The sequence below is a fragment of the Flavobacterium succinicans LMG 10402 genome, assembly GCF_000611675.1.
In the GTDB taxonomy this organism is placed as follows: Bacteria; Bacteroidota; Bacteroidia; order Flavobacteriales; family Flavobacteriaceae; genus Flavobacterium; species Flavobacterium succinicans.
The window spans coordinates 57,672-115,342 of sequence record NZ_JATV01000009.1 but is presented as its reverse complement, the minus strand read 5'-3'; the positions used below and the strand labels follow the sequence as shown (position 1 = coordinate 115,342).

43 protein-coding genes (2 of these 43 cut by a window edge) are annotated in these 57,671 nt (G+C 35.0%); 17 read left to right on the top strand and 26 right to left on the bottom strand.

Features of this window, described 5'->3' with window-relative positions:
* The 9 genes from AO58_RS0110620 to AO58_RS0110580 form a co-directional block, all read right to left on the bottom strand.
* Positions 1 to 5,047 carry the 5' portion of a helicase-like domain-containing protein gene (locus AO58_RS0110620; RefSeq protein ID WP_024981685.1) on the bottom strand. 329 nt of this gene lie to the left of the window's left edge, so only the first 5,047 of its 5,376 coding nucleotides appear in the window; its start codon is at positions 5,045 to 5,047; its stop codon lies beyond the left edge, outside the window.
* The gene (locus AO58_RS0110615; RefSeq protein WP_024981684.1) at positions 5,034 to 5,471 is read right to left on the bottom strand and encodes a DUF1896 domain-containing protein; all 438 of its coding nucleotides are present in this window, start codon (positions 5,469 to 5,471) and stop codon (positions 5,034 to 5,036) included. The genes AO58_RS0110620 and AO58_RS0110615 overlap by 14 nt, the downstream gene beginning before the upstream one ends.
* Before the next feature lie 24 nt (positions 5,472 to 5,495).
* On the bottom strand, positions 5,496 to 6,377 hold the full coding sequence (locus AO58_RS17205; protein WP_035717664.1) for an ORF6N domain-containing protein: 882 nt from the start codon (positions 6,375 to 6,377) through the stop codon (positions 5,496 to 5,498).
* The gene (locus AO58_RS0110605; protein WP_024981683.1) at positions 6,377 to 8,464 is read right to left on the bottom strand and encodes a type IA DNA topoisomerase; all 2,088 of its coding nucleotides are present in this window, start codon (positions 8,462 to 8,464) and stop codon (positions 6,377 to 6,379) included. The genes AO58_RS17205 and AO58_RS0110605 overlap by 1 nt, the downstream gene beginning before the upstream one ends.
* 61 nt (positions 8,465 to 8,525) lie before the next feature.
* Positions 8,526 to 8,969, bottom strand: coding sequence for a hypothetical protein (locus AO58_RS0110600; RefSeq protein ID WP_024981682.1), 444 nt, complete (start codon positions 8,967 to 8,969; stop codon positions 8,526 to 8,528).
* A 68-nt stretch (positions 8,970 to 9,037) separates the two neighbouring features.
* The gene (locus AO58_RS0110595) at positions 9,038 to 10,489 is read right to left on the bottom strand and encodes a DUF3945 domain-containing protein (RefSeq protein WP_024981681.1); all 1,452 of its coding nucleotides are present in this window, start codon (positions 10,487 to 10,489) and stop codon (positions 9,038 to 9,040) included.
* An 83-nt stretch (positions 10,490 to 10,572) separates the two neighbouring features.
* Complete coding sequence (locus AO58_RS0110590; protein WP_024981680.1) at positions 10,573 to 10,881, bottom strand: helix-turn-helix domain-containing protein; 309 nt, start codon at positions 10,879 to 10,881, stop codon at positions 10,573 to 10,575.
* Between the two features lie 490 nt (positions 10,882 to 11,371).
* Entirely contained in the window at positions 11,372 to 12,262 is an 891-nt protein-coding gene (locus AO58_RS0110585; protein ID WP_232735267.1) for an RteC domain-containing protein, read from the bottom strand.
* Positions 12,237 to 14,666: an aminotransferase class I/II-fold pyridoxal phosphate-dependent enzyme gene (locus tag AO58_RS0110580; protein ID WP_024981678.1), complete on the bottom strand. Its 2,430-nt coding sequence runs from the start codon at positions 14,664 to 14,666 to the stop codon at positions 12,237 to 12,239. The genes AO58_RS0110585 and AO58_RS0110580 overlap by 26 nt, the downstream gene beginning before the upstream one ends.
* 221 nt (positions 14,667 to 14,887) lie before the next feature.
* Between AO58_RS0110580 and AO58_RS0110575 the strand changes: the two genes are divergently transcribed.
* The 4 genes from AO58_RS0110575 to AO58_RS0110560 all read left to right on the top strand — a co-directional run bounded on the left by AO58_RS0110575 (position 14,888) and on the right by AO58_RS0110560 (position 18,195).
* Positions 14,888 to 15,271: a DUF7793 family protein gene (locus tag AO58_RS0110575; RefSeq protein WP_024981677.1), complete on the top strand. Its 384-nt coding sequence runs from the start codon at positions 14,888 to 14,890 to the stop codon at positions 15,269 to 15,271.
* 39 nt (positions 15,272 to 15,310) lie between these two features.
* The gene (locus AO58_RS0110570; protein ID WP_024981676.1) at positions 15,311 to 16,231 is read left to right on the top strand and encodes a helix-turn-helix transcriptional regulator; all 921 of its coding nucleotides are present in this window, start codon (positions 15,311 to 15,313) and stop codon (positions 16,229 to 16,231) included.
* 112 nt (positions 16,232 to 16,343) lie between these two features.
* Positions 16,344 to 17,822, top strand: coding sequence for a MauE/DoxX family redox-associated membrane protein (locus tag AO58_RS0110565; RefSeq protein WP_024981675.1), 1,479 nt, complete (start codon positions 16,344 to 16,346; stop codon positions 17,820 to 17,822).
* A 106-nt stretch (positions 17,823 to 17,928) separates the two neighbouring features.
* Positions 17,929 to 18,195, top strand: a complete 267-nt coding sequence (locus AO58_RS0110560; protein WP_024981674.1) for a hypothetical protein — start codon at positions 17,929 to 17,931, stop codon at positions 18,193 to 18,195.
* Positions 18,196 to 18,265: 70 nt separating this feature from the next.
* On the opposite strand, the gene AO58_RS0110555 is transcribed toward AO58_RS0110560, so the two are convergent.
* Genes AO58_RS0110555 through AO58_RS0110545 form a run of 3 tightly spaced genes read right to left on the bottom strand, consistent with a single transcriptional unit; the run spans position 18,266 to position 25,387 of the window.
* The gene (locus tag AO58_RS0110555) at positions 18,266 to 20,917 is read right to left on the bottom strand and encodes an alpha/beta hydrolase family protein (protein WP_081764664.1); all 2,652 of its coding nucleotides are present in this window, start codon (positions 20,915 to 20,917) and stop codon (positions 18,266 to 18,268) included.
* 7 nt (positions 20,918 to 20,924) lie between these two features.
* On the bottom strand, positions 20,925 to 22,343 hold the full coding sequence (locus AO58_RS0110550; protein ID WP_024981672.1) for a RagB/SusD family nutrient uptake outer membrane protein: 1,419 nt from the start codon (positions 22,341 to 22,343) through the stop codon (positions 20,925 to 20,927).
* A 17-nt stretch (positions 22,344 to 22,360) separates the two neighbouring features.
* A complete protein-coding gene (locus AO58_RS0110545) occupies positions 22,361 to 25,387 on the bottom strand; it encodes a SusC/RagA family TonB-linked outer membrane protein (RefSeq protein ID WP_024981671.1) in 3,027 nt (1,008 codons plus the stop codon).
* Positions 25,388 to 25,987: 600 nt separating this feature from the next.
* On the opposite strand from AO58_RS0110545, the gene AO58_RS0110540 reads away from it, so the two are divergent.
* Positions 25,988 to 26,395, top strand: coding sequence for a helix-turn-helix domain-containing protein (locus tag AO58_RS0110540; protein WP_024981670.1), 408 nt, complete (start codon positions 25,988 to 25,990; stop codon positions 26,393 to 26,395).
* A 502-nt stretch (positions 26,396 to 26,897) separates the two neighbouring features.
* Here the strand turns inward: AO58_RS0110540 and AO58_RS18450 are convergent.
* From AO58_RS18450 to AO58_RS18385, 12 genes are all read right to left on the bottom strand, one after another.
* A complete protein-coding gene (locus tag AO58_RS18450; RefSeq protein ID WP_503089845.1) occupies positions 26,898 to 27,158 on the bottom strand; it encodes a DUF3943 domain-containing protein in 261 nt (86 codons plus the stop codon).
* On the bottom strand, positions 27,158 to 27,766 hold the full coding sequence (locus AO58_RS17200) for a DUF3943 domain-containing protein (RefSeq protein WP_051536683.1): 609 nt from the start codon (positions 27,764 to 27,766) through the stop codon (positions 27,158 to 27,160). The genes AO58_RS18450 and AO58_RS17200 overlap by 1 nt, the downstream gene beginning before the upstream one ends.
* A gap of 292 nt (positions 27,767 to 28,058) precedes the next feature.
* Positions 28,059 to 30,155 (bottom strand): heavy metal translocating P-type ATPase, encoded by a 2,097-nt coding sequence (locus AO58_RS0110530; RefSeq protein ID WP_024981669.1) that lies wholly within the window; start codon positions 30,153 to 30,155, stop codon positions 28,059 to 28,061.
* A gap of 36 nt (positions 30,156 to 30,191) precedes the next feature.
* On the bottom strand, positions 30,192 to 30,659 hold the full coding sequence (locus AO58_RS0110525; RefSeq protein ID WP_024981668.1) for an MgtC/SapB family protein: 468 nt from the start codon (positions 30,657 to 30,659) through the stop codon (positions 30,192 to 30,194).
* Between the two features lie 10 nt (positions 30,660 to 30,669).
* Positions 30,670 to 31,539, bottom strand: coding sequence for a bestrophin family protein (locus tag AO58_RS0110520; protein WP_024981667.1), 870 nt, complete (start codon positions 31,537 to 31,539; stop codon positions 30,670 to 30,672).
* A 61-nt stretch (positions 31,540 to 31,600) separates the two neighbouring features.
* The gene (locus tag AO58_RS0110515) at positions 31,601 to 33,562 is read right to left on the bottom strand and encodes an LTA synthase family protein (RefSeq protein WP_024981666.1); all 1,962 of its coding nucleotides are present in this window, start codon (positions 33,560 to 33,562) and stop codon (positions 31,601 to 31,603) included.
* A gap of 279 nt (positions 33,563 to 33,841) precedes the next feature.
* Complete coding sequence (locus AO58_RS0110510; RefSeq protein ID WP_051536680.1) at positions 33,842 to 34,474, bottom strand: phosphatase PAP2 family protein; 633 nt, start codon at positions 34,472 to 34,474, stop codon at positions 33,842 to 33,844.
* Between the two features lie 290 nt (positions 34,475 to 34,764).
* On the bottom strand, positions 34,765 to 35,022 hold the full coding sequence (locus AO58_RS0110505) for a heavy metal-binding domain-containing protein (RefSeq protein WP_024981664.1): 258 nt from the start codon (positions 35,020 to 35,022) through the stop codon (positions 34,765 to 34,767).
* 194 nt (positions 35,023 to 35,216) lie between these two features.
* Complete coding sequence (locus AO58_RS0110500; protein WP_024981663.1) at positions 35,217 to 35,891, bottom strand: DUF1345 domain-containing protein; 675 nt, start codon at positions 35,889 to 35,891, stop codon at positions 35,217 to 35,219.
* A 139-nt stretch (positions 35,892 to 36,030) separates the two neighbouring features.
* Positions 36,031 to 37,281 carry an efflux RND transporter periplasmic adaptor subunit gene (locus AO58_RS0110495; protein ID WP_024981662.1) on the bottom strand — a complete coding sequence of 417 codons (1,251 nt, stop codon included), beginning with the start codon at positions 37,279 to 37,281 and terminating at the stop codon, positions 36,031 to 36,033.
* 11 nt (positions 37,282 to 37,292) lie between these two features.
* The gene (locus tag AO58_RS0110490; RefSeq protein WP_024981661.1) at positions 37,293 to 41,612 is read right to left on the bottom strand and encodes a CusA/CzcA family heavy metal efflux RND transporter; all 4,320 of its coding nucleotides are present in this window, start codon (positions 41,610 to 41,612) and stop codon (positions 37,293 to 37,295) included.
* 96 nt (positions 41,613 to 41,708) lie between these two features.
* Positions 41,709 to 42,035, bottom strand: coding sequence for a DUF6660 family protein (locus AO58_RS18385; RefSeq protein ID WP_035717660.1), 327 nt, complete (start codon positions 42,033 to 42,035; stop codon positions 41,709 to 41,711).
* Positions 42,036 to 43,254: 1,219 nt separating this feature from the next.
* Here AO58_RS18385 and AO58_RS0110470 point away from each other — a divergent pair.
* A complete protein-coding gene (locus AO58_RS0110470; RefSeq protein WP_024981657.1) occupies positions 43,255 to 43,527 on the top strand; it encodes a hypothetical protein in 273 nt (90 codons plus the stop codon).
* Between the two features lie 889 nt (positions 43,528 to 44,416).
* Here the strand turns inward: AO58_RS0110470 and AO58_RS18000 are convergent.
* Positions 44,417 to 44,587: a hypothetical protein gene (locus tag AO58_RS18000; protein WP_155959416.1), complete on the bottom strand. Its 171-nt coding sequence runs from the start codon at positions 44,585 to 44,587 to the stop codon at positions 44,417 to 44,419.
* Between the two features lie 379 nt (positions 44,588 to 44,966).
* On the opposite strand from AO58_RS18000, the gene AO58_RS0110450 reads away from it, so the two are divergent.
* The 3 genes from AO58_RS0110450 (at position 44,967) to AO58_RS0110440 (ending at position 49,753) form a co-directional block, all read left to right on the top strand.
* Entirely contained in the window at positions 44,967 to 45,752 is a 786-nt protein-coding gene (locus AO58_RS0110450) for a type IV toxin-antitoxin system AbiEi family antitoxin (RefSeq protein ID WP_024981656.1), read from the top strand.
* The gene (locus AO58_RS0110445; protein WP_078211914.1) at positions 45,743 to 46,681 is read left to right on the top strand and encodes a nucleotidyl transferase AbiEii/AbiGii toxin family protein; all 939 of its coding nucleotides are present in this window, start codon (positions 45,743 to 45,745) and stop codon (positions 46,679 to 46,681) included. The genes AO58_RS0110450 and AO58_RS0110445 overlap by 10 nt, the downstream gene beginning before the upstream one ends.
* A 69-nt stretch (positions 46,682 to 46,750) precedes the next feature.
* A complete protein-coding gene (locus AO58_RS0110440) occupies positions 46,751 to 49,753 on the top strand; it encodes a DEAD/DEAH box helicase (protein ID WP_244530705.1) in 3,003 nt (1,000 codons plus the stop codon).
* A gap of 599 nt (positions 49,754 to 50,352) precedes the next feature.
* On the opposite strand, the gene AO58_RS0110430 is transcribed toward AO58_RS0110440, so the two are convergent.
* The gene (locus AO58_RS0110430; RefSeq protein WP_024981653.1) at positions 50,353 to 51,213 is read right to left on the bottom strand and encodes a hypothetical protein; all 861 of its coding nucleotides are present in this window, start codon (positions 51,211 to 51,213) and stop codon (positions 50,353 to 50,355) included.
* Between the two features lie 347 nt (positions 51,214 to 51,560).
* Here AO58_RS0110430 and AO58_RS17995 point away from each other — a divergent pair, with 347 nt between their 5' ends.
* The 8 genes from AO58_RS17995 to AO58_RS0110385 form a co-directional block, all read left to right on the top strand.
* Positions 51,561 to 51,734, top strand: a complete 174-nt coding sequence (locus tag AO58_RS17995) for a hypothetical protein (RefSeq protein ID WP_155959415.1) — start codon at positions 51,561 to 51,563, stop codon at positions 51,732 to 51,734.
* 45 nt (positions 51,735 to 51,779) lie between these two features.
* Entirely contained in the window at positions 51,780 to 53,501 is a 1,722-nt protein-coding gene (locus AO58_RS0110420) for a tetratricopeptide repeat-containing sensor histidine kinase (protein WP_024981652.1), read from the top strand.
* A 7-nt stretch (positions 53,502 to 53,508) separates the two neighbouring features.
* Positions 53,509 to 54,177, top strand: coding sequence for a response regulator (locus AO58_RS0110415; RefSeq protein ID WP_024981651.1), 669 nt, complete (start codon positions 53,509 to 53,511; stop codon positions 54,175 to 54,177).
* A 134-nt stretch (positions 54,178 to 54,311) separates the two neighbouring features.
* Positions 54,312 to 54,581 (top strand): hypothetical protein, encoded by a 270-nt coding sequence (locus AO58_RS0110410; RefSeq protein WP_024981650.1) that lies wholly within the window; start codon positions 54,312 to 54,314, stop codon positions 54,579 to 54,581.
* Positions 54,582 to 54,850: 269 nt separating this feature from the next.
* A complete protein-coding gene (locus AO58_RS18285; protein ID WP_139225572.1) occupies positions 54,851 to 55,576 on the top strand; it encodes a PH domain-containing protein in 726 nt (241 codons plus the stop codon).
* A 229-nt stretch (positions 55,577 to 55,805) separates the two neighbouring features.
* Positions 55,806 to 56,168, top strand: coding sequence for a BRCT domain-containing protein (locus AO58_RS0110395; RefSeq protein ID WP_024981648.1), 363 nt, complete (start codon positions 55,806 to 55,808; stop codon positions 56,166 to 56,168).
* A gap of 167 nt (positions 56,169 to 56,335) precedes the next feature.
* Positions 56,336 to 57,562 (top strand): SMP-30/gluconolactonase/LRE family protein, encoded by a 1,227-nt coding sequence (locus AO58_RS17190; protein ID WP_024981647.1) that lies wholly within the window; start codon positions 56,336 to 56,338, stop codon positions 57,560 to 57,562.
* Between the two features lie 31 nt (positions 57,563 to 57,593).
* Positions 57,594 to 57,671, top strand: partial view of a hypothetical protein gene (locus AO58_RS0110385; protein ID WP_024981646.1) — the beginning only. It continues 891 nt past the right edge of the window; only the first 78 of its 969 coding nucleotides appear in the window; its start codon is at positions 57,594 to 57,596; its stop codon lies beyond the right edge, outside the window.

Below are 57,671 nucleotides of genomic sequence, written 5' to 3'. Positions count from 1 at the left end.
TGCCTTCACCCTGCACCAAAAAACGATTGACTTTAATATCAGCACCTTCTTTTTCGGATATTTCGGTTTTAACCAACAATGCAAACCCATATAGACTGCCTATTTCTTCATATTGACCACCAGTACGGGCTTTATCCGCAATCTGGTTAAGTTTGGTCCCAATCTGTTTCACATCGGCATTAGGTGACAATCCGTCTAGCTGTACAAGGTTCAGTATCGTTCCATCCTGCCCTTTTTGTAAGCGTTGCTGCAGATTTTCCCAATCGAGGGTCATTCGTTCCAATCGTGACTTGGCAGACTCTAGTGTCGCAGAAATATCTTCCAGCTTGTATTTGGAGCTGAACTTGGAACGATTGAATGCCTGCTTCTCACTTTCCAATCCAGCAACCTGTTTTTCCAGCTTTGCTTTTTCCAAAAGGTCGGTATTGCCCGAAAGGATAGCTACGTATTCAGAGAAATTCATTCCCGATTTTTCATCCATACTACCCTCATCAATGGTTCGCTTTCCGAGATTGTTGGTTTTGAGCTGGTCAATAAAAAGCTGTTTATTGTACAGCAGGTTGAACTTATAACTGTCTAGTGATTTTTCGACTGCATAGATAATTACATCCACCTTGTTATCGGCGAAAAATTTGGCAATTTCATTGCCTTTTCGGACAGCCCTTCCGTCACGTTGAGCAAGATCGCTTGGTCTCCACGGGGTATCCAAATGATGAACGGCAACAGCTCTTTTCTGTGCATTTACACCAGTTCCCAACATGCCGGTAGAACCAAACAACACACGGATTTTCCCCTCATTCATACCGCCTATAAGCTCCTTGCGTTGCTTATCATTTTTAGCTTCCTGTATAAAACGGACTTCATGTGCCGGTATACCGTAATCATCTACAAGTTTGCGCTTGATTTCCCCATAGACGTTCCATTCTCCAGACTTGTAAGTACCTAAATCAGAAAAGATAAACTGCGTTCCCTTCTGTGCATGGAATTTTTGGTAATACTTTGCAATATTGGTTGCACAATGAGAAGCTTTGTTATCGGGGTGGTCATTATATTTACTGCTTACCATCCGCATATCGAGTGACATCTTACGAGCATAATCTGTAGCAATCAACATTTTTGCTTTTTCTTCCCGATCTGTTAGCGGAGGTCTTCCCAATAAGGTAGCATTCCCTGATTTGGCAAATTCCATCAATTTTTGAATGAATACTTCCTGATCGGGCGTAGGCGGTATATTATAAAGTACCTCGTTCTTTTCCGGACGATCTATACCAATATCCTTAGCGGTTCTGTAATCCGTGATTTCCGAATAGAACTGTGCCAGTTCGGGCACTTTGATAAAGTAGCGGAAGCGTTCTTTTGACACGATATTATTCGCTACCGAAAACTCATAATCAGTCGTTTTCCTTGCATAGATAGCCGCCCAGGCATCAAAACAGTTAATACCTTGTTTTTCCAATGCTCTTGGACGGAGATATTTAAACAAGAGATATAACTCGGTTAAGGAATTGCTGATAGTTGTACCTGAAAGAAAGGTAGCACCCATATCGCCTTGTATGCGATCCTGAATGGTGCGGATGGCAAAAAGCAGGTTCATGGCCTTTTGGCTTCCCATCATATTGCCCAAACCTGCAACCCGGTCATGACGCGTATTGAACATCAGGTTTTTGAAATGGTGGCTTTCATCAACAAATAAGTGGTCGATGCCCATCATCTTAAAATCAACTACATCATCTTTTCGGTTTTCGATGTCATGTTCCAAAGTTTTCAGCCTAACTTCAAGGTTCTGTTTCCTGATGATTACACCTTTGAGCATACCCCTTGAAATCTCTTTGCCCTGTGCTTCCAAAGCGGCAAGATTATCTTCCACGCTGTTCAGTTCGACTTGTAGGATTTCCTTTTGCATTTCTGGCGACTGGGGTATCATGCCAAACTGGTCATGGGTCAATATCACGCAGTCCCAATCGTTGTTTTTAATATCTCCGAAAATCCGTTGCCTTTTCTGTGGCGTAAAATCTTCTTTGCCCGGATACATAATTTTAGCGTGTGGGTAGGCTTTACGGTACGTTTCTGCAATCTCATGAACATTGGCTTTCAATCCTATTATCATAGGTTTGTGTACCATTCCCAAACGTTTCATCTCCTGTGCTGCGGTACACATCACCAATGTCTTGCCGGCTCCTACTTCGTGATCGCAAATCGCACCGTTGTTCAGCTTGATCATCCATACTGTATCCTTTTGGCTCGAATACAAATCGTTAATGCCTAAGCCTTTTCTGTCCAGTCCTGGAAATTCCTGATGGCTTCCGTCGTACTGCGGACGCACAAAACAGTTAAAGGTATCGTTATACTGGTCGGTCATCCTTTTTTTAAACTCATCGTTTTGAGTGTGAAGCCATTCGGTAAAGGCGGTACGTATTTCATCAATCTTGGTATTCGCCATCTGTATGGCTTCCATATCCCGTACCTTTACTTCCTTATCATCAATCATTACTTTTTTGGTAATATCAGGAGTAGTATTGACTAATGCGTTTTTCAGCAGAGCAATCCCGTCAAATGTTCGGCTATCAGACTTGACGGCATATTTATCCCATATATGTACATTTTTCTGATCGCATTTTATAGAAAAGTCATCGGAAGTTTCAGAATACTGGATACGCACCTCCGTATCAAAAAGATGAGAAGCAAAACGGGCATAGATCCCTGTCGGTATCCAGCGTTCACCAAGATTGAAATCTAACTCTTCAAATTCGATACGTCTTGGTCGGGCTTCTTCTAAAGACGTAAGGCTTTCTTTGGCCTGCCTATCATGGGGATTGCTTTCAAGATAGCTTTTTAAGGCTGTGGCTTTCTCCACCACATTGCCAGCTACCCATCTTTCAGTTATTTCATATTCCTTTTCCAAAGGATTATAAAAGATGCGTCCGTGTAATACCGCTTTCAAATCGTCGGATGATATACCGCTGATTTTGGACATAAAGTCTAGATCAACATTCCCGTATTTGTTCAATGATGCGGCTAAAGCCTCATCGGGATTATCGGTAGCCAATGTGGTAATGGAGAAGCTTACTGGACGGTGAAAGATATCCGCCTTATGTACCACACCGCCCACAACACGTTCCAAATAAGGCATTTCCTTACCAGAACTGTCTATTTTTATGAGCTTGATATTATCGGCACTGTTCAGGTTGCCGTACCTTTTTACGAAGGCATCGTAAACCTTATTAAATGTTTCTCTCTCTTCTTTATGTTCGGTTTGCAGTTTGGCTTCCTTCTGATATAAATCGAGGTAGTTATCTCGTACAGAAATATAGGCTTCAGCTCTTCCTTTCTGTAAGGACGATAATTGCAAAGGATGAAACATTGCCTGTTTCCTATCGCTATCAAAATCTTTAAGATAGCCGACCCAGCCGTTATCCACTGCAAGGCTATCGTTACGATGAAAAGACTGTATTTCTTTGCTATAAATTGCTGGTTCGGAAATGGTGTTGCCTGCGGTAATCTTTTCGGAGAGATTATTTCCTTTCAGTCCTGAAAACAAATCGCCGATAACTTCCTGTGTATTTCTCTCATTTGGTATATTGCTATTTACTGGAGAAGTAGAAATGGGAGGTTGCTGCATCAAACCGCTGAACAGGTTTCCCTGATATCCGTTCACAGTTCTTTTTCTTTTGGCTGGTTGTTTTGCTATTCTGATTAATTTAACAGGAGCAGCCAACAGTTCATCTAAATTTTCAAAGAGATCAAAAATGCTTAGCTGCCTTTCTTCTTTTACAATGTCCTTATTTGTTATTGGAGCACTTAATGTCTGTCTTTTCTGTGAAATGGTTGCAGATCTGGCAACAGGAGTTGCAACCGTTGGTGTTATAGGAATTTGTTTGATTGGCGCATCGTTTCGTTCACCTTTATATAAGCCAATATCCAGATTTTTTCCAAAATCTTCCGATAGCATTTGCTTTAGGTCCTTGGCAATTCCTTCCACACCATCCCTGTGCGTATAGACAAATGCAGGTTGTCCGTAAGGATCGGTAGCCAACATCTGTGTAGTATGTATAATCCTTCCGTTGTCTTGAAACAAGGCGTTGCTTGGCGTATTGTATTCCGTTATTTGACTCTGACAAAACAGTTCTTCCGCTTCGGTCAAACTTTGCTTTGCAGTATTCTTTTGCAGAATTATTAGATCACTTCCTACCTCTGTACCAGCATAGTCTGTAAATAAATTATTCGGCAACCGAACGACTGAAACTAGGTTGTTGTCCTGCATCAATGCCCTGCGTATGGGTTCATTCTTCTGGCTGTTCATAACACCTTGTGAAGTGATAAATGCCAGCACCCCACCTTCACGGAGCATGTCGGTTCCCTTCATAAAGAAGTAATTGTGTATGCTTCGGACAGCCTGTGCTTTTGCAGAGTCCCTGCTTCTGGAATAGGAAAGGTCAAAAACGGACGTATCACCGAAAGGGATATTGCTAGCTACCACATCATAGCTGTTTTTTTCCTTTTCGGGTATTTCTTCAAAGCTACTAATGCGGATCGTATTATCGGGATAGAGCTGTTTTAAAATTTTTCCCGTGAGCAGATCTTTTTCATAAGCGGTGACCTGTGATACAGCTTTATCCGCAAAGGATTGTATGAAAGAACCGGTACCGGCAGATGGTTCTAAAAGTTTTTGAATGCTTACACCATTTTCTTTTAATGTGGTGGAAATAGCATCAATAACCAAAGGTGGTGTGTAAAATGCAGTCAGTACAGAACTCCGCATACTGTCCACATATCTACGGTATTGTTTTTCATCAGTTGCATTTTCTTTTAGAAGCTGATGGAGTTCCTGTGTAACTGGAAAAAGTTCATGTTCGGTCTTTCTCCAATGGTTAATATCTATCGGATTTTGGGCAGGATTCAACACAAATTTAAGACCACCAAATCCGCTGTATTGCATCATTAGCAGTCTTTCGCCTGCGGAGGCTTTTCTGTTCTCCTTTTCCAGTTTAAAAGCAATTCGCAGGGAATCAATATTCGATTGGAGATGTTGACGTTTACTGAAGCCCATGTTCCTCTATCCATATTGCTATGGTTCCTGTCAGTTCCGTATAGAGCAAATCAAACTCCGTTGTATAGGCGAAGTCATCCGTTAATTTGTAGTTTGTAAAAACAGGGTAGCAAATAGGCAACATCTTTAAGGCAAACGGTCGTAATTCTTCATCTGCCATTCTCGCATCAAACTCATTGCAGACTACTTGAAAAAGGGTATCAAATTTTGAAAAGTGCAATCCTTCAAATAAGACATAATCGGCAATATGATCACATTGGTTTATTGGGTTTCCTGCTCGAAAAGCATCTTCATAAGCATTGGAAGCCCAACTTGAACGCTGGTCAATAAATTTAACATCATACGCTTTTTCGGGAAAGCTTATAGTTAATAATTCTTGTAGTCGTAACCTGAAATATGACAGGTCTTTTTGCTGTGTATTCATACTATATTTTTATTTAGAATTTTGCTAAATGGCTAAAATTTGGAGCATCCTGCCAACCTCAATATCCATTCTCGAAAATGCAAACCATTTTTTACCCAGATCTTTTAATGATGCTCCGATGTGGTAGAGTTCAGTATTATCAATTATGAGAAAACGGTCATGCGCATTAGAAAAAATTTCAACTTCAACCGGGGGATATTGACTGTTGTATCGTTGCACATCCAGCCGTAACTGATTACTTATGCTTTTGGTATAGATTGTTGCGGTAACATTAATATTTCTCTTACCCAACAAGGTTAGCACCGTATCGTCCACATAATTATCAATAAGGATAATGGAACTTTGGGCACTACGAATAATATCAGAGACAAAAGCATAGGCATCAAAAATTTGCCCATCATAGAAAACACCCTTTTCGCTATGCAGTTTTCCACTTTCCAAAGCCTTAAAGATTTCTTCAAATTTCTGGTCTGCATCTATCTGTTTCAGTTCTATCTTATCCAGTCGATGAAACAAGGCTGCGTTATTAACAAGTATCTTGCGCATTTCCACAAAAGCATTCATTATCTCGATACTAACTTTTACTGCAATATCACTACGGAGTACAGCTGAAAGCATCGCAATCCCTTGTTCGCAAAAAACATAAGGCAGATAACGTCTTCCCCCGTAATTCAAACTTGAGGTCACAAATTGTGACCTCAAGTTAATTGCATCAAATTCATCCTGTGTCAATTGAAAACAAAAGGATTCAGGAAAGCGGTCTATATTACGCTTTACCGCCTGATTGAAGACTTTGGTTTCTACCTGATAAATCATTGCGAGATCGTTGTCGAGCATAACCTGTTGCCCTCTTATAGTATAAATTCGATTCTCAATTTCCTGACGGGTAATGATAGAATCACTCATTATTTCTTCGGAAGTTTAGATTTTTCAAATTCAAAAGAGCTTTCGGCTTTCTCATTTAATACGATATAGGCATCGAATTTCTTTCCGGATTTGCTTTTCATCCCTTTGATGAGAGTAGTTTTTCTTTTGATTACAAGGTTTTCTATATCGGCTATACTGATTTGCACACCACACACATTTCGAAATTGTACCCAATTACAGTTCTCATCAGGACATTTGACAATTTTATCCCTTATAATCAGTTGCCTATTTTTGCATTTGGGACAGTCAAGCATAGCCCGATTTTCTTGTGCAATGGCAGTTTGCAATAATTCATTGGTAATTAATGCTGCATAGTTTTCCATTTCTTTTTGGAAAGCATATGCATTACTTTCGTTGTTTTCAATTTTCTGCAAAGTCAACTCCCATTCTGCAGTCATCGCTACGTCCGCAATCTTTTTATCTTTTATAAGTTCATAGACCTGTAATCCTTTACCGGTAGGTATCAGGGATTTATTTTCCCTTTGAATATAGTTACGGCTAAACAGGGTTTCAATAATGGTGGCTCTTGTGGCTGGTGTACCAATACCTATGTTTTGCATTGCTTTTCGTTCCTCTTCATTTTCAATCTCCTTTCCAGCAGTTTCCATAGCCGATAAAAGTCCGGCCTCAGTATAAAGCACAGGTGGTCTGGTTTTCTTTTCCAGAACCGAAGCATCTTTGATTTTGAGTTCATCACCTTTTTTCAGTTCGGGTAGTTCCTGCAGAGGTTCGGCATCATTATCAGAGAAACTGCCTTTGATGAAATGCCAGCCTGGCTCCAATATCTTGCAACCTTTCAGACCAAAATCATAATGCAAAACCTGTAAAGTAATATCGGTAATCTCTTTTGTACAGGCTTGTGAAATTGCTTCCAGTAGTCGAAAGGCAATCATATTGTAAACTGCATTTTCCCTTGCCGATAAAGCCGAAGGGATTTTGTCCGTAATCAGCAGACCATGATGATCTGTAACACGAAGATCATTCACTATACGTTTATTGAAATGCCCCCATTTCACTTTGGTTACTGCTTGCTTGAAGACTCCCATATCTTGCAAAGCCCTGATAAGATTAGGGATTTCTGCCCACATATCTTCCGGAATGTATTTACTTCCGGTACGCGGGTAAGTAATAAATTTCTTTTCATACAGGCTTTGGGCTATATTCAAAGTTTCTTCAGCAGACAGGTTCAATTTTTTATTAGCTTCCTTTTGCAAACCCGTCAGGTCAAACAGCAAAGGTGGTTGCTCCGTTACAGTTTTGATTTCTACTGACGTAACAGTAGCAATATTGCTGTTTCTTTGGATGGACTTCAACGTATCTTCTGCCAGTTTTTTGTCTTCCCATTTGGTTTTGGAAAGGCTTTTAAAATCTATGAACTCTTTTGTATGGGACAACTGTATCTGCCAGTATTGTTGCACCGAAAAATTTCTGTTTTCCTGATAACGCCTACATATTAAAGCAAGTGTAGGTGTCTGCACTCTTCCGAGCGAATAAATGCCGTTGCCTGCGGCAATTGACAGTGCCTGCGAAGAATTGATGCCCACCAGCCAATCAGCACGGCTCCTGCCTTGCGCTGCTTGAAATAATCCATCAAAATCGTTACCGGGTTTCAGGTTGTCAAAACCCTGCTTGATTGCCTTTTCGGTTAGCGAACTAATCCAAAGGCGTTCAAACGGTTTGTTGCATTTCAGATATTCATAGATGTAACGGAATATTAATTCACCCTCACGTCCGGCATCGGTTGCTACGATAATCTTTTCACTAAGGCCAATGAGCTGTTCTATTACTTTCAGTTGCTTTAATGCACCTATATCTGTCGTATAGCCTTTATCTTTTTTTATTTTACGTATTGTCAATAAAAAAGGATTGGGCAGTATCGGCAGGCATGATTTCTGAAATCCAGAAATGCCGTAATCTTCCGGCATACCCAATCCTACTAAATGTCCAAAAGCCCAGGTAACATAATAGCCGTTGCCTGTCAGGTAGCCATCCTTCTTTTCAGATGCTCCCAACAGGCCTGCTATTTCCTTGGCTACACTTGGTTTTTCTGCAATTACTATTTTCATATGTATCTTTTTATTCTATTTGTCACATAAAATACCTTTGCCATTTTTAAATTTCAAGTGACTATATTTTTCTTCCACTTGATTTCATTGGTGTCTGTAGCTTTTCCTGTTCAGACAGCAATTGCTTTTGTAATTGTTCTGACTGTAACTCATATTTCTTCAACAATAATCCACCTTCCTTGTAAGGATTATTGATAATAATTTGAATTTCCTTTGCTAATTCAACTGCTTTTGATTCTGGCACAATGAAAAGTTTATAACGTGTTGGATTATGCATATTTGCAAAAAAATCCATAAGAAAGTAGAGAAGAAAATTATCATTCTTATCAAACCTTTTAAACTCTCTATGATTTTCCATTTTTACTTCTGCCGTTTCATATTCATCATATTTTCCAACTCCCTTCATTCCGAGTACTATCTTATCTACTTTATCCATATCTACTAATAATAGTAGCTTAGAGTTTTTTTCCACAGATTGTTGTCCATCTATCATTAGTTTATTCATAATCAATGCTTTTTAAGTTTATTAAGTAACATAGTCCAGAGTTTTTCGCAACGAATGTATTTAGGTAATTACATTTTACGCCCTTTGGATTTAGCAGGTGCTTGAGCTGCTTCTTGTTGTTCCTGCTGTTCCTTACTGTCGGGATTTTTTTGGCCTGATTTCAAAGGCTCTTTGATATTCTTGGTTGCTTCATTGGTTTTACCTTCTGAATTAACAGCTGTTTGTGTTTTGTATGCTTCTGAGGGTTTCGTCTGTTCTTTAACCTTATTCGGATTTTGAAAAGAGAAATCTGTTTTATTGGTTTCCTTGTTAAAGGTGATGTAACCATTATATTCCTTACCTTTCTTATCTACCAATCCGCTGACATAAACAGTTTGTCCGTCTTTGAATTTCTGATATTGCTCCTTATCCAGCTCTTTGTCCCTAAAGGTTTTCGGAACTTCCTGCGATTGGGCTTGCTGATTACCTTGCATCTGCTTATTGGAGTTACCCCTGTCAAACAGGAACTCTACAAAACGTTTATCGGCATTGAATTGTACGGTTGCATCAAACGCAGTTCCTTTTTTGGAAGTCATTCCTTCTAAATAAAGTGGTTTGCCTTCCATTAGGATTTGCTTTTGTACATCATCTAGTTTCACGCCTTTGATCTCATCAGGGATTTTGATTTTGTCTGTTCGCAGTGCAACAAGCTCATTGGTAAGCCTGTCCACGCTGACAATGGATGGAATGCTCTCATTCGTTTTTGGATTGGTCAGATTGACTACACGACCCATATTGCCTGCCTGAAGCAGGTTGTCTTTATCTTCCTTAGTGAACTCGTGACCGAAAAAAGGAAAATTCAGGTTAGGTTCTTTGCGGATACCATGAATGGCAACCACAACCGCCCCTTCATCATTTTGTTGCAGAGAGAGCCGTGCATCCATACGGGTAACGGCTGTGCCGAGATTAAGGCTTACAGGCACAAGCTCATTGGTTTTAAAACCTTTCAGTAAAGGATCAAGGAGGTTCATCTTTTCAAGTTTTTCTTTGTTCAGTCCGAGATTGTTCATAGTTTCCCAATCAATCTGTTCCGGTTTATAGCGGTACTCGCTAGTTTCCGATGTTGTCTGTTTTGTTTCCATACTATTTTTATTTTCTTGTTTATTATTTTTATCTAGTTCCGATTTTACTTCGTATTGCTTCATTAGTTGTTCTCCTTCAGAAGTTGGGTGCTCTATCTGTTTTTGCATTTCTTTTGCCATATTAATAACCAATGGTTCAGGAACTTTGAAAAATGAAAAATTGGTAGGGTTCTTCAACTGACTGAAGAAATTAGAGAAGAAGTTGGAAAAGAAATCACCCTGCTTATCAACCCGCATAAACTGGTTCTGGTTCTTCTTTGTAGGGTCAACGGTTTCCAGCTTGCCATTTTCATCGATTCCCTTTACAGCCTGAATTTTCTTTTTCTCTTTATCCAGCACCAATAATATGTCCGATAGTTGTTCGGGAGATTGCGGTTTATCTAAAGTTTGTTCGCTCATAATTTGAAATATTTAAGTTCGATATCGAAAGTAAAAGAAGCTTCCACTGTTTTGTACCAATTGTCATTTATTGGCACTATTTGTCACCCGTTGACTTTTACTTTAGGCATGGAAGTGGTAAAACTTTCTCTGATGAATTGGTGCACATCTGACAGTTTGTAATAAATTTTTCCGCTGATTGTATAATAGGGAAGCTTGCCGGAGGAACGATAGCGCTGTAGGGATCGTGTACTTATCTTCAACATTTGCAAAATATCCTGATTGTCCAGTAGCTCTTCTCCATCAATAATAGTACTTTGATTTTTAGCCCCGCTTACCAATTCCATAAGGATGTCGAACCTCTCCATTATTCGTTCCATCCAAGCCATAAATTCCATTCTGTCAATATTCATAATCAAAAATTTAGGTTCAATACGCAGTATGTAGCAATTCTTCCAGATACGAGGTACTGTTTAATATGCTTTTACAAAATTCAGTAGCTTTTGTTGGATTTTATCCCAATGGCTTTCGTAGTACGGAAAAAATTTAACATTTAAAATTCTTAAAGCCTTGGTTTTATTGGAAAATAATTCTCTAAAAAATGATGATTTCTTATTCGATTTAAAATATTCTCTTTTTAGGCCTCAATTATTTGAGTGATTCTGTCATAAAAGATGAATACAGTGATGATTTCTGTTTTAGATCGATATTGATTAGTCTATTTAGTGGCATTTATTGGATTTTATCCCAATGGCTTTCGTAGTACGAAAAAAATTAACATTTAAAATTCGTAAAAACCTTAATTTTTACTAGGAATTATTCTTTGATTAGTTCTAGCATAAAAAAAGCAGTATATCCTTTTAAATATGGATTTACTGCTTGTGTGCTTTCGTAGTTACGACTTTACTCTTGGTCTTCTCTCGACATTTTTTGCTGTAAGTTTAACGTTAATTCTTCTAGAAATTTTGTCTTACTGCTTTTACGGGCTTTGATTTCGGTATAGGTTTTATAGATGTTATCTAGTTTGATGTTGAAAAAATCTTCAAAGGATGCTGTTATACTATTAATATCTGCAGCACCATGATTGATTGTCCCATTAGAAAACAATGCATAAATCAATTCTGTTAAAGCTGTTTTTGGCCCTGTCCATACCAATACTTTGTGTTTTTTTTCTTCAAATATTTCGGAATCATCGACTTTTAGTCTTTTTAGTGCTTGCCGGATGTAGTGAATGAATCGGTACATTGCCTTTACTTTTGCCCAAAGCATGTCTTGTGATGTTGAAAATTCGGGAAACTGGTAGTAATCTGTCATGGGGGTAAAAGGAAAATTATCCCGATGGTTTCTGGTAAAGAATTGATGGTCTAGGTAACAGTATCCTTGTTCCATATAATGCACAAAATCGGCATTTCTGTAAAAAAACTTATTGATTTTTCGCAGTTCTTTTTGGAGGAATTGGACCTTATAAGTGTTGCCCGCCTTAGGCATTCTTAATTCACAGGAGCGTACTTCGGTGAAATAAATCAATAAACTCATAGGAACGGGTTTGATGTTTTTGAAAAAATCAATCTCCTCTGGAACAGTGTTGAAGTCATTTTTATCGACTATCTCTTTTAAGTTCGTTAATGTTTTATTACACAATACAATTCCATTGCAAGCCTTATTTTGCATTGTTTCGTTTGCCTCTAAAATTTCATTACAGACAGTATTAAATGATTCAATTGCTTTTTCAAACATCTTTTTAATATTAGTTGTCAATATGCCTTCGTCATTTTGCAATTGATTTGTAATCATTTTGCAAAGTATTCATAACTTCCATCGCGTAATTGTCTCTTGCCTGAACATAGGCTACTTTTGGAATTATTTGGGCTCCTAATTTTCTTTTTTCAAAGGAAGCTGATACTCCAAAATCTATTTTTTGAAACTGCAGTTCATTAGCTCTTTTTATGGTTTGAAATAACAGTTGCCTGTAGAGTTGGTATTCTTTAGCCCATTTATAGTCCATCCCTATTAATTCCGGGACATAGGTGTGATTATTATTTTTGTAGCAAAACATAACTCCTACAAATGGATTTTCTGTTTCTGTTTTCAATGCTAATAATATGAACTCCCAGTTTTGACTTTCATTCATGTTTTCGAAAACTTCTTGAGAATATTTAAATGTATTGATAGCGTAATTATTGTCTTTTACATTGTGGTATAGTTGGTATGCTCTTTCTATTTCTGATTTGCTCAATTTATCTTTTATTGTAACATCATAGTACTTTTCATAAGGTTCTATCTCTTTACTAAAATGTTTACGGGAACGCGGAGATAATGTTTCTGTAAACTCTTCGTAGTTATGCCAAACATGGTTTTGAACTACACAAGATTCAGGCATGTCTATTTTAAAATATCCTTGATCTACAATTGTTTTGTTGAAGCAATTGTCTTTTTCGAAATCTCTTAAAACTAACATATCTGCGTTTAAAGCATTGTACTTTTCTTCTAATTTATCCAAAAGAAGTTTCAACGCCTTTTCTGCCAAAGGGTGTTCTTGATTGATAAAACAGTGTTTTCCCTCAGTAAATAGAGTCCCCATATTCAATACTCTTGAAGTGAGGTATAAGGGATTGGTTTTTCTAATTTCTTCCAAATGGATGGAGACAGATTCAGTTGCCAACATATCGTCTTTCCAAAGGGCATAAGTAAAAAAGGTCATAAGTATTGTATCACCTTTATTATCTTTAATAGTGTAATAATAAAAATCCCATTGGTTTGTCGGGTCTGGATGCTGGCTGAATGTATTCTCTAAATAAACCAGTCCTTCCCAATCGAAAATATTATATTTTCCCATGTATTGATTCCATTCTGATTTTTCGATATCCTGAATCGTGTTTTTTTCTTCAATAAAAAGCTCCTGCTCTTTTGATTCCGAAATCTTTTCAGTTTTTCTACTGTCTATTCCAAAAGCCTGTCTGATTTTGTTTTCACTATTATTTGTTTCTTCCAACGCTTTAGGAAAATGATATTCCAACGCTTCGGCCAAGGCAGTAATGTCCTGTTGCTTATTGTGACTGGATAGCGTAATTCTAATTCCGGTATTCTTGATCGGTACAGCAGGATAAATCCCCAAGTTTAGAAAAAAACCTTCCTTGAATAAACGTTTCGAAAAGTTGTAAGCCGTTGCGGGCGTACCCATTCCTAAAAAGAAAACTGGCGAATCATTTTTTGAAATTATTGGAAGGTTTCCTAATGACAACAATTGATTGAAGTGGGCAATTTTATCCGCCAAATCTTTTTGTTTCAATTGTATTTCAGGAGATAAATGGATGTCTGCAGAGGCAATTGCTGCTGCAACAGACGCTGGTTCTAACTGAGCGGAAAAAGTTAAGGGTCCTCCAAAATTTTTGATTTTGTCTCTTAATTTTTGATTCTTGCAAAATAATGTTGCCCCACTGGCTCCAAAGGTTTTACTTAATGTACTCACTACAATGCAATTTTCAGGTAGTTCTTTGATCGCGTCAAAAACAAAACCAGTTCCATTTTTGCCTTTCCAACTCATTCCATGGACATCATCAAAATAAAGGTTTAGCTGTGCATACTTTTGGGTTAACGCCAATAATTCAGGTATGGGTGCATAATCCCCAAACATGGAATATACCCCATCAGCCATGTACCAGATTTTGTTGCACTTGGTACTTAGTTGTTTTATTTTATCTTCCAACATATCCAAATTGCTGTGTCTGATCATTTCTACCGGAATTCCTCGCAGTTTTAAAAGTTGACAAGCATTTTGCACACTCCAGTGGACCTGGTGATCTATTATTACTGCATCCTCATCTCTAATGAGCGTTGGGATAATAGCTAAATGCCCCAATGTACTGTTCTTGGTTATAATAGGTGGTATACCATACATTTGTTCGATTTTACTTTCCAATTCACTATATAATGGATGTGAAATATATGATTTTGAAAGGGGGAATTGCGTACCATAATTACGTATGGATTGAATAGCAGCTTCCTTAAGTCTGTCGTCCTGTTCGAGTCCCAGATAACCAGTTGTTCCGAAATGAAACATTTCTTTTCCTTTAATTTGGATTGTCCTGCCTGTTAATACCTTGTCTTCTGCATATAAGTGCAGTATGCCTTCTTTCTTTGCTTCCGAAAAAACTTCATCCACAGTATCGATAAAGTTATTGTGTCTAATTTTTGCCATTGGTTACTTCTTTTTTGGTGTTATTTTAAAATAGAGTTATAAATTTCATAAAAAAAATGAAAGTTATTTCAACTACTTCTTCAATACTCCCAAATTGACAAGTCAAATTCCCGAATTAACAACAAACACTATAAAATACAACAAATAATCCTAAATTGACAACCATATTATTATTAAATGTTTATATTTTTGTTAAATTATAACTTTAAAATTCATAAAACATGATTGCAGCCCATGATTTTTATGAGAATGACTATGCCCGATTTTGGATTGCCGATGGCATTCTCTTCTTTGAATATAAACCCAATACGATTATTGATCTTAAGGTAGCTCAATGTGTCGTAACTGATAGAATTCATTTTCAAAATGAAAGGTCTTATCCTATTCTGTGTGATATTCGAGGTATCGTTGCCACTGAGAAATCTGGAAGAGATCATTTGGCACAATCGGGCTCTATATTGACACAAGCAGTAGCTCTTATTGTACATGAAAAAGTTTCCTTAATTATTAGCACTTTTTATGTAGAGATTAGTAAGCCTTCTGTACCTACGCAAATTTTCACTAAAGAAGATGACGCTTTGGTTTATCTAAAAGGTTTTGTTTAGCATTTAGTCTATAAAAGGAAGAATTAAGAATTGAATCTTATGAAAAAAGCATACAATGAAGAGCGTATTGTTACAATTCATCAAATGCTATTTGAGATGGCACGTGGCAATTTTAGCAGTAGCATTCCCTTAAGCTCCAATGAGGACGAATTGGAAACGCTAGTTGTTTTAATTAATATGGTAGCAGAAGAAATGAAAGAGTCGATTTTTAATGTCGGCTATGTTAATGCCCATAGAAAACTTCAATTTATAGCTCAAAGTACACTTGTTTTGGATACCTCTTTTTCTATCAAAAGCTTTACTCCTGAAATTGCTTATTTTTTAGGTTATTCGGAATCTGAATTGATAGACCTGCCTTTGGCGGGCATTATTACTACAGCTTCTTTGCAACAACTTCATGATGTACTCGATGCAAATGTTTCATCGCCCACAACTATTGCTTTAGATTTTACACCTAATGAACATTTGCCTGTTTCTGTTTCCTGTACTATTGGAAGGTTAGTTATTAGTTCTGAAATTATATTAAATTTTGTTACTCCTGCCCGCAAAGATTCTTATCGTCCTTTGATGAACGAAAATGAAAACGAGAAATATTTTAAAACTCGAAAAGCTGATGCACTATTGATTCAGAAACTTTATGACTATATATTGGCACACCTTGAAGAACCGCTTCCATCGCTAAAAGTGCTTTCATCTGAATTTGGTACTAATGAACATAAATTAAAAGATGGCTTTCGTCATTTTTTTAAGACCAGTATTTACCAATTTTATAATGATGAGCGTTTGAAAAGAGCTTATTTTATGATTGAACACACTACGATACCTTTGAAAAATATATCGGTGATGAATGGCTTTAACGATTATCCTAATTTTTCAAAATCCTTTAAAAAACGATTTGGTTTTTCTCCATATGAAATAAAGCGAAATGAAACTGGTTTTACTTCATTATCGGAAGATTAAATTTTAGTTTTTCAAACTTTATCCGTTTTGGCCAAGTTTTGCTCCCAATAAGACAAGTGTTTTGGCTTTTGAATTCAGAATTTTGCTTTGTAGAACTAAAATCTATGAAGCTATGAGATTCAATATCAAAATACAGAACTTGTTTTTAGAGTTTACTTGTTTGCTCTATATTATACTTTTTGTCTATGCAGCAGTCAGTAAACTATTGGATTTTGAAAACTTTCAGGCTCAGTTGGGACAGTCTCCCCTTTTAAGTCCCTTTGCAGATTTTGTGTCTATTACAGTAATTGTTCTGGAACTGATTATTGCAGTTCTACTGAGTGTCCCTAGATTTAGATATTTTGCTTTATGTGCAGCAGTTGCCTTGATGAGTATGTTTACTGCTTATATAGTTATCATACTGTACTTCAGTTATTTTATTCCCTGTTCATGCGGTGGTATTTTGGAAAAGTTAGGATGGAAAGAACATCTTATTTTTAATCTGGCATTCCTGTTTTTGGCAATATTCGCCATTTTATTGCTATCCATAAATAACCGCATTCTGATTCGACTATTCTTATTAGTTTTAGGAAGTGTTATGGTCATTACAGGATTATTTCTTTTCTCGGAAGACATCATGCAAAAGGAAAACCCTTTTATTAGACGCTTTCCACAGGCTACGGCTGCCAAAGTAGGTAGCATTGATTTAAGAAATACATCTTATTATGTTGCTGGTACTAATAAAAATAAAATTTATTTAGCCAATCGTTTGGCTCCGCTTCAAATTCTTGAAATTGATTCCAATCTAAAAAGCAAAAAGAAATACACCATCCAATTGGACCGTGAGAATTTTAATTTTAAGGCAGTCGAGATTCGGATTAACGCTCCATATTTCTATGTAATTGATGGGACGGTTCCTGTCATTTACAGAGGTTTGATTTCCCACTGGAAAGCCAAAGTAATGATGGAAAAACAATTCTATTTTTCAGATATAGTCTTTATCAATGATAAGCAACTGGCTTTTAGAACCCAAAAACCTCCGACAGGAGAAAATATTCTGGGGATTGCCAACAACTATGAGAATCCAAAAATCAAATACAATCCACAGGTGTTGCAAAAACAGATGGAAGGAATTTTTGACACCGATGGTACACTACAATATAGCGCCACATTGCATAAACTGATTTACACTTACTACTATCGCAACCAATATATTATTACAAAGGAAAACCTAACCGTTGAGCATCGCGCCAATACCATTGACACTACTACTAAAGCAAAATTAGAAGTGGTAAAAATAAAACAATCCGGGGACATAAAATTGGCAGCACCACCGTATATGGTTAATCGTCACACAACAGTACAGGGTAACTTACTTTTCGTTAATTCCCTGTTACGAGGCAAATATGAAGAGATTGATGTGTGGAAGTATGCTTCTGTAGTTGACGTTTATGATTTGTCAAAACAGACTTATCTTTTGAGTTTTTACGTGTATGATGAAGAAGCGGGGCGAATGAAAAACTTTTTCGCTGGCGATTCAGCGATGTATATCCTTTCGGGACATTATATGCTCAAATACGGATACGGGAAAAGAATCCAATCCAAAATTTAGTACAGTATATAAATATAATTGAAAGATACCGGCCGGTAGCAGGAGTAACGATCGAAAACCTGTAGAAAAGAGTAGATCAAATTCTATTAATTTAAATTTAAATATTATGAAAACAACCATTTTAAGAGCGTTTGTACTGCCTATAGCAGCATTTGCTCTGGCTAGTGCCGGTGCAGTAAGTACTAACACTTCAGAAGTAAGTAAAGCCGATGTATTGATTCCGGCTTTTATTCACAATCCATCAGTGAACGACTGTCAGGAAGTTCCTGATGTTAACTGTGCTCCAGGTAATGGCCCTGCCTGTCTCAGCGGTGGTAATATCGCCTATGGTGGCAGTAAAACTTCTTGTAACCAACAATTGCACCGCAATTAGTAAAATCATTTTTCAATGAAGATAATGCAGTTTTTTTTGAAAAACTGCATTATTTTTTTATGTTTATTCCCTATTCCGTTTCTTTTGATACTGTTTTAAATTCAGCTTCCCCTTTCATCCAATAATCAAACCATTCCATCATTCGCTGACTGAGATTCTTCTGGTTTTCTGGATTCTCTAGTGAATGGTCTTCGTCAGGATAAACGAGCATCTGGGTTGAAACTCCCAATTTTCGAAGCGCTAGATAAAAGGCAATGCTTTGATTCCACGGAATAATCCTGTCATTTTTACCTGCCCATAGCAACAGCGGGGTTTTTACGTTTTCGGCGTGCATAATGGGTGAGTTGCTGACATATGCTTCCTTATCTTCATACAGCGATTTTCCAATGCGGAACTGCTGATTTTCAAATCGCCACATATCAGACTGAAAATAACCATTCCTGCTGATATTAAAGTAATAAGAAATGATGTCGCTCACTCCGGCTCCGGAAACGGCGGCTTTAAAAATATTGGTCTGCGATATGATGAAATTGGTTTCATAACCCCCGAAAGAATGCCCGAACAAACCTATCTTATCTTTATCCACCAATCCTTTGCCTGTAACCGCATTGACTCCGGCTGTTACACAATCAACGGTCGAACTTCCAGGATTACCCATCTGGTAGATGATATCGGGCATCAGCACAAAATAACCATTGAGCGTATAATTGGTTACATTAAAACCCTCCCGATTCGAGAAGCTGGGATTGACATACTGATGAAGTTCATCAGACATTACATCATAGATATGGACTACCATTGGATATTTTTTTGTTGGGTCATAATTGGCAGGATAGAACAGCGCCGCTTTTAGTTTTTGACCTTTACTATTGTAGTAATACAGTAATTCAGATTTTCCAAAAGAATACTCTTTTTGCTGTTTGTTGGACTGAAATAAAATTTTGGAAGCGGTCTGGTTTTTCCGTCTGAATTCCAATCGCGGTGATTGATTAAAAGTTTGAGTCTGGAAGAGATAAGCACTGTTTTTGCTCTTGCGGATTTCATCGATTTTACTGGCTTCATATACTATGGGTTGTTCTTTCGATTTATCATTGTAAATAAAATATCCCGTTGACCAGTTTTCTCTATTGGTGGCTTCGAGCAGCAGGTCTTTGGATAGATCAAAAATGGTGGGTTTCCTTCCATCATAGTTACTCTGTGATCGCCAGTCATATTCAATGGGAGTTATCCTGTAAACTAGGTTTTTCTCGTATCCTCTGGTTAATCGCTTGCAAGAAGAACCATCGATAGCCACTAGCCAGATATCATTGGCATCATACAATAAAACATTCTTTCCATCATTGGTCCAGCCCAGATTGCCATAGGCTCCAAATTGGTGGGGAGCATCTGCAGTATTATAGTTATCCCAGTGAGTGGTAACTTTTTGGGTCAGATTGGTATGTTTTTTTGCCAGAGGATCATAAACCCACCAATTGTTTTCCCGGTAATATAGTATTTTGTTGCTGAAGGGATCAAATCCCATCTGGTTGGGGTCAACGGATTGCTTTTTCAGTATCAGCTCCTTGGAACCATCCTTTAGATTGGTTAAATAAAAATCCGCTTCTTCATAATATTTCGATTGCAGGCCATAGGAAAACTTATTGTATAAAACAGCATACTGCTGTTGTCCGCTCAGCATGATTGACGGTAGCTCGTCATCGCTGATCTGTAAACATAAACCCGTTTCAGGATACCAGAGAGCTACTTTGGGAATATCGCCCTCAGTCTGCTGCCGTTGTCTGTCTGCATAAAGCCATTTGTCGTTGCCGTGCCAAATTTCAGGCACATCCGGCTTTTCTAAATTAGGATCCTTCTTTTTGGCTAACATAAAAAATACTTTTTTTCCATCGTCGGAAATGGCATATGTGGTCCTTTTAAAAACTTCCATATTCTTTGAATCCGCTTTAGAGGCATAATCCAGTGAGAAGAGCTTTTTATCAGCAATTCTATAATAATTCACGGTAACTTCCTTAGTAGCTGAATCTGTCTCCCGTAAAAAAGCCACCGATTTAGAGTCCTTAGCCCACATCAAGTTAAAAAAGTGACTGCCGTTTGCTTTTGAAATAGCAGTATGTGAATAGCGAGCAAAATGAATAATCCCTAGCTCGCTATAATCCTTTTGACTCGAAGTATACATAATTGCATCCTTATCTGCATTTAACGCATATTCAGAGATACCTTCGATACTGTCAATTACCTTCCCGTTAGAGTTGCGTATCTGCATCAGGCATCTTTCACCGTATCCTTTATTCAGGGTGATTATATATTGGCCATCCTTTGCCAGCTCATACCGCTTAACATTATCATAAACCGCAATTTTGCCTGTGGGCAGCTCCATTACTTTTAGTTTTGAATCGGGAGCTAGAAAAGCAAAGAGTTGTTCCCCTCCAAAACGACCGTCATTTCCTTTTGGGAAAACATAGCTTTTATTTTTAGCGATGTTCTGCACAAATAAAGTATCACTGTGGTTTTCGTAACGCATCGCATAACTTGCCCATTTCCCTTGGTCAGAAATGGCTTTTACTTCTAGTGTTCCCCATCTCTGGTAATCGTTCTCGGTTAATGCCTTCTTTTGTTGTACCTGCCCCATACAGGGACAGGACAGTAACAAAAGAAGTGTAGCCAATACTAAACTCAAAATTTCGAAGTCAATTTTTTTTCTTATTATTAGTATTGCTTTCATAATGATTTTAATATCCCGGGTTTTGTGGATTAAGATTTGGATTGGAATTCAATTCAAGAGCAGGTAATGGCCACAAACTATCAGTAGTATTCCATCCCGGTTTGGATACAGATAGTATTTCGTCCAGTTTTCCAGTTCGTTTTAAATCAAAAAAACGTTGCCCAAATTCAGTAAACAATTCAAAACGCCTCTGATTAAGAATATCGGTTTTAATATCCTCGGCTGTCACAGCATTTGTAGGGTTAAGTCCTGCCGTTGTTCTAATCCGATTTAGATCCTCCTTCGCCCCAATCAGATCGTCCTGATAAACTCTCGCCTCGGCTCGAATCAAATATAGTTCCGCTAAACGAAACACTATGGAATATTCCACTGAACTCGGGGTCGTCGATTGTTGTTTATATTTAGAGGCATGGTACCACGTGGAGACTCCATCAGTTACTTCGGTTGTCCAATGCGTTTTTCTCTGATCACCCTGCTCAAAAGCATTTACAAACTCCGGTTTAAGTCCCACGACCGGTGGTGGACCAGAAGTAAAAATGTACAGACTACCCTCTGCAGTATTACTGTCGGATGTGTTAGGCATAAATTGCCAGATTGTAGTGCGGCTTTCTTTTAGAAAGATTTTATCCAAATCCGTTTCCCAGCTATAGAGTGGATTATTAATCACAGAAGAGGCGGCATTGGATGCTTCAGGATACATTCCCATATACAAATAGACCCTTGCCAAAAGTGCTTTAGCAGTACTTCGGTTGGGAAGAATGCGCTCAGGCGAAACATAATCCTCTGATAGTAATTCAACAGCTTTGTTCAGGTCCATCAGAATTAGGCTGTAGATTTTATCGGCTGGCATTCTGGACACTTTGCTGTTCAGCAGATAATCCGTTGTGGTGATATAAGGAATATCGCCATAGAGATTTAACAGATAAAAATGAAGCAATGCCCTCACAAAGATAGCTTCCCCTTGCAACTGTTTTTTATTGGCTTCGGCAATGGATATGGAATTATCCAATCCTTCAAGAACTGCATTGGCGCTATAAATCTGGCTGTAACTCTTGTTCCAGATATCGTTTACACCTAGTTCACCAGGAAATAGCGAATTGGTATAAAAATTGCTTACGTCATATGCGTAGTAGTAGTCAAATTCATCGGCGTAGAGGCCAAGATTACAGGAAACACCATTTGAATTTCCATTTAACAAGCCGCCATCTCTCATTTTGGCATACAAACCCGCCATTGCGGCATTAGCAGTTCCTGCATCTTCGAACACGGTTTTGGCTGTCAGTTGTGAAGCAGGAAGATCCACTTCCACAAAGCTGTCGCAGCCAGCTAGTGTTAGACATACCGCTATAAGGAAACAACTATTAGCAGTCAATTCTTTAGCACTTTTATGAAGTAGCTTTTTAAAAATAATAAGTATATATATCATGGCTGTATGTATTAAGGTTAAAAAGTAAGCTGTACACCAGCCGTGATTATTCTTAACGGAGGCAGGTAGGCAGTATATTTAAATTCGGGATCACCGCCTTTGTATGGGGTAAATGTTAACACATTCTGTCCCAGCAGTGAGATTTTGCAGTGCACCCCTTTGATGGCCTGTTGTGGCAAGTCATAACTTAGTGCAACATTTTTTAATCGAATAAAAGAGGCATCTACAATGGAGGCATTACTGTCCAGATAATTATAATAGGCATTTACGGCATCCCCATTTTCACCTGATGTATTCATTTGAAAGGGAACTTGATCGCCTGCATGTTGCCATGCATTGGTCATATCCGAATGCTGATTAAAGAAACTTCCTCCAGGAACGCTGGGACTGTAGTCATAATTTTTCTGTTTTACAAATTGAAAAAGAAAATCCAATTGCCAATTTCCATATTGAAACTGGTTTTCTAAACCTCCGAAATATTTTGGAGTGAGATCCTCAATATTTTTTTTGTCTTCCAAAGAAGTAATCATTCCATCTTTATTGATATCTTCCACTTCATAGAGTCCGGTTTGCGGATTGACCCCATTTAACTGATATGTCTTTACAATGCTTGTAGATTCTCCGATAACATAGCGATTAGAATAAGTAGATCCTTCGAGTCCCGGAAAAGAAAGCAGTTTGTTGTGGGAAGCCGAGATATTAAAGTTAGTTGTCCATTTAAAATTGCTACTTTCAAAATTTAAGGTTCGCAGTGTAAATTCCAGACCCATATTTTGGACGGTCGCGTTTAAATTGGCATTAATAGAGCTGAATCCAGTGGTGCCAGGCAAAGGAATTCCCACCAGCTGATTGGACGATCGATTTCGATACCAAGCCAGCGTAAAGAATATGCGATCACTTAGAAGCCCCATTTCCAATGCAGCTTCCAATTTTTTATTGATTTCCCAACTAAAATCCGGATTGTAGAGTCGTGTAGGATCCAAACCGATGGCACCATTATAGTTTAGACCAGAGGATGTATAAGTATCCAAATACTGATAATCCCCTATTTGATCACTGCCTGAACTGCCATAACTCGCTCTAAGCTTTCCAAAACTAAAAACGGTGTTTTCCTTGAGGAAATTTTCCTTCGAGAACAGCCATGCGGCTCCCACAGCTCCAAAAGCGGCAAACTGCTTACCTGGACCAAATCGGCTGGAGCCGTCCCTTCTTCCTGTTATATTCACAATGTATTTTTGATCCCAATTGTAATTGAGCCGCCCAAAAAAGGCTTGGTATTTATACAGCGTTTCATCGCTTACATAAATGGATTTTTGCGTGGCAGAAGCTATATCTGTAATCTGGCTGTTGCTGGCAAAACCATATCCGAACTGGTACAGCCTTGAAGAAGTTTGTTGCTGCGCGGTACCCCCCACCAGTATGTCAATTTTACTGATTCCAAAATCATGGTTCCAGCGAAGCTGTGGTTCCACAATCCATGATTTTCTTTGAGTATTGTTGGAAAACATCGATGAGCGGTTACTTCCCAATCCATAGGCAGGATCATACATCGTCGAAGGCAATAGTCGCTGTTCTGCATTCTTTAAATCCGTTAAGCCTAAGTTAGCCTTGAGTTCCCAACTGGGGGATATTTGATAGCTAAGTACGGTATTGGCAATAAGATCATTTGTTTTTGCAGTGGTGATGGCGCGAAGTGCTGCCAATGGATTTCTAAAGGTACTGTTTTCAAAATTCAGGTTACCGTCGGCATCATATAAAGCGGGGGCATTTGGAGCCAGATTTCGTGCAGTGCGGCTAATATCGGTTTCAGGCTGTAGATTGTCTTGGGCGGTATAGCCTGTTGAAAAAGTGAGTTTAAACTTTTTATCTTCACTCCTATGGTTCATGCTAAAATGAACAGCCGCTTTATCGTACTCAAAATCTCCCGGGAGTACCGTTGTTTCAGTGTGATAGGTACCACTCAACAGGTATTGAGTTAAATCGGAACCACCCGATACGGATGCCTGCATATTGGTGATTACCGCAGTACCGCCCAAAAGTTCCTTCTGCCAATCGGTATTGCGGTTTTGATCCCAGGTTCCATTAATGTCATATGCCCAATCAGGATATGTAGTAACACCATCATTGGCAAAACCCTGTCTTCTCATTTCCAGATACTGCTGGGTATTCATCAGGTCTATCATTTTGGTAACTTTTCCAATTCCTGAGGAGGCAGAAACTGTTACATTAGTTTTCCCTGCCTTGCCTTTTTTGGTAGTAATCAGTACCACGCCATTGGCACCGCGTGAACCGTAGATAGCCGTTGCATCGGCATCTTTTAGAACTTCTATGCTCTCAATATCGTTGGGATTAATACTGTTTAACGGACTGGTGGGTGTAGGTATTCCACTAGTAGTATTGCTGTATCCGATTACTTCCGACGAATACGGCACGCCATCAATAATATACAGTGGTTCATTGCCTTCTTCACGAAGACTGTTGAGTCCTCGTATCTTTATTTGAAACCCACTTCCGGGCGTTCCCGTATCTTGTGTGATATCGACTCCAGCCATACGCCCTTGCATCGTGGCCAATACATTGGTAACGGGCTGTTTCTCGATATCTTTTGCGGTAATTTTAGAAATGCTCCCAGTGCGTTCGCTGTTCTTTACCGAATAATATCCCGCATTAATCTTCACCTCCTGAAGTTTGGTCGTGTTTTCCTGTAAGCTGATGTTGATTGTGGTTCGCCCTTGCACGGAAACCTGTTGTGTTCGGTATCCGATATACGAAAAAACTAAAATGTCTTGTGGTGAGGCAGAAAGGGTATAATGACCATTATAATCTGTTACGGTGGCATTTGGTTTTCCTTTTATAGAAATGCTTACGCCTGCTAAGGGATTGTTACCATCAGTGACAGTTCCTTGAATGTGAAACTGTTGGGTAATTTCTAGATTACGCCGTTCTGAATTGTTGGCTTGTATAGGGGAAAAAGACAAGATGACACCCATTAAAAACAGGAAACAAAAAGTCTTTCCACCCCTGTAAAATGAAAAATTATTCATAATATTGGATTGGTTAAGTGAAACGTTAGTTAATTTAGCTACGGTCCTCTATTCAACCGCCAAGAAGAGTTAGAGGGCCATTTTTTTGTTGTACCGCAATGGCACAAAGTTTTTTTTGTGTTTTTTAATTCATTGGCAATTTTTTAAAGGTTTTTTAAACAGGAAAGCCAACTGCCGTTGCCTGTTGCAGCCAGACGGTGGCAGTGTCTTTCCCAACTAATTCATTAATTAATGGTATTACGAAACTTAAAAAATGAAGCAGTGCTAAGAATTAAAGTTGAGTTTTACCTAAAAAATATAGGCATAAAAAATGGCATGGAACTCAACTTAAACGCTTTCAAGGTACTGGTATACCCTCCACACGAATAAGTGAGCCCACGCCATAGGACGTGAGCATCTTACTTATCATCTCGTGTGTATAAAATTACCAGTTTTTGAAAACGAGATTCAAAGCGAATGCTTCAATATTGTATTTGAAGAATCGCAAAATTACTATTCATAATAGTATTACAAAACAAATATATCGAATTTATTTCACATATCTATATGTATGTGTGAAATATTTTTTTAATCCTTTATTTTCTAAATCAAATTAAGCAGATGATTATAGAAATAATTATATCAGAATTAGATTTTTATTTAATTGAACGAGTTAGAGAATTAAGATTAAAATCTAACTTATCACAAGTGATGTTAGCACATAAACTAGGAGTATCAGAAGGGTATATTGGAAATATTGAAAATCCAAAGCAGACCGCAAAATACAATATTAGAATGCTATCGCGAATAGCAATAGCCTTAGAACTAGACTCTTATCTAGATTTATCTCCTAAAAAACCTTTTTCCAATGATTTGGTTAAAATAAAAATTAATTTATTTGATAAAGGAGAAGTAAAAAAAGACTTACATCAACAGGGTGAGAAAATTGAAAGATTTAAAGAAATATCTATTACACCTCTCTCTGAACAGGAGATACTGGAATATGATAAAAGTAGAGTTAAAAAATAGATTATGAAATGGTATGAAATAATCATATTAATAATAGTAATCCCAATAGGTATATATATTGTAAGTAAGGTTTATAAGTTTAGGAAAAGTTTTAGCATATGGATTAATAAAATAAAGTGAGTTTGTTTTAAAACATTATGTTCTGAACTTATTAGAAATTTTATTTTATTTACTATAGTAGAGTCTGTTCTACTATGTGAATATTATAAAATAACTATTTCAATTTTTTTTTTAAAGGGTTGAAGAAGTTAACAAAAAATTAAAGATAAATGACAAAAAATAGAATTTGATCTTAATTAAATACCACTACTAAAAAGATGCTATAAAAGCATCTTTTTATTTTATAACGAATACTTGTCAAATCGGGAGTATTCGAATTTAGGATACAACATTACGGGAATCACCATTTTATCTTTAAAAGATGGAGTGATATGTAATAATAGAGTTTGTTGAGTTGTGGTTTGTTGGGCTTTACTTGAGAGGAAAGCTTGTTTCAAAAGAATTAAAAGCTAGCTGAAAAGCTAAGTCCTAAAGTAGCACTTTTGGTATATGGATTGAACCCCACTGGAGCCACATTAAGTTGTGTTTTTACCTTTTGTTTGTAACCGAAACTATCCATAATAGTATTAAGTGGATCCATCAATAACAAGGAGGTTTTACCCAGAAATTTTGAATTTAATACTTTGGAATCATTTTTAAGAATACTTTTCTTGGCATAAAAAAAGCCTTCTCCCACTACGGAACCTAAGACAGGTGTGACAATTAAATCTTGTACTGAGGGAATCTCTGCAAAGGCTTCAACCCCATATTCCCAGAAAAAAAAGTTGACATTATAGCGGAATACGCAAAGGATTCTAAGATAGTAAAACCATTACTTCTAGCCGTCATATAATATACACCTCCAAAGTACGGGTGCATTACATAATTTAAAAAGAAATTATCTTCGTCTATAACGGGGCCTGCTTTCACATTCTCTTTCCATTTGGCTGTTATTCCGTTTTTTTTCATTTCTTCCTTATCCCATTTTGTGAAGCTTTCAGGAAGAGACCATAAAATACCATAAGCGACAATAGTTGTACCAAAAACAATAGCAGTATTGTATCCTAATTTTCTATAGTCTTTTGTTGTTGGTGGATATACGAGGGAATCATTAATTTGAAAAGAAGAGTCTAATTGAAATGAATCCTCTTTTTCAAAAGTATAACTTTTAGTTTTGTCATTTTCTAATTTATCGATATTGGAATTAAAAACTAGTAGAGAGTTGTCAAATGAGAATTGGTTGGTGTCAGTATTGCTGATTTGTTGGGCAAATGTTGCAACTCCTATCAATGTAAAAAGTAAGCTGTAAATATTATTCTTTGTTTGAATCATGGGTAATGTAAAAAAATATTTTATTTAATATTGTTATCAGATATATATCTCAGAATTTACGTTCTTTCAGATAGCATAAAAAATAATTTCCTGCTTAAATAGAATTATTTAAGCAGAAAAAAATATTCATATGAATGCTATGTTGACCAACTCAATTAATAAGTTTTGGAACCGTTATACTTCTGATTTCATTTAATTATAGTTAGAATCTCTCTTGTTCTTTGATTCAATTTGCTCCTTCTTGAAATATTGAATACTTTTCGTTGAAAAGAGCATTATTTGAATCGGTTTTTTAAAACTTCATTCTCTGTATTCTGACTGCGTTTAAAATAGCAAGCAACGCTACACCCACATCTGCAAAAACGGCTTCCCACATTGTTGCTAGACCACCAGCCCCAAGAACAAGAACAATTGCTTTTACTGCAAATGCCAGCCCAATGTTTTGATAAACAATTTGTTTTGTTTTTTTTCCAATATTTATAGCTGTGAAAATTTTAGTAGGTTGGTCGTTTTGAATTACAATATCTGCCGTTTCAATAGTTGCATCACTTCCTAAACCACCCATTGCAATTCCGGCATCGGCAAGGGCAACCACTGGCGCATCGTTTACACCATCGCCCACAAAAGCAATTTTTAGGTTTTGTGATTTAAGTTCCTCTACTTTTTCTACTTTGTTTTCAGGTAACAAATCGCCATAGGCTTGATCGATATTTAATTCTTTTGCAACAGCATCTGCAACGGCTTGTTTATCTCCCGAAAGCATTACGGTTTTGATGTTTATTTTATGCAAACTTTCGATAGCTGTTTTTGCATCTTCTTTTATTTCGTCAGCAATTAGAAAGTATCCTGCATATTTTTGATTGATGGCAATAACTATTATTGTAAATGGTGTGTTGTCGATTTCAGCATCGTAACTGATATTGAATTTCTTCATTAATTTTACATTTCCTGCCAATATTTCTTTTCCTTCTACATTACCTTTCAATCCGTGTCCTGCAATTTCTTCGACATCGGTAACTGTTACCTCTTTTTCTGAACCTTTGGCATATTCAATAATAGCAGTTCCTACCGGATGTGTGGATTTGGTTTCTAATGCTGCTGTGAATTTTATTAAATCAGCTTCCGGAATATCAACGGCTACCACTTTTTGAACTTTAAAAACGCCTTTGGTCAGCGTTCCAGTTTTGTCCATAACTACTGTTTGAATAGATGCCATTATATCTAGAAAATTCGAGCCTTTTACTAAAATTCCATTTTTACTTGCTGCACCAATACCTCCAAAATATCCCAAAGGAATAGAAATTACCAGCGCACAAGGACAGGAAATAACCAAGAAAACTAAAGCTCGGTATAACCAATCGTTGAAGATATAATTTTCTATGAATATCATTGGAACTAAACAAATACAGATTGCCAAAAACACAACTATTGGGGTGTATATTTTAGCAAATTTTCGAATAAATAGTTCGGTAGGTGCTTTTTTAGCCGTGGCATCTTGCACCATCTCAAGGATTTTTGACAACTTACTATCAGTGTAAGCCGTTGTCACTTCGACTTGAACAACTGTATTCAGGTTAATCATTCCTGCAAGAACGGTTTCTCCTTTTTGTTTTGTATCTGGTTTGCTTTCTCCTGTTAATGCTGCTGTGTTTAAGGAAGCATTATCTGAAAGTAATTTTCCGTCGAGTGCTAATTTTTCTCCTGGGCGTAATTGGATTATTTCTCCAATGACAATTTCAGCTGCTTTTTTATCAATAGTATTGCCCTCTTTGATAACTGTAGCGGTATCTGGTCTTTGATCCAACAATAATTTGATGTTGTTTTTTGCTCTTTGAACTGCCAGTGTTTGAAATACTTCGCCAACGGCATAAAATAGCATTACGGCAACACCTTCGGGATATTCACCAATAGCGAATGCTCCGATTGTAGCAATACTCATTAATAGGAATTCTGAAAAGATTTCGCCTTTACGTATGCTTTCAAAAGCTTCTTTTATTACCGGAAAACCTACAGGAGCATAAGCTACTACATACCAAGAAATACGCACCCAGCCAGTGAACCAAGTTTGTGGAAAATAATTATCAAAACCAATAGCAATGAGTAATAGCACAAAACTTATAACTGCTGGCAAGAACATTTGAAACGTCGTTTGATTACCGCCTGAATGGTCGTGTCCGTCATCATCCGAATGCTCATCGTGATTGTGCTGGTCCTTTACTATTTTTTTAGCCTTTGTATCATCGTGTTCGTTGCTACAACAGCTTTCTTTTTTAGTTTTCTTTTTTACCTGCTTATCTGCCATTTTATTTATTTTTTCTTCTTGTGAACAGCAAGTCATTTTACCTTGAGCATCATAAGTGTGCTTGTGTTTTGGATCTGTATTTTTCATTTTTTAATCATTTTAAATTAATTAAGAATATTTTATTTAATCATTTTCGTTTTCCTTACCGTGTTTTATTATCATATTTTGCTTCCATTTTATATACCATTTTTGATGGTGTAATGAAAGTAGAAAATACAATGCGCAAGCACCTATTATAGCTATAATAAACATATCTAATCCTACCGCAACACCAACTGCTGATGTACACCATACGGTTGCTGCTGTTGTTAATCCGTGTGATGTTCCTGCAGTAGAATTGCGATAAATAATTCCAGCACCTAGAAAACCAACGCCTGTTACAATATTTGCAATTACTCTTGAAGTATCCGCTGGGTTATTTACCAAATGGGCTGTAATAGCTGTAAACAAAGTTGCGCCAATACATACGGCTGCATACGTTCTTATTCCTGCATCTTGACCGTGTTTTTCTCTATCTAAACCAATAAATCCTCCTAATAAAAAGGAGACAATCAGTTTGGAAACAATAATTAATTCTGCATTTATATCCATAATTTATATATTACATTATATAAAACGATTTTGGCTTTTCTACAATTGGTAAATCTGTATCGCCTATCAATTCTTTAATATTTATTTCTATTGTTATTGCAAGACTTGTCATTGGAATGTCGGTTGTTACATTTTCGAACGGATCTTGTAATATAATTGCCGTTCGTTCTATGGCTATAAATATTATAGGTATCAAAGCTGTTAAAAATATTTCTACTAAAACATATTTATCATCTAACCCAAATGGTAAAAGCGTGGCAAAAACATAAATAAAAAAATGTACCAATAAGCTGTATGATTTTGGAAAAACGGTGTTTTTAATACGTTCGCATTTTTCCATAGAGTCACACAAGCGACTTAAAGTACTGTCAATCTGTATTTGCTTGAAATCGCTAATTTCTAGTTTAGATAGTGCTTCACTATGTTGATTAATTATTGCATTTGGGATGTTGTTTTTTGATAATTTATGTTCTTTAACATAGTCGTATACTTTTTTTGAATACGATAATTTTCGCAACGATTCTCCTAAAACATAACACCAAATTATTTGACGGTACGCAAAATCCTGCACAATTTTAGTGTCTTTTTCTGGTAAAAATTGCTTTACTTGACGTATTAAAGTTCTTGAATCGTTTACTATTGCACCCCAAATTATTCTTGCTTCCCACCATCTTTCATAAGCTTGGGCTGTTCTAAAAGCCAGTAATAATGATAATGCAGTTCCGATTATGGCACTCATAGCAATTGGTATTTCTATTTTTGACAGAAAACCGTACTGGTCAGCAATTCCTACTACTATAGCATAGATTAGAATGGCAGTTATGTCAAATTTTATTTGTTTCAAAAATGTGAATATTGATATTCTTTTATTTAATAGCATAAATTAATTTTTTAATTATTTAGACAAAATCCATCTAGAACAAAAACATAATCATTTATAATTAATTACTTTGTTTCATCTTACCATTTTTGAATCGTTCACTCGCAGTTTGGTAATAAGAAACAGTTAATTTTTCTAAATCAATTAAATTTTTATTTTCTATTTTTTTCATTATTTTCTTTTCTGCATCCCATATATAATTATTTACTTTTTTTCGGTCATTTATTTCTGTAAAATATTTATTCTTTAATAATCCTAATGTTCTATAATTTCCAATTAAAGCTCTTTCTTCATTAGGTTTCATTATATTAATATCTTTGCCATAAAGTTCTGTTTGATAATTCCAATTCAAATATCCAAATACTGTTGGCATTAGGTCAATTTGCGATACAAGTTTATTGATTTTTTGTTTTTGATTATTCAAATTGTAAATCATTGCTGGAATATGATGATTTTCAATATTTATTTCCCATTTACCAGCACTATTGGCACAATGGTCAGCAACAATTACAAAAATTGTATTTGAAAACCAAGGTTTTGTTTTCACTTTTTTGATATATTGTCCTAAAGCAAAATCAGTATATTTTACTGCACTTTCTCTACTTCCTTGTACCATATTTATTCTTCCATTAGGAAATGAATAGGGTTTATGGTTAGATGTTGTCATTATAAATTGAAAAAAAGGTTTGTTTTTTTTTGAATTTATATTGGCATATTTTATAGATTGAGTATAACTATCTTCATCACAAATTCCCCAAGCATTTTCAAATGTTACTTCGTTGTCTTCTATTGCAAATCGTTTTGTTTTAATATTATCAGATAGCGGATTTCCTCTGTTTCTATCTATTATATTAAACCCTTGACCGCCAAAAAAAGTGTTCATATTATCAAAATAGCCATCGCCTCCATATATAAAACTTAAATCATAATTTTTCTTTTTTAATATCGTAGCTATTGAAAATATACTTTCATTATTTGGTCTTCTTACAATACTGTTTCCTGGTGTTGGTGGAACGCAGAGTGTGAGTGCTTCCATACCTCGAACAGTTCTTGTACCTGTAGCATACATATTAGTAAAGAATATGCTGTTTTTTGCTAATGCTTCATAATTAGGTGTTAGATTTTGTTGGTTTCCAAATTGTTTTAAAAAATCGGCACTAAAACTTTCAATAGCAATTAAAACTATGTTAGGGGCTTGTTCTTTTGAGCCACTTACGTTTCTTGTAATCGCATCTTTTTCTTGATTTGTAAATTCTTGATTGTTTTGAAGCAATTCCTTTTTTACTATTTTATATGCTTCTTTGTTAGGCAATGTTTTATAAAATGTTGTATAATCTAACTCGTTTGAATGCAATGCTGAAAAAAAAGAGAAAACACCATTTTTGCTTAATTCATTTTCATAATTATTGATACTCCATTCTGCAAGTTTATTTTTTGCAAAAAAAGCGAAAAGTAATGTTACTAGTAATAAAGGTAAAACATTAAAAAGCCTTTCTTTAAATTTTGGTTTTTCTGTGAATGTTTCCCTAAAAACATTTTTCTTCTTATAAATGACATATATAATGAAGATTAAAGTAAATAGAACCAAAATTATTAATGGGATTGGATAGGATTGATTTATATTTTCAAAAACTTCATAAGTATATATTAAATAATCAACAGCAATAAAGTTAAACCTTGTATTGAATTCCTCCCAAAATGGAAATTCCGCAACAAAAGAAAAAATACTAATGAATAGTAAAATACCCATTAAAAAATAAGTAATTACCTTATCAAGTATGCTACCGACAAGTTTTGAAGGTAAAGCAAGTAGATATGAATAATAAATTGTAGAAAAAAACAAAGCTACTGATAGGTCAAAGAAAAATCCTAAACTGAAAATTTTGATAATTGAAATAAGAGAAAAATCAATATCATCAAATGATAAAGCATAAAGGGAAATTCTTATCCCGAAAGAAATCAGAACATAAGTTGATATAAATGAATATAGTAATGAAAATCGTTTGTTAAATATATTTTTCATTTTTTTAAATTGTATTTTTAGTTATGAGAATCCAGAGACCATTTCTCCTTCATCTTTTATTAAAAGAAATATACTTCCTAAAAGCATTGCCTAATCGATTCTACTGCCTTGAAATAGTTTTTAAAATCATCAATGATACTGGCAGTTTGGGATAGGTTTAAGTTTTTTAAAGACTTCATTGCAGATGTTGGGTATTTCTTTCGTTTTAGAATGTTTGTAATCTTTTTATTTTTACTATATATAAAACATAAGTATTTGATTTTAAATAAAAAGAACTATTTATTCCCAAAGTTGTGGGATTTTTTTCCTCTGTTTTTTATTAACCCATTTATTCAATTTGTAGGAAAGATAAGCTGATCCGCTTCCTATGATTGCGCCAGCTAAAACGTCACTTGGATAGTGAACACCCAATACCATACGAGAATAGCTTACTGCACTTGCCCACGCAAACGAAGGAGCAATAATGTACCATTTTGGATACGCCATACTCAAGGAAGTGGCAGTTGCAAAAGCTAAAGAAGCGTGCCCTGATGGGAAAGAAGGTCCGGTTGCTGTTGTAACTTGCTCAATATCTGGATAAGTTACAAATGGTCGTTCTCTATTTACTGTTTTTTTTAAAGCAAATGTTATAAATCCTGAAGCCAAAAAGGCTTCTCCAATAAAAATAGCTTTCTTTTTGACTGTACTATCTTTCATTATCAATCCGACAGAGTACATAATAATTGGAGTTCCAATACTTACAGGAGCTAGACTATTTGTAATTCCTTTTAATGCTGGATCCAGTGATTTGTTCCTATTATGATTTATGTTTCTTAAAACATCAATGTCTAAATTCTGGGCATTTGCAAAATTTATGCAAAAAAACAACACCACTAAATTGGTTATTTGTAACAAATTTATTTTGTTTTTCATTCTTCTGTCTTTTTAATCAAAGTTTTTATAATGCAAATGAGTACAGAAAATAATACTCATTTATGTTCTGTTTTTTAATGCTTGTGCTCTAGATCGTGCGAATAGCCGTGTTCTTAATCTTCGGCAGACATTTCTTTCGATTTAGAGTTTATGAACATCATCAAAATGATTTTCTGAATCATTGTGAGTAGAACAACCTGATTGTTTGTTTGGTGATTTATTTTTTCTTCCTGTCTGCACCAAAGCTGTTTACTGTTTGCATCGTATTTGTGTTGGTGTTTCTTTTTTAGTTATTTATGATTATGTTCTAAATGGTTTTTATTTTCTTCGTGTTCAATTTTTATTAATGACATTTTGCAAACAGGACATTTTCCAGAAATGTCATAAAATTTCCCTTTTTCACATTTCATAGGGCATTCGTAGACTATCTTATGGGCTTCTGCCTTTTTGTGAATATGAACCTTTTGTACTTTTTTCTCTTCTTTACAGGAAAAAACAATCGTCATTATTGCAATATTTATAATTCCTAGTATGATTAATTTTTTCATCAAATTAGATTTAAAATGTTTCTTAAATTATATAAAAGAGAGTGCAAATAGGAATTATTTAAAACCCTAATTTGATCCTTGGTTAATGTTATTATGAAAAAATGGTAGCCATTCCAAGCAAACCTGAAAGCATTAATACACACTTCCAACAATTGAGTCTGTTGTTCATTTTCTAAATTTTTTATATTAAATAGTTATTTAAAACTGGCAATACTATTAATAGTCAGTGCCACAATAATTGTATTGAACGCAAATGAAATTAGACTGTGCAACAAAACAAATCTTCTGATAACCTTTGAGCTTACTTGGACATCTGAAACTTGAAATGTCATACCAATTACGAATGAGAAATAGGCGAAATCAATATAATCAGGCTCCTCCTTACACGGAAATTTGATACCTCCAACATTACTACCCGTTTTTAATTGATTATGGTCGTGATATAAGTGTGCATACCGAATTGTAAAAATTGTATGAAGCAATGTCCACGACACTAAAATGGGCGATAATGAAACGATTGCATCAAATATTCTGTTAAAGGACGATTCTTCTGTACCTTTTAAAAGGAGTAAAGTACCAAACAAACTAACACAAACAGCAATGAGCACTATCGTAAAAATCACTTTAAGTCCATCATCCTGACGCTCTACCACCTCACATAGATCTTTATTTGTGGTAGTAAAAAACAATGCCCAGCTAAATATAATTAGAGAAAAACAAAAGAGATCCCAGGATAAAATTATCCTGTTTTTAATATCAATTTTAAAAAACAGTAAAATGAAATACAACAATAATGATAAGGTAAGACAAATTATTATCTTTTTTATTCCGCTAGTATTTCGCAGAAAACTATATTTTGTTGTTTTCATATTCAGCAATTAATGATTTTTCTAATATTATTTTGGGGGCATAGTCTTCATCAATTAATTTACTATCACAACCGCCAATACAAATAATACTAGCGGTCTTAGATAGTCTTAAGTTTTCTAATGCTTCTTAAACTACTTATTAATGTGTATGCTCACCGCCACCTTTCATAGCAGACAGTAAATAGAAAGCTCCTTTAATTACAATTTTTGCATCGGCAGGAATTGCTTCAACAAATTTCACTTCGGTATACCCTAAATCTGTTGTTCCTGGTACAACTTCTATTGCTTTGAAATGTACTTCGTTGTGTCCTTCTTCCTCGCCAACAGCTTCTTCAGAATGTGCTTCGCCTTCTTTGTGTTCGTGAGCTTCTGCTTTTTTACCTGTGGCTTTTTCTTCGTGTTCTTCCTGGATATAGACAAAGTATTTATCTCCATTTTTTACAACAGCATCTTTGGGTAGGGCAGGGACGGTTGCATTTTTAATATTGATATTGGCAGAAACATACATTCCAGAAATTAAATCTTTGGAATCAGCTGGATTAATTTTGGCGTGAACAGCAACGGTTTTGCTTTCATTTGAAAAGGATTTATTGATACCAAATATTTTTCCTTTAATGGATTTGTTTCCTTGATTAGTCAAAATAAAGTCTATCGTTTGCCCCACAGAAATTGATTCCAAATCTTTTTCATAAACGTTTAAGTCCAAGTGCATCTGGCTATTATCTACGACTTCAAAAAGGGTTATTCCTGTTTCGGCAAATGCTCCTTTGGCAATGCTGATTTTTCCAACATAACCGGATATTGGTGAAACTATCGGTACCAAACTTGATCCGCTTGTACTCATATTCAGGGCTTGCAATTTGTTTTTTGCAGCTTTTGCTCTGGCTCTTTCAACAGCTAGTTTTGATTTTACTTCCTGAAGTACTTTTCTAGGGTTTACATTTTCATCAGTTAATGTTTTCTGGCGATTGTATTCTAATTGCAGGTATTCAATATTGGCAACAGCCGAATTATAATCTTCCTGCATTCCAACTACTTCTAAATTTTGAATAGTTGCCAGTACTTTTCCTTTGTTTACATACGTGCCTTCTAAAACAAAAATATCCTTAACCGTTCCTCCAATTAAGGTTGAAATGTTAGCCATATTTTGTGGTGGAACTGTCGTATATCCATTGGCTTTAATCACTAAATTAAGATTCCTGTTTTCTACAGAACCTGTTTGAATACCAACTGTTTTGAATTGTAAGGCTGTTAATGCTACTTCGTTTTCTGATTTTTCTTCTTCGTGTCCTGCTTCTTCTGTTTTCTTTTCTCCACAAGAGGTGAGAAGTAGTAAGAATAAAGTATTAAGTATTAAGAAAATTTTGAATTTTGAATTTATATTTTTCATTTTGAGAAATTTTATTTGTTAGAAATAGATGGAAATTGCAATTGAATAGCACTTTGATTATAAGCATTGGTAGCTTCGGCATTTTGCTTTTTGATGTCGATAGCCTGATTCAAAAAACTGATGTAATACCAATAACTCATATCACCATTGGCATAACTTTTTTGAGCCGTTGCAATTATTTGTTCTGCATATAGCAAACCTTCCTTTTGATAATAATCTAATGCTTTTTGTTGCTTTTCGAAATCATTTTTCAATTCCTGCATTTGTAATTTCAAAGTCAATTTATTTTTGTCTAATTCTAATTGGGATTGCGAAATACTGATAGCAGATGCTTTAGCTTTAGCTGAATTTACCCCACCAAATAAAGGAATTTGTAAACCCGCAGTAAACCCTTGAAAATAAGATTTGGTATCAATGGTTTGTCCAAAATAACCTAATCCTAATTTTGGTGTTCGCAATGCTTTAAAAGTATTGGCTTCTTTTTGATACACCGAAATTTGCTGTGTATAATAATCGGTTACCAACGTTTCTACTTTGGATTGGTTTTCATTTGGTTGAAATGAATATTGCATTGGCGTTGTACTATCCGGTACAATATTCTCTTCCGTTTGAATAAAAAATTGTAATTGTTTTTGGTAAATTGCCAAATCAAATTCGAGTTGCGCTTGCTGTGTTTCTATTTCTTTTGACTTTGCTTTGGCACTGATTACTTCAATTTTTCCGCTTTCGCCTGTTTCAAAACGTAGTTCTGCATTCTTTAAGAATTTGGAATAAATTTCCAATAAATCTGCATTTAGTTTTTGTACAGAAACACCATATAAATATTGATAGTAGGCGATTGTTACTGCTTTTTCGATTTCATATTCGGATAATGCTTTTCGTTTTTCAGCTAGTTTCACCAATTCTTCCTGTAATTGACGATTGGCTTTTGTAATTCTTCCAATTGGAAAATACTGCTGTATCGAAACATTGCTATCATAATATTTACTATTGAATTGCCCACCCTGATATTGCACTTGCAAAGGATCTGCTTGAAATGCTGTCTTTTTCAGAACCGTTTGTTTCTCAATTTCCTTATCAGCAATCTTTAAATCAATGTTATTGGTTTTTGCAATTTCGATAGCTTTTTGTAATGAAATAGGCTGGCTATTTTGAGCAAAAGAAAAACTACTTATCAATAAAACTATTAGGGTAACGATTGGTGTTTTTATTTTTCTTCTTGCTTTAATTCCTTTTTCAAACAATAAATAAAGTATTGGTAAAACAATCAACGTCAGTAATGTAGCCGATAATAATCCTCCAATAACAACTGTTGCCAATGGTTTTTGTACTTCAGCTCCACCGCTGGTGGATAATGCCATTGGCATAAATCCTAAAGAGGCTACAGCAGCTGTCATTAAAACAGGTCGTAAACGTGTTTTTGTACCCATTAAAACTCTTTGTAATGGATCGGTTATTCCTTCAGATTTTAATTGATTGAAATAAGAAATCAATACAATTCCGTTTAACACTGCGATTCCGAAAAGGGCTATAAATCCAATTCCTGCCGAAATACTGAAAGGCATTCCCCTCATCCATAATGCGAAAACACCTCCAATGGCTGATAATGGAATAGCTGTAAATATTAGCAAAGATTGTTTCATACTATTGAAAGTAAAATATAGCAGCACCATTATTAATGCTAATGCAATAGGTAAAGCAACCGAAAGTCTTTTAGTAGCTTCAATCAAGTTTTCGAATTGTCCTCCATAAGTAACATAATAACCTGGGGGAAGTTTGAAATCTTTATCAAGTTTAGCCTGAATTTCTTCGACAACGCTTTTTATATCTCGACCACGAACGTTTAATCCAACAGTAATTCTACGTTTACCATTCTCACGAGAAACCTGAACAGGGCCTTGCTCATAAGAAACCGTTGCTACTTGTGATAGTGGTACTTGTTGTCCGTTTGGTAAAGGAATAAATAGATTACTCACATCTGTAATATCTGTTCGGCTAGCTGCATCCATTCTCACCACTACATCAAATCGTTTGCTTTCTTCATAGATTTTACCTGCGCTTTCTCCTGCAAATGAAGAGCGGATGATTTGGTTGATATCGGTAATATTCAAACCATATAATGCAATTTTATTGTAATCGTATTTTACAGTAATTTGCGGTAAGCCTGTTACTTTATCTGCTTTTAAGTCTCCAATACCTTCAATATTATTGACTTTAGCAATCAATTCTTTGGCTTTAGTATCTAAAATTTCTAAATCGTCACCAAAAATTTTAATGGCTATATCACTTCGGCTTCCGGTCATTAACTCGTTGAATCGCATTTGAATTGGTTGTGAAACTTCAATATTAGCACCTGGAATGGCTTCCATTTCTTCTTTCATTGCATTGGCTAAATCTTCCCAATTGTCGTAATCACCTGTCCATTCACTTTTGTCTTTAAGTACAATAATCATATCCCCACTTTCTATAGGCATTGGATCCGTTGGAATTTCACCACTACCAATTTTAGTTACTATGGTTTTAATTTCGGGAAATTTAGCTTTTAGAATTTTTTCATATTCTGTGGTTGTTTTTACCATTTGCGAAAGCGAACTTCCGGTCATAATTGTAGCATTTAAGGCTAAATCTCCTTCTTCAATTGTTGGAATGAATTCGCCACCCATATTTTGAAAAATTACTAGCGCCAATACAAATAGACCTAATGAAATTGCCAAAACTGCTTTTTTGAAACGCAATGCTTTTTCTAAAAACGGGGTATATATTCCCTCGAACCAAGCCATCATTCTATCACTAAAATTGGTTTTGTGTTCTGTATTTTTGGATAAGAACATCGCACTCATCATTGGTACATAGGTTAAAGACATAACAAATGCACCTATTACTGCAAATCCTACTGTCATTGCCATTGGTCGGAACATTTTACCTTCTGTGCCAACTAATGCCAGGATTGGTAAATACACTATTAGGATAATTATTTCCCCAAAAGCGGCACTGTTTCTAATTTTGGAAGCCGATTGATATACCTCTTCATCCATTTCAGATTGGGTTAAATCTTTTTTTCTTTTGAGTTTTTGCAAATGATGCATTGTGGCTTCGACAATTATAACCGCACCATCGACAATAATTCCAAAATCGATTGCTCCTAAACTCATTAGATTTCCGCTTACTCCAAAGGTATTCATCAAAATCACAGCGAAAAGCATTGATAATGGAATTACAGATGCTACAATTAGTCCTGCACGAAGATTTCCAAGAAATAAGATCAATACAAATATTACTATTAATGCACCTTCCAATAGGTTTTTAGTAACAGTTCCTATGGCACTATCTACTAATTTTCCTCTATCGATAAAAGCTTCAGCAACCACTCCCTCTGGAAGAGTTTTGTTGATCTGATCCATTTTTTCTTTTACTCTATTGACAACTGCACTTGAATTTTCTCCTTTTAGCATAAGAGCCATTCCACATACAATTTCTCCTTTTCCGTCTTTAGTAGATGCCCCATAACGTAGTGCTACACCTTCTCTAACTTCGGCTACATTTCGAATTAAAATAGGAGCGCCGTTTTTATTGGCAACCACTATATTTTCTAAATCTTTGATGCCTGTAGCCATACCAACACCACGAATGAAATAAGAGTATTGGTCTTTTTCAATGTAAGCACCGCCTGTGTTTTGATTATTTTTTTCTAAAGCCTCAAAAATATCGGTAATGGTTATTCCTAAACTATTTAGTTTATTTGGATTAATAGCCACTTCATATTGTTTTAATTTTCCTCCCCAGGTACTGACTTCGGCAACACCTTCAATACCCTGTAATTGTGGAGTGATAATCCAATCTTGAATGGTTCGTAATTTTACGGCATCGTATTTATCTTCATAGCCTTTTTTGGCATATACATCGTATTGATATATTTCTCCTAGACCTGTAGAAATAGGTCCTAATTCTGGAGAACCTGCATATTTAGGTATGTTTTCTTCAGCTTGCTTTAAGCGTTGAAAAATTTGCTCTCTTGCCCAATATATATCTACATCGTCTTTGAAAACAACAGTTACCACAGATAATCCAAAACGAGAAATGCTTCGTAATTCAATTACTTTTGGAATCGTTTTTACAGCTTGTTCGAGTGGATAGGTAATTAATTGTTCTACTTCCTGACTTGCTAAAGTAGGGGCAGTGGTAATTATTTGTACTTGATTATTAGTTACATCTGGCAAGGCATCCAGCGGTAAATTTTTAATAGAATAACTTCCCCAGGCTATAAGCACAAGGGTAAATAAGAGTATAATGAACTTGTTCTTTATACTAAATTGTATGATTTTGTCTAACATTGAAATATTATAATGAATTAGAAATCAGCAAATAGAATATTTGCCATTATTTGTGAAAAGGTCACAATTTTCTAACCCGAAATTACTCGGGCATCATTATGCTATTTGAGGCGGTTGCCAAATACTTCCGAAGAAATTGGAAGCAAAAACGGATTTGTATGTAGGTAATTGTGTTTTGATACCTTTAGAAGGTATTGGAAAGTCAATAATTACAAATTCTGAAAAACTTGTAATTTGTGAACCGCAACAATTGCAAATGCAAAATGGGGAACATAAATCTTTACTTTTATCGTGCGAATGGTTTTCAAGGTCTGTCTGATGTACATTTAAAGAATGCCCCGCACTATTTACTTCCACATCAGCACAGGGCATAGATGCCAAGGCTATTAAGTAAATTGACAATATGATGTTTAACCATTTCACGAGTGCAAAAATAAGATTTTATTTTTTATAATTATTAATTATTTATACTGATTATTAATTATTTGTAATATTTATTATAGTAGAGCCAATATTTTGCAGCAACTCCCAATAACAAAAGCAACAAAAGCAACAAAAGGAGTATTATCATTATAGTGCGAATTACAGTATATACTGTTATCGGCTTTTTGGATTTAGGTTTAGATTTAGGTTTTTGGTTGTTCGGTCTTTTTGTTTTTTGCTTTGCCATTATTATATCTATAACTGTAATTAATTTAAAATAAAGAAAACTTTGTAACTAACTCTATCTATTAGAATTGTCTTCTTTTAATTATCAAAAAAATTAAGCATTAATTTGTGGCGGTTGCCAAATGCTCCCGTAGAAATTGGAAGTAAGAATTGATTTGTATTCAGGTAGTTTTTTGTCAATTATGTTTTTGACGGTAATAAAATTGTAATTCGATACTATATTGTAGACAAAACCCTGACAGCCATAATGGTTACAAATGCACAAAGGAGAACATGCATCTTTCTCATGGTGCTGTTTTGAACTATTTGTTATAGTTGCTTTTTCAGACGAAACACCTTGTTCCTTGTCTGCGCAAGGCATACAGGAAAGTACTACAATGATAATTGATAATATGATATTTGTAAATTTCAAGAGTGTAAAAATAGGAATTTTATTTTTATTACAAATAATTATTTATAATGATTATTAATTATTATAAATAATTATTGTAGTAGTATCAATATTTTGCAGCAACTCTCAACATCAGAACTAGTAAAACGAATATTATCATTTATCATACGAATAATAACACATACTGTTATCGCCATTTTGGATTTAGCTTTTGAGATCTTCAATAAAAAAAAGTTCGACATTTGTTAGTATGAAAATACTTTAGAATTAATGCCATCATTAAATCTGTTACCACTAGTTATATAATCCTTTTTCTGATAGATATTCTTCATAAAAATAAGATATTGCGTTATAACAACTAGCAATATTTTTTTCTAGACAATTTAAGTACGAAGACTGATGCTTTTTTAAAATATTATCATATTTCTTTAGGATTCATTCACAAAAAAGTTCAACACATCTAAACACCTACTCTCAGACATTAAAAGCCTAACAAGGACATGAAATACCTTTTTCAAAAGTCTAAAAAATTACTCCTTAATTTCACTCATTATTTAACAAATTAAGATAGGAGGCGCGAAGATGAACGATAATATAACTAAAGATGATTTAAGCCAATTTGGTATATTGCTAGTGGAGCAGTTCAAAAAAATTGTAGAGAAAAACCAAAATAAAGAAGAAGGTGGCTTAAATCCAGAATGGCTTAAAAGCCGTGTTGTCAGAAAACTTATGGATATGTCATCAGCATCGTTACAGAATCTTCGGATAACGGGAAAAGTGCGCTTCAAAAAAGTTTTAGGATCTTATTATTATAGCAAATCAGATTTAATGAATCTGTTCAGCGATAAAAACTAATATGAGACTGCAAAAACTTTCAAGATACCTTTCCATTTTAGAAGAGGATCCCAGGCTTAATGTTTGGCATTTCGCTCTTTTAAGTGCAATTCTTTGTCTCGGATATAGACAAGGACACACTAAGATAATTAAAGTAAGTCGTAGCAAAATAATGTCGCTTTCACATATCAGTACCTTACCAACCTATCATAAATACTTTAAGGAGTTACAGCAAATGGGTTATGTAAATTACCGACCATCCTACCATCCCGGATATCGAAGTGAAGTGGAAATTACTATAAAGCCTTACAAACCACAGTAAGGCTTTTTCTGAATTGACATGTAATCAAAATTTTTATAGCAAAAATCATAGAATATTGTGCAACTATGCCGTCTGGGAACCTATATTCCGAATTTGTTCGGCGGTAGACACAACACTTTCAACACTACAAGTAGAAATCGCAAATATGATTTGAGTACACTAATCACTTAACAATATTTTTATAATTCTTAAATAATGTTTACTTTTGAAGTATTCATTATGAATTATCTCGTTCTTTTAAAGTCAATCAGTTTCATGCAGGAAAGTCTAAAACAACCCAGATTTCAAGGAGTTTTTAAACTTATGGCAAAATCGTGGCAAACCAGATTTTTACGAAGTAAAATATAGGTATTAATGCGGGTTTTTGAGCTTAGGTTCGATTCTCGGCGACTCCACAAAAGGGAAGGTATCGAACACCTTCCCCTTTTTTTTTATCAAAACATTACAAATCAATCAGTTATAAGTTTAAAAAATAAGTATTCGACACAGTTTATTGCTAAAAAAACACCAAAATTGTTTAAAAAAACTAGAGAGTCAACGATAATCGAACGCCTTAACAATCTAAAAAACAAACAATTAACACTACATTCATTTCTGATTTTTATCTTTTTCAATTTTTTGATTTTCTTCATATATCTCTTTTAGAGTTGCTTCAACAATCATTCGAATAATTAACTCAACCAGAGCTTCTTCCTTTTCAGCCTCTGTTTTGAGCTTCTTTTTATTTTTTCTTGTAAGATTAGGACCTTTTGATTTCATGCTAATATTATATAATCCTACTAAAGATATATTTACACAAATATTAAAATCAAATTTAAATTGGAAGTTAAAGTGGGGTAATCTTAAAATTAATTTTATAAATATTATTTATATTCACTTAAGCTACGCATTTAATCAAATCCAGAATCACTTTTACAATTGACTTAGGAATATACCTAAATTAATCGAAAAAAAGTTATCAATATAAACCCTGAAAGTCATGGTTTTTATAATTTATATAAACTTTTTTAAAGCAAAGTTTATATAAATTAATTTTAACGGCGATTATCGCCGTTAAAATTAATATCTGTAAATCAACCAATTTACATTACCTTTGCATAACGGCGATTAACACCGCAATAAGCTAAACTTTTAAATTATGGCTGTAAATGTAATACGAAGAAAAGAGTTATACGAAATAATGCCCGAGGGTTTAGTAACTACTCATAAGTGGCTTATGGAAAATAATTTAACCCGTCACGCAATAGACAATTTGGTAAAAAGTAACCAACTGGATTCCATAAGTAAAGGGGTTTATGTTAGAAATGCTAGTAAAATATCTTGGCAGTCAGTAGTTTTCTCCTTGCAGTCAATATTGAAAACAGATTTTGTTGTAGGTGGTTTAACAGCACTTGAAATGCAGGGATTATCTCATTACTTATCATTATCCGAAAATAAAATAGTGCATTTGTTTGGAAATGATGTACTGCCTGAATGGGTTACAAATTTAGATTTGAATGTAAAATTTGTTAGACATACTACCAATAGTTTATTTGCTAAAAATTCAGAAGAAAACAAACAATTACAATCTTTTACAGTAGAGAGAGAGTGGGATAATGATAATAGAAAACTAATCCTATCTTCGCCAGAAAGAGCGTATCTCGAAGTATTGTTAGACGTACCACAAAAAACAACTTTTGAACACGCTGATCAATTAATGCAAGGGCTAACAACATTGTCGCCTAGAAATCTTCAAAAAACGCTGGAATGCTGTCAAAATGTGAAAGTAAAACGGCTTTTCTTTTGGTTTGCAGACCGTCAAAATTATGTTTGGTTGGGTAAAATAAATCGAGAAAACATAACATTCGGTTCTGGAAACAGAATGATAATAAAAGGCGGAAAATTAGATAATAAATATAAAATAACAGTTCCAAAATGGATATAGACGCAAACAATATATACCGCAGACAAGTACAACTTTTAGTTCGTGTTTTACCGTTAGTGGATACCGAAAAATGTTTTGCACTAAAAGGAGGAACTGCAATCAATTTATTTTACAGAACACTTCCTCGACTTTCGGTTGATATCGATTTACTATACATACCAATGGATGATCGAGAAACAGCATTGATAAATATTAAAGCAGCTTTATCAAGAATAAGCAAACTGATACGGCAAAAAATACCGGGAAGTAAAGTACAAGATGCACACGACCAAAGCGATGCACTACGCTTAATTGTAAGTCAAGGAGAAGTACGTATTAAAGTAGAATTATCTCCAGTAATTAGAGGGACTGTTTTTCCAGAAGTAAGAATGGAGGTTGTTGAAGAAGTCGAAAGAGAGTTTGGATATGTAGAAATGCAAATAGCATCACTTCCAGATTTATATGCTGGTAAATTATGTGCTGCTTTAGACAGACAACATCCAAGAGATTTATTTGATGTAAAATTTCTTCTCGAAAATGAAGGGCTAACGGATAATTTACGAAAAACATTCTTAATATTTCTAATAAGTCATCAAAGACCAATGTCAGAACTATTAGCGCCAAATCGAAAAGATATTAGTGAAATTTACGAAACAGAGTTTAAACAAATGGCTGAAATAGATGTTCCATTAGAACAATTAGAAGAAGCTAGAGAAAATCTAATTCATCAAATCAATTCTCAGATGACAGATAATGAAAAGAAATTTCTTTTGTCATTCAAAAACAAAACTCCTGATTGGAATTTACTGGAAATGGAAAATGTTACCGTAATTACTAACCTTCCTTCAGTACTTTGGAAAATGATAAATCTTGAAAAAATGCCTACTCAAAAACACAAAGTAGCATTTGATAAATTGCAAAACATACTATATCCAACACATATAAAATAGTCTTTAAATCTAGCATTCTAATTCACTTGCAATTTCTTTAAAGAATAGACCATTTGAACAATTAAAATTATGTCAACATCAGCCGAGATGAATAAAGTCCAACTATTCAAATCTGTTTTTACAGCTAGAGAAGATGTATTTGCAGTTCGTTGGGAAAAAGGGAGTAAAAGTGGCTATATGCCAGCCTATTTTTATGACCCATATCGGTATCGAGTTCATAAAATGAATGGTGGAAATTTTCAAAATTATGTAGATAAAGAATATTTGCCTTTTACAGAAAAGGAAATTGAAAAACACCTTAACGGCGAACAACATATTGGCGTTTATCCTTTACTCAAAGACAATACTTCGTGGTTTATTGTTGCCGATTTTGACAAAGTTGATTGGGTTGGTGATTGCAAAAAGTTTATAAATGCTTGTAATGAAAAAGAAATTCCTGCCTATTTGGAACGCTCTCGTTCGGGTAAAGGCGGGCACGTTTGGATATTTTTTGAACAACCTTATCCAGCGATAAAAAGCAGACGGCTATTTATATCAATTTTGGAGCAAACTGGAGTTTTTTCTTTATTTGACAAGAGTTCCAGTTTTGATAGAATGTTTCCCAATCAAGATTTTCTTTCTGGAAAAGGATTTGGAAATTTGATAGCACTTCCGTTGTATAAGAAAACTTATGAACAGGGAAACAGTTGTTTTATTGATATGGAAAGCCTAGAACCTATTCCAAATCAATGGAATTTTATAAAGAATATTCAAAAAATTTCGACAATAAAATTGGATGAATTATACCAAATTCATAATACACTACAAAATATTCCTGCTTCGATTATACCAAAATTATACAATGAAAAATTAACGATAAGATTAGAAAATGTTGTAAAAATCAATCGCTCTGCCATTTCAACCCCACTAATAAATTTTCTAAAAGAAGAATTGAATTTTCTGAACACCGAAATTTTAATAAAAAAGAAAATGGGGAAAAATACTTTTGGAACAGAACGATATTTTAAACTGATTGAAGAAAAGGAAAACGAAGTAATTATTCCACGAGGTTTTATTGGTAAAGTAATTCGATTTTGTAGAGAAAGTAAAATTGAATATGATTTCAAGGATGAAAGGAAAAAATTAAAAGAGGTTTCTTTTTTAGTCAACACACAACTCCTAGAACATCAGCAAATAGTGATTAATGCGATTGGAAAGAAAGATTTAGGAATTGTTGTGGCACCGCCGGGTTCAGGAAAAACTATAGTCGGGCTAAAAATTATTGCGGAGAAAAAACAACCTGCATTAATCATCACTCATCGCAAACAAATTGCCGACCAATGGTTTGAAAGAATTGAAACTTTTCTTGGAATTCCAAAAAATGAAATTGGAAAAATAGGTCAAGGCAAAACCAAAATCGGTAAGCAAATAACAGTTGCTATGATTCAGAGTTTATCAAAAGAGTTGGAGAAACCTGATACCGAAAAAATTTTGAATGCCTTTGGGACTATCATTGTAGATGAGTGCCACCATATTCCTGCAGAAACATTCAGAAATGCAATTTCAAAATTACAAACCTTTTATTTGTATGGATTAACAGCAACGCCATTTCGAAAATACAATGACAGTAAACTTATTTTTATTCATTTAGGCGAAGTAATTGCTGAAATAAAATCAAATGAAATAAGCACATCTAAAAGGCCAAAAATTATCATTCGAAACACTGAACTTGATGTGCCATTCAACTCAAAAACAGACAAATTTGAAACTTTATCAAAAATTCTAGTTCACGATTCTACTCGAAACAAATCAATTCTTGAAGATGTGATTAATGAATTGAAATCTGACAAAAAAGTCGTTATTATTACAGAACGTAAAGAACATATTGACTCGCTAAATCAATATTTAAAACAATCTTATGAAGTAATCACTTTAAGTGGAGAAGATTCTGAAAGTGCCAAAAACTCAAAATGGAAATTACTAAAAGAAGGGAATTATCAAGTACTAATCACCACTGGACAATTCTTTGGTGAAGGAACTGATCTGCAAAACACCAATTGTCTGTTTCTTGTTTACCCATTTTCTTTTGAAGGCAAATTGATTCAATACATCGGTAGAGTCCAACGATCGGAAATCGCTCCAACTATTTATGATTATCGGGACATCAAGATTGATTACTTAAACAAAATGTTTCTGAAGAGAAATACCTATTATAGAAAAATAGATAAACTAGCCACCTTGTTTGATGAACCCGAAGAGGAAATTGCTGTTTCAAAAAACACTTTTATCATTAATCAGAAAATAAAGATTGCATTTGAGAAACTTGAATTTCGCTACGGAAGCATTGCTTTTAAATACAATGTGCCTGAAATGAAAACAGAACTTGAATTTGATATTGAAAATCTCGAAATCAGACCAGAGTTTGAAGTTTTGAAACCCTATTTTTCAAAGACACTCAAAATTAAAAATATCGTTGTTTCTATTTATGCTGAATTTGATAACAGCAAACTAATTTCTCAATTGGCACTATCCAACGATCTAAAAAAGATCAGTAGAGAATTGATTGAAGGAGTCAAGTTTAAATTTATAACGAAGACTTTCTTAAGTAAAGCAAATGCAGTTAGTCAAGAAAATTTGCTTGATATTAATCAATTACAAAATGAAACTAATTGCAAACTATATGATTCTGGGGATGAATTATTAAATGATTTTTTACAGAATAAAAACTACAAACACCAAAAGCACTTACAATATTTAGCCGACCGTCACGAAAGGACTATTCTTAAAATTCGATTTGTCCTTAATCCTTTTTCGTTTGTTTTTCTTTTAGCCGGAAAAGAAGGGTTTCACATTATTTTAGAAACGCTGAACACCGAAGAAGCCACATATATTTGGCATTTCGACAATAACAAACGGGCACTTCCTGACAAATTAAAACAAGTTGACAATTACCTTAACATCATTAGAAACAATGGGAGACAAGTATTTATTGTAAATCCACACGAGAATTTCAGCCGCATACTTCACGATTATTCAGAAGAAAGAAAAGGATTTATAATTTGGAAAGATTTGATTGAAGAAAGACTTACTTGAAAACTGGCACAAAAGTGGAATCGCAAGTACCAACATTTACTTTTGTAAATGCCATACCTCCCACTGAAAACTGAACACTTTCTTCTTGTATCCACAAAAGCAAAAAAAGCCAGAAAGAGTATAAATTTTAATGGTCAAATACGGTTTTAAATCGGTACAATAAAATACATACACTTGATTATGCCAACGTCAAAGCTTCCAAAAATTCAAGTGATAAAAAATAAAGCAATTAACTCATAATTTTAAGCTCTCAAAAAATGTCAATATCGGTATTAAGTGTTCGATTGTAGTCCCACCCAGTCCACTTTTACAATTTCAAATCAGAGCAAAAGCTTGTAAATCGTTGGATTTACAGGCTTTTTTGTTTTGGATTACAACTCAAATTATATAGTAAATCGCAAAATTTTGGTAGTACAATCGGATACCTGAAATTTCTCAAATTCAGGGTCACCTAAATTCTTCTAAGCTCAATGATAACAAGAGAGAAAGAAAGTGAACATCTTGCTAAAAAAGACGATTTATGATAAATTAAGTAATTATGAATCACAAAATTCCAGAATAAATATTCAACTTACACAGTTAGTGAGACACTACCATTTTCAGTCCCTTAGATATTTATTAATAATGTATTGCGTTATCGGTTTTAAGGTTTTTCCTGTAGTGGGATGCAAACCTGGCTGATTAAAAAGTTCAATCTTCCCTTCAATTTTAGCATACCAAACGCTTGGTTGATCATTTTCAAAATAAGTTTTTATAGTCTTTGGTTCAAGTTTTTTCAACCCTAGTCTTTCATTATTTATTGGAATTCGTAGATCTATAGCACTACTACTTTGACTACTACAGTCTACAACTTCATAATGATTGGTATTCCATTGCATGCATTCTTTTTTAGGCAGCAAACTAACCAAACCAATTCCTATACTACACAACACAGCTCCTTTAATCCATACCTTTTTATAACGGTCTAGTATTGATTTCTTTTGAAAACCATTTCTCTCTTTACCTTCTTCAGAAACCAAAGAAAGTAGCGCCTCTTCATTTACTCCTTTTTGGTCTTGTATGGACTCTTTCTCAACTTTTATCTCCTTCCCGTCGTTTGTAAAATAACTATGAAAAGGTCTTGGATTAAAATCCACCAAAATGGCGGCTAATTCTATTCTGTTTCGATTTTCTGAATTCTTCTCTCCTTTTAAAAAAGAAATCACCGATTTTAATTTCCCTATGCCATAATTTTCAATGGCTCTAGTCAATTTCTCCCCTTCTTTTGCATTAAAAAAATACCTGAAAACCATTTCATCTTTTGGATTCAACTGATTTTCTGCCTTCCTCAAACACAAATCTCTCAGTTGTGCAGGTGTTACATTGGACAAGTCACCGCTACCATAAATTCCCACTCTTTTTATCGCTTGAAATTGCGCTTTTATGCCCTCTTTATATTCTTCAAAAGTAATTGTACTCATAAACACCAACGGATTGTATTAGAATTAGTAGACCTCAACGGAATTACTGGAATTATCGGAATCGCCTTAGTATTAGCACCTAGAAACACCATTCCTTTGCTACAGAATTAGTTCTTGTTCTATTTCGCGATACGAACAAATGTACAAAACTAGTTCATAAAAAAGTGTGACTAAACAGTGGGTTCGATTTATCCGGGAAGTATAAATTCTTGATCAACTGTTTTAGCACACTTCACTTCCCAAAAAAGTATAATTCAAAGGGCTTTTAAGGATACACTCCTTAACCACAAACCTTCGATTTCATAATCGAACCGCCCTTCTTATGTCTAATTTTTAAATCAAATCTAATGAAAAGAATAGTTATCCTTTCGTGTTTTTTATTGGCTGTTATGGCCTTTGTTTCTTGTACCAATGATGAAATAGAACCCAGTAAGCCCTCTGCAACCACTTCAATCCTTGCCGATGATGGTCTAGGCGGGAACTCAACGGGTCAGACTCCAACCACTCCTCCAAAAAAATAAAAGATGCTACTCCATTAATTGGAATTAATTTGATATTTTCGGGAAATGATTTTTCAAAAAATACATTTCCCGTTTTTTATTTCTCTAACCTTTTTGGGTTGTTTTTTCTTTTCTTGTACTCGCAAAACTCCTGCTATAAACGAGGCAACTAGAGTTAGCGCTTATCATCAATACATTACCCAAGCCGAAGATTTTTATGCCAAGGGCGTTTACGACAGTGCTTACTATTACTACAATCAAATTCGAAGTCAAAGTAGTACCAAAACTGAGGGGGATAAAATTGTTTATGTTTTGCTCAAAATGGCAGCGATACAGCAAACCCAAGGCGATTATATTGGTAGCGAAGCCACTGCTACTGAAGCAATTTCATACTTTAAACCAAACACCGAAGTCCAATACAAAGTGGCGATTTACAACACTTTGGGAATTAACTACGAAAACTTATTTGATTACGCCAATGCCATTCAGTATTATCAAAAAGCAAGGGCTTTAGCTGATACACCGCTACAAAAAGCAGTCATTCAGAATAACATCGCTGTGGTGTATATGGAACAACACCGCTATAAGCAAGCCACTCCGTTATTAACTGCTCTTTACGAATCTCCAATCGGTTCAAACAATCTAGAGCATCAAGCCAGAGTTTTGGACAATTTGGGCTATTGTTATTTTAAAATCCAAGACTCCAGAAGTAGTGCTTATTTAAAGAAAGCATTAGCCATTCATAAACAACTGCAATTTGATTATGGCTTGATTAGCAGTTATAGTAATTTGGCAAAATACTATCAAAAGGCTAATCCCCAACTGGCCTTTACCTATGCCCAACAATCCTATGCTAAAGCTACTGCCATCCAAAGTACTGAAGATCGTTTGTCCGCCTTGGCACTCTTGATGGAAGTTAGCAGTCCTTCACAACTTCGCCATTACACTAAACAGTACCTGCAACTCAATGACAGTATTAGCAAAGTCAAGCAAATCGCTAAAAATCAGTTTGCCAAAATCAAATACGATGCGACCCAAGAGCGCAATGAGAATTTACAATTAAAAGCGGAAAAAGCAGAAAATGCCTTGGCCCTAGCCCAACAACGATTCAACAATTATTTACTGTTTTTTACACTGTTGTTAGTACTAATCGCTGTGGTGCTCTTGTATTTCTATCAGAAAAATAAAAGCAAGAAAGAAAAACAAGCCGCTATTTATGAGAGCGAAACTCGCATTGCCAAAAAACTGCACGACGAGTTGGCTAATGATGTCTATCAAACCATTGCCTTTGCCGAGACTCAAGACTTGCACAACCCTATTCAAAAAGAAACGCTATTGGATAATTTGGATAAAATTTACACTCGAACACGCAATATCTCCAGAGAGAATAGTGCCATCGGTACTGGTGCTTCCTACGAAATGGCACTAAAAGAAATGCTTTCGGGCTTTTCGTCTTCTCAAATACAAGTCATCGTAAAAGATATTAGTACTATTCCTTGGGACAAAATAGCAGAAGAGCAAAAAATTGCGCTGTATCGGGTATTGCAAGAACTCTTGGTCAACATGAAAAAGCACAGTCAAGGTTCCTTTGTGGTTTTGCGATTTGAAATGAATGCCAAAGCCTTACTCGTTCATTATTCAGACAACGGTATCGGTATGTCCCATCCCATTCCTTCAAAAAATGGCCTTCAGAATGTGGAAAACCGTATTCACGCTATTGGCGGAAGTATTATTTTTGACACATCAAGTTCAAAAGGGCTTAAAATCAAACTAACGTTTCCTAAATAAACCAAGTATGTTTCAAAAAGTGTTGATCGTAGATGATATTGATTTCAATGATGTAGCAGCAGTGAGTGTGCTAGAAGCTTTGGCTGTGCCTCAAATAGACTCTGCCAAATACTGTGATGATGCCTTGCTCAAACTCAAAAAAGCCTATCTAGAGCATGAACCTTATGATTTATTGATTACCGATTTGTCTTTCAAAGCCGACCATCGTGCGAACCAACTCACCTCGGGTGAAGCCTTGATCGAAGCCGTAAAGGGATTGTTCCCCGAAATCAAAATCATTGCTTTTTCTATAGAAGACAAATCCTATCGCATCAAATCCTTGTTTGACCATTTGGGCATTAATGGTTTTGTGATGAAAGGACGCAACACCATGATTGAGTTACGCAAAGCCGTAGAAGCAGTGGCTAGTCATGACGCTCCCTATTTACCCGCAGATTTGCAGTATATTTTTCAAGATAAATTGGTCAATGAAATTGATGATTATGATATCCAATTGCTGGAGTATCTCTCACAAGGTGTCTCTCAAGAGGCGATGGAATCCGTTTTGAAACAAGCGGGTATTACGCCAAATAGCAAAAGTACCATCGAAAAACGCATCAGCAAACTCAAAATCTACTTCAAAGCGCTCAATACAACTCACTTGGTATCGATTACCAAAGATTTGGGGTTGATTTAAAAAGAGAGCGCCTCTTATTGCCATTCCACTACAGTGCTAAAAAAATCACCTCCTTTACGGTTTCCCGTAAGGAAGTCGTTGCATAGCCCCTTACTTTTGATTCTGTTCAAAAATAATGCTAAGCTAGAACCGCTATGACATCTTCTTATTCTTCCAAAACGTTAGTTTGTTTCTTGTTGTTTTCCTTTACTATAATTTATGCCAAAGGAAAAATAGCACAACCTTACGCAACCCAAATGGATAGAGATAGTTTAACCACTCCTCTACCAAAAACACCATATGGTTTTCGCTACTATACCCAATTTCCAGTAACTAAAGCGTTCCAAACTCACAACTCAACATCACTTAAAAGCAATAATTCTCACAGAAGAGGAAAAGGTAAAGCAGCCTTAACAGCACTCTAAATCCCTTTTTTTTACAAAATGAGGGAAACCGTAAGGAATTGATTTTGGATAGCGGTAAGTTTGGTAAATAGAAAATAAATAGAAAGGAAATAATATAACATACCATAACAAGGATAACGGTGAAATTACATTTTATACATTAAGAAAAATACAAACCTTCACCAAGTTATCCTTTTTCGATGATATACTTTAATGAAAATCAATTATAAAAGCGTTAGCATTAAGTATAAACGTGAATTAGGAATATAACATATAATAAAAATAAAAAAATGGCTAATTGTACTCTTTGCTCGAGAGAATTAAATTTTATGAATACACCAGGGTTTTCAGCTGGTAAATTAAGCGATGGTGGCACAGTTTGTATACCGTGCTTCAAAAAAATTATTAAAATTAATCCAATAACTGCTAATAGATTAAAAAAACATACTTTGAGTGAAATTAATGATTTACTTCAAGAAAAAAATTCACGCATTGAAGAAATTAAAGAGCAAATAAAAGCGATAAATTTAAACAATAGTTCTATTTATTTGGGGAGAAGAGAAATAAATGAATTACCAAACATTTTAGCATCGACCGAAAAAATAGATAATATCGCTCAAGGTACTTATAACAATGGACAAGGAATTTTAGTTTCAACGAATAGACGATTAATTTTTATTGATAAAGGGATAATTTTTGGTTTAAAAGTTGAAGATTTCCCATTAGATAAAATATCATCTATTCAATATAAAACAGGTTTACTTTTGGGAAGTATTAAAATATTCATTACGGGAAATGTTGCAAAAATTGATAACGTAGAAAAATCATCCGCCAAAAGTTTTTCAGAATTTGTAAGAGACAAACTCTCTCAACCAAAGGAAATAATAACCTCTTCAATTATTTCAGAACCTAGCATATTAGACCAACTTGCAAAACTTGCAAAACTTAAAGAAAGTGGAATCTTAACAGAAGATGAGTTTATTGAACAAAAGAAAAAACTACTTGAAAAACTCTAAAAATATTTAATAATGATAGCAATTGTAAAAAAAAATAGATTATCTAAATGGAGAAGTTACTGTTGTAACAGAAGATAATGATATCGCAGTGTTTGAAATGCTATCTGATGACAATTTTGAAATTCAAGATGTTCTTTCTTGGAAAGAATACAAACCTTTAGGTCATTTCGAAATCAAAAAAATTGCACAAAATGAAACAATTGAAGTATTCTTTCAAAAACATAATTAAATGGCATTATCTGAAAAACTCACAGGAATATTACGCTCAAATACTAATTTGTCAGAATTAGACTTAAATAATTTAACTGAAAGGCAAGGTTGGGACATAGTTTATTCATTAAAGCCTAAAGCGGAACCAAAAACAGAAATTTGTTTTACTGGATTTTCACCAAAAGTCAAAAGTGAACTTACAAAAATTGCAGAAGAGAATAATTTTCGTATCGCAAAAAGCATAACAGTTAATTTAAATTTTTTGTGTTGTGGACAAAATGCTGGCCCTGCAAAAATAAAAAAAGCAAAAGAAAAAAATGTTATTTTATTAAATGCAGAAGAGTTTCGCAATTTAATAAAAACTGGAGAAATACCAAGATAACACTTAGCGCAGCAGCTACTCAAACGGATTTGGGATGATTTGGCTAAGCAGAATAATAGCTTTAATTTAGCACGAAACTGATTGATTTGCGGCGACATTTGACATCATCATACCTCAGAACTTGAATAAACCAAAATCAAAAAAAGAATTTTAAAAAAAAAGTTACTATGAACCTAAATATAGACAACAACTTAAAAAAAATCTTTCCTTTTTTATCGTACTTATATTTTTTTTATACTAATGCCCAAACTGTAACCACATTTGCAGGAAGTACAGAAGGTCTTGCTGACGGTACCGGAACCGCAGCAAAATTTTATGTCCCTAATGGTGTGGCTGTAGATGATGCTGGGAATGTCTTCGTAGCAGATACTAGGAATAGTCGTATTCGTAAAATAACGGCTAATGGAGTAGTAACCACGTGGACAGAAGCGGCACCAAGGTTTTTTTATCCTTATGGAGTAGCTGTAAATGCAGTTGGAAATGTTTTTGCAACGGACATATATTATAAGCACATAAGTAAAATAGCAGATAACGGAGTGATAAGCGTCTTGCTGTCCAATAGCACTTCGGGACAAACAATACATCTTGATACTCCATACGGTGTGGCTGTAGATGCATCTGAGAATGTTTATGTCGCAGATAGAAACAACAATCGAATACTGAAAATAACACCTACTCGAGAGGTGACCATCTTGGCGGGAGGCTCTGTTGGTACATCTGATGGCACAGGAACTTCAGCACAATTTAATTATCCTAATGGTTTGGCTATAGATGGTGCTGGTAATGTTTTTGTGGCGGATACAAGTAACGGTCGCATCCGGAAAATAACGCCTGAAGGAGTGGTAACTACATTGGCTGGTGACGACACAGGCACAGCAGCACATTTTAAAAGTCCTAATGGGGTGGCTGTAGATAATGCAGGAAATGTTTATGTAGCAGACACAGGGAATAATCGCATTCAAAAAATATCGGCTAACGGAGTGGTCACAACCTTGGCAGGAGGCTCTCAAGGTTTTGCTGACGGTACAGGAACTGCAGCACGGTTTTCTAATCCAAGTGGTGTGGCTATAGCTTCTGATGGAACTATTTTTGTAGCAGATACAGGTAATAATCGCATCCGAAAAATCACAAATACTTTAGCTACTGCCAATTTTCAATTAGAAAACCAAGTTTTATTACACCCAAATCCTGCTTCAAATTTAATAAATATAGAGTTGGAAGATATTACAGCTTCCAAAATTGTTATTTTAGATATGAACGGCAGAAAACACAAATCTGTAAATATCCTTGATAAAAAAACGGTAATAAACATAAGTAATCTTGTCAGTGGTATATATCTTATACAAATTACAACAGACAAAGGCATAGTTTCTAAAAAGATAGTGAAAGAATAATTTACATAACAGAATTGAACAGTAAACTATTATGAGTATTAATCTAGAAAATTTTAAACCGAAATCTGAAAATCACATATTGAATAAAATGTGGAATAATGAATATGGA

What these genes read in the sequence shown, in the direction of transcription:
- AO58_RS0110615 (WP_024981684.1), bottom strand. Translation starts at nt 5,471, where the DNA reads ATGAATACACAGCAAAAAGACCTGTCATATTTCAGGTTACGACTACAA.
- AO58_RS17205 (WP_035717664.1), bottom strand. Translation starts at nt 6,377, where the DNA reads ATGAGTGATTCTATCATTACCCGTCAGGAAATTGAGAATCGAATTTAT.
- AO58_RS0110605 (WP_024981683.1), bottom strand. Translation starts at nt 8,464, where the DNA reads ATGAAAATAGTAATTGCAGAAAAACCAAGTGTAGCCAAGGAAATAGCA.
- AO58_RS0110600 (WP_024981682.1), bottom strand. Translation starts at nt 8,969, where the DNA reads ATGAATAAACTAATGATAGATGGACAACAATCTGTGGAAAAAAACTCT.
- AO58_RS0110595 (WP_024981681.1), bottom strand. Translation starts at nt 10,489, where the DNA reads ATGAGCGAACAAACTTTAGATAAACCGCAATCTCCCGAACAACTATCG.
- AO58_RS0110590 (WP_024981680.1), bottom strand. Translation starts at nt 10,881, where the DNA reads ATGAATATTGACAGAATGGAATTTATGGCTTGGATGGAACGAATAATG.
- AO58_RS0110585 (WP_232735267.1), bottom strand. Translation starts at nt 12,262, where the DNA reads ATGATTACAAATCAATTGCAAAATGACGAAGGCATATTGACAACTAAT.
- AO58_RS0110580 (WP_024981678.1), bottom strand. Translation starts at nt 14,666, where the DNA reads ATGGCAAAAATTAGACACAATAACTTTATCGATACTGTGGATGAAGTT.
- AO58_RS0110575 (WP_024981677.1), top strand. Translation starts at nt 14,888, where the DNA reads ATGATTGCAGCCCATGATTTTTATGAGAATGACTATGCCCGATTTTGG.
- AO58_RS0110570 (WP_024981676.1), top strand. Translation starts at nt 15,311, where the DNA reads ATGAAAAAAGCATACAATGAAGAGCGTATTGTTACAATTCATCAAATG.
- AO58_RS0110565 (WP_024981675.1), top strand. Translation starts at nt 16,344, where the DNA reads ATGAGATTCAATATCAAAATACAGAACTTGTTTTTAGAGTTTACTTGT.
- AO58_RS0110560 (WP_024981674.1), top strand. Translation starts at nt 17,929, where the DNA reads ATGAAAACAACCATTTTAAGAGCGTTTGTACTGCCTATAGCAGCATTT.
- AO58_RS0110555 (WP_081764664.1), bottom strand. Translation starts at nt 20,917, where the DNA reads ATGAAAGCAATACTAATAATAAGAAAAAAAATTGACTTCGAAATTTTG.
- AO58_RS0110550 (WP_024981672.1), bottom strand. Translation starts at nt 22,343, where the DNA reads ATGATATATATACTTATTATTTTTAAAAAGCTACTTCATAAAAGTGCT.
- AO58_RS0110545 (WP_024981671.1), bottom strand. Translation starts at nt 25,387, where the DNA reads ATGAATAATTTTTCATTTTACAGGGGTGGAAAGACTTTTTGTTTCCTG.
- AO58_RS0110540 (WP_024981670.1), top strand. Translation starts at nt 25,988, where the DNA reads ATGATTATAGAAATAATTATATCAGAATTAGATTTTTATTTAATTGAA.
- AO58_RS17200 (WP_051536683.1), bottom strand. Translation starts at nt 27,766, where the DNA reads ATGATTCAAACAAAGAATAATATTTACAGCTTACTTTTTACATTGATA.
- AO58_RS0110530 (WP_024981669.1), bottom strand. Translation starts at nt 30,155, where the DNA reads ATGAAAAATACAGATCCAAAACACAAGCACACTTATGATGCTCAAGGT.
- AO58_RS0110525 (WP_024981668.1), bottom strand. Translation starts at nt 30,659, where the DNA reads ATGGATATAAATGCAGAATTAATTATTGTTTCCAAACTGATTGTCTCC.
- AO58_RS0110520 (WP_024981667.1), bottom strand. Translation starts at nt 31,539, where the DNA reads ATGCTATTAAATAAAAGAATATCAATATTCACATTTTTGAAACAAATA.
- AO58_RS0110515 (WP_024981666.1), bottom strand. Translation starts at nt 33,562, where the DNA reads ATGAAAAATATATTTAACAAACGATTTTCATTACTATATTCATTTATA.
- AO58_RS0110510 (WP_051536680.1), bottom strand. Translation starts at nt 34,474, where the DNA reads ATGAAAAACAAAATAAATTTGTTACAAATAACCAATTTAGTGGTGTTG.
- AO58_RS0110505 (WP_024981664.1), bottom strand. Translation starts at nt 35,022, where the DNA reads ATGAAAAAATTAATCATACTAGGAATTATAAATATTGCAATAATGACG.
- AO58_RS0110500 (WP_024981663.1), bottom strand. Translation starts at nt 35,891, where the DNA reads ATGAAAACAACAAAATATAGTTTTCTGCGAAATACTAGCGGAATAAAA.
- AO58_RS0110495 (WP_024981662.1), bottom strand. Translation starts at nt 37,281, where the DNA reads ATGAAAAATATAAATTCAAAATTCAAAATTTTCTTAATACTTAATACT.
- AO58_RS0110490 (WP_024981661.1), bottom strand. Translation starts at nt 41,612, where the DNA reads ATGTTAGACAAAATCATACAATTTAGTATAAAGAACAAGTTCATTATA.
- AO58_RS0110470 (WP_024981657.1), top strand. Translation starts at nt 43,255, where the DNA reads ATGAACGATAATATAACTAAAGATGATTTAAGCCAATTTGGTATATTG.
- AO58_RS18000 (WP_155959416.1), bottom strand. Translation starts at nt 44,587, where the DNA reads ATGAAATCAAAAGGTCCTAATCTTACAAGAAAAAATAAAAAGAAGCTC.
- AO58_RS0110450 (WP_024981656.1), top strand. Translation starts at nt 44,967, where the DNA reads ATGGCTGTAAATGTAATACGAAGAAAAGAGTTATACGAAATAATGCCC.
- AO58_RS0110445 (WP_078211914.1), top strand. Translation starts at nt 45,743, where the DNA reads ATGGATATAGACGCAAACAATATATACCGCAGACAAGTACAACTTTTA.
- AO58_RS0110440 (WP_244530705.1), top strand. Translation starts at nt 46,751, where the DNA reads ATGTCAACATCAGCCGAGATGAATAAAGTCCAACTATTCAAATCTGTT.
- AO58_RS0110430 (WP_024981653.1), bottom strand. Translation starts at nt 51,213, where the DNA reads ATGAGTACAATTACTTTTGAAGAATATAAAGAGGGCATAAAAGCGCAA.
- AO58_RS17995 (WP_155959415.1), top strand. Translation starts at nt 51,561, where the DNA reads ATGAAAAGAATAGTTATCCTTTCGTGTTTTTTATTGGCTGTTATGGCC.
- AO58_RS0110420 (WP_024981652.1), top strand. Translation starts at nt 51,780, where the DNA reads ATGATTTTTCAAAAAATACATTTCCCGTTTTTTATTTCTCTAACCTTT.
- AO58_RS0110415 (WP_024981651.1), top strand. Translation starts at nt 53,509, where the DNA reads ATGTTTCAAAAAGTGTTGATCGTAGATGATATTGATTTCAATGATGTA.
- AO58_RS0110410 (WP_024981650.1), top strand. Translation starts at nt 54,312, where the DNA reads ATGACATCTTCTTATTCTTCCAAAACGTTAGTTTGTTTCTTGTTGTTT.
- AO58_RS18285 (WP_139225572.1), top strand. Translation starts at nt 54,851, where the DNA reads ATGGCTAATTGTACTCTTTGCTCGAGAGAATTAAATTTTATGAATACA.
- AO58_RS0110395 (WP_024981648.1), top strand. Translation starts at nt 55,806, where the DNA reads ATGGCATTATCTGAAAAACTCACAGGAATATTACGCTCAAATACTAAT.
- AO58_RS17190 (WP_024981647.1), top strand. Translation starts at nt 56,336, where the DNA reads ATGAACCTAAATATAGACAACAACTTAAAAAAAATCTTTCCTTTTTTA.